General features: G+C 46.6%; 57 protein-coding genes (1 of these 57 running past the window's edge). 45 read left to right on the forward strand and 12 right to left on the reverse strand.

All coding sequences use genetic code 11. The features are described 5' to 3' along the window. Window positions 1-99: 99 nt before the first annotated feature. Together E1963_RS15350 and E1963_RS15355 are read right to left on the reverse strand one after the other, a co-directional pair. Window positions 100-693 (reverse strand): RNA polymerase sigma factor, encoded by a 594-nt coding sequence (locus tag E1963_RS15350; RefSeq protein ID WP_132279807.1) that lies wholly within the window; start codon window positions 691-693, stop codon window positions 100-102. Window positions 694-712: 19 nt separating this feature from the next. Continuing rightward, window positions 713-1,393 (reverse strand): GGDEF domain-containing protein, encoded by a 681-nt coding sequence (locus tag E1963_RS15355; RefSeq protein ID WP_243117758.1) that lies wholly within the window; start codon window positions 1,391-1,393, stop codon window positions 713-715. Between the two features lie 246 nt (window positions 1,394-1,639). Here E1963_RS15355 and E1963_RS15360 point away from each other — a divergent pair, with 246 nt between their 5' ends. The 10 genes from E1963_RS15360 to E1963_RS15405 all read left to right on the forward strand — a co-directional run bounded on the left by E1963_RS15360 (window position 1,640) and on the right by E1963_RS15405 (window position 19,884). After that, window positions 1,640-8,716, forward strand: coding sequence for an InlB B-repeat-containing protein (locus E1963_RS15360; protein WP_132279814.1), 7,077 nt, complete (start codon window positions 1,640-1,642; stop codon window positions 8,714-8,716). A gap of 21 nt (window positions 8,717-8,737) precedes the next feature. After that, window positions 8,738-8,929: a hypothetical protein gene (locus tag E1963_RS15365; protein ID WP_132279816.1), complete on the forward strand. Its 192-nt coding sequence runs from the start codon at window positions 8,738-8,740 to the stop codon at window positions 8,927-8,929. 133 nt (window positions 8,930-9,062) lie between these two features. Continuing rightward, window positions 9,063-9,629, forward strand: coding sequence for a signal peptidase I (lepB, locus tag E1963_RS15370; RefSeq protein ID WP_132279819.1), 567 nt, complete (start codon window positions 9,063-9,065; stop codon window positions 9,627-9,629). An 18-nt stretch (window positions 9,630-9,647) separates the two neighbouring features. Further along, window positions 9,648-11,009 carry a D-alanyl-D-alanine carboxypeptidase family protein gene (locus tag E1963_RS15375; protein WP_132279822.1) on the forward strand — a complete coding sequence of 454 codons (1,362 nt, stop codon included), beginning with the start codon at window positions 9,648-9,650 and terminating at the stop codon, window positions 11,007-11,009. A 474-nt stretch (window positions 11,010-11,483) separates the two neighbouring features. Continuing rightward, complete coding sequence (ileS, locus tag E1963_RS15380) at window positions 11,484-14,633, forward strand: isoleucine--tRNA ligase (RefSeq protein ID WP_132279825.1); 3,150 nt, start codon at window positions 11,484-11,486, stop codon at window positions 14,631-14,633. A gap of 10 nt (window positions 14,634-14,643) precedes the next feature. Continuing rightward, window positions 14,644-17,106: a glycogen/starch/alpha-glucan phosphorylase gene (locus tag E1963_RS15385; protein WP_132279958.1), complete on the forward strand. Its 2,463-nt coding sequence runs from the start codon at window positions 14,644-14,646 to the stop codon at window positions 17,104-17,106. Between the two features lie 2 nt (window positions 17,107-17,108). Continuing rightward, entirely contained in the window at window positions 17,109-17,705 is a 597-nt protein-coding gene (locus E1963_RS15390; RefSeq protein WP_132279828.1) for a hypothetical protein, read from the forward strand. A gap of 41 nt (window positions 17,706-17,746) precedes the next feature. Continuing rightward, entirely contained in the window at window positions 17,747-18,637 is an 891-nt protein-coding gene (locus tag E1963_RS15395; RefSeq protein WP_132279831.1) for a SpoIID/LytB domain-containing protein, read from the forward strand. Window positions 18,638-18,683: 46 nt separating this feature from the next. Then, window positions 18,684-19,442, forward strand: a complete 759-nt coding sequence (locus tag E1963_RS15400; protein ID WP_132279834.1) for a M23 family metallopeptidase — start codon at window positions 18,684-18,686, stop codon at window positions 19,440-19,442. Between the two features lie 151 nt (window positions 19,443-19,593). Then, the gene (locus tag E1963_RS15405) at window positions 19,594-19,884 is read left to right on the forward strand and encodes a GIY-YIG nuclease family protein (RefSeq protein WP_132279837.1); all 291 of its coding nucleotides are present in this window, start codon (window positions 19,594-19,596) and stop codon (window positions 19,882-19,884) included. Between the two features lie 36 nt (window positions 19,885-19,920). On the opposite strand, the gene trhA is transcribed toward E1963_RS15405, so the two are convergent. Further along, a complete protein-coding gene (gene trhA / locus E1963_RS15410) occupies window positions 19,921-20,583 on the reverse strand; it encodes a PAQR family membrane homeostasis protein TrhA (RefSeq protein WP_132279840.1) in 663 nt (220 codons plus the stop codon). Between the two features lie 306 nt (window positions 20,584-20,889). Between trhA and E1963_RS15415 the strand changes: the two genes are divergently transcribed. Beyond that, complete coding sequence (locus tag E1963_RS15415) at window positions 20,890-21,492, forward strand: ECF transporter S component (protein WP_132279843.1); 603 nt, start codon at window positions 20,890-20,892, stop codon at window positions 21,490-21,492. Window positions 21,493-21,554: 62 nt separating this feature from the next. Here the strand turns inward: E1963_RS15415 and rbr are convergent, their stop codons facing one another. The 3 genes from rbr to E1963_RS15430 form a co-directional block, all read right to left on the reverse strand. Beyond that, window positions 21,555-22,091: a rubrerythrin gene (gene rbr, locus E1963_RS15420; protein WP_049728429.1), complete on the reverse strand. Its 537-nt coding sequence runs from the start codon at window positions 22,089-22,091 to the stop codon at window positions 21,555-21,557. A 100-nt stretch (window positions 22,092-22,191) separates the two neighbouring features. Further along, window positions 22,192-22,734 (reverse strand): NADH peroxidase, encoded by a 543-nt coding sequence (locus tag E1963_RS15425; protein WP_066581120.1) that lies wholly within the window; start codon window positions 22,732-22,734, stop codon window positions 22,192-22,194. 108 nt (window positions 22,735-22,842) lie between these two features. Next, window positions 22,843-23,241 (reverse strand): Fur family transcriptional regulator, encoded by a 399-nt coding sequence (locus tag E1963_RS15430; protein WP_132279846.1) that lies wholly within the window; start codon window positions 23,239-23,241, stop codon window positions 22,843-22,845. A gap of 274 nt (window positions 23,242-23,515) precedes the next feature. Between E1963_RS15430 and E1963_RS15435 the strand changes: the two genes are divergently transcribed. Both E1963_RS15435 and E1963_RS15440 read left to right on the forward strand, forming a co-directional pair. Beyond that, window positions 23,516-24,418, forward strand: a complete 903-nt coding sequence (locus E1963_RS15435) for a C40 family peptidase (RefSeq protein ID WP_132279849.1) — start codon at window positions 23,516-23,518, stop codon at window positions 24,416-24,418. Between the two features lie 460 nt (window positions 24,419-24,878). After that, on the forward strand, window positions 24,879-25,082 hold the full coding sequence (locus tag E1963_RS15440) for a DUF1858 domain-containing protein (protein ID WP_006443542.1): 204 nt from the start codon (window positions 24,879-24,881) through the stop codon (window positions 25,080-25,082). A 148-nt stretch (window positions 25,083-25,230) separates the two neighbouring features. Here E1963_RS15440 and E1963_RS15445 read toward each other — a convergent pair whose 3' ends face one another. Continuing rightward, a complete protein-coding gene (locus E1963_RS15445; protein WP_167482222.1) occupies window positions 25,231-25,959 on the reverse strand; it encodes an adaptor protein MecA in 729 nt (242 codons plus the stop codon). 470 nt (window positions 25,960-26,429) lie between these two features. Here E1963_RS15445 and E1963_RS15450 point away from each other — a divergent pair, with 470 nt between their 5' ends. The 6 genes from E1963_RS15450 (at window position 26,430) to E1963_RS15475 (ending at window position 31,771) form a co-directional block, all read left to right on the forward strand. Continuing rightward, a complete protein-coding gene (locus tag E1963_RS15450; protein WP_132279855.1) occupies window positions 26,430-26,693 on the forward strand; it encodes a hypothetical protein in 264 nt (87 codons plus the stop codon). Window positions 26,694-26,747: 54 nt separating this feature from the next. Beyond that, on the forward strand, window positions 26,748-28,742 hold the full coding sequence (locus tag E1963_RS15455) for a glycosyl hydrolase family 18 protein (protein WP_243117759.1): 1,995 nt from the start codon (window positions 26,748-26,750) through the stop codon (window positions 28,740-28,742). A 106-nt stretch (window positions 28,743-28,848) separates the two neighbouring features. Next, window positions 28,849-29,529, forward strand: coding sequence for an N-acetylmuramoyl-L-alanine amidase family protein (locus E1963_RS15460; RefSeq protein WP_132279858.1), 681 nt, complete (start codon window positions 28,849-28,851; stop codon window positions 29,527-29,529). A 20-nt stretch (window positions 29,530-29,549) separates the two neighbouring features. Then, window positions 29,550-30,602 (forward strand): L-threonylcarbamoyladenylate synthase, encoded by a 1,053-nt coding sequence (locus E1963_RS15465; RefSeq protein WP_132279861.1) that lies wholly within the window; start codon window positions 29,550-29,552, stop codon window positions 30,600-30,602. A 20-nt stretch (window positions 30,603-30,622) separates the two neighbouring features. Next, window positions 30,623-31,252 carry a uracil phosphoribosyltransferase gene (gene upp / locus E1963_RS15470; protein ID WP_132279864.1) on the forward strand — a complete coding sequence of 210 codons (630 nt, stop codon included), beginning with the start codon at window positions 30,623-30,625 and terminating at the stop codon, window positions 31,250-31,252. Between the two features lie 30 nt (window positions 31,253-31,282). Next, complete coding sequence (locus E1963_RS15475) at window positions 31,283-31,771, forward strand: deoxycytidylate deaminase (RefSeq protein WP_066581101.1); 489 nt, start codon at window positions 31,283-31,285, stop codon at window positions 31,769-31,771. Window positions 31,772-31,912: 141 nt separating this feature from the next. Here the strand turns inward: E1963_RS15475 and E1963_RS15480 are convergent, their stop codons facing one another. After that, window positions 31,913-32,149 carry a YaaL family protein gene (locus E1963_RS15480; RefSeq protein ID WP_066581099.1) on the reverse strand — a complete coding sequence of 79 codons (237 nt, stop codon included), beginning with the start codon at window positions 32,147-32,149 and terminating at the stop codon, window positions 31,913-31,915. Window positions 32,150-32,270: 121 nt separating this feature from the next. On the opposite strand from E1963_RS15480, the gene E1963_RS15485 reads away from it, so the two are divergent. The 12 genes from E1963_RS15485 to E1963_RS15540 all read left to right on the forward strand — a co-directional run bounded on the left by E1963_RS15485 (window position 32,271) and on the right by E1963_RS15540 (window position 41,482). After that, window positions 32,271-32,480 carry a pro-sigmaK processing inhibitor BofA family protein gene (locus E1963_RS15485; RefSeq protein ID WP_066581097.1) on the forward strand — a complete coding sequence of 70 codons (210 nt, stop codon included), beginning with the start codon at window positions 32,271-32,273 and terminating at the stop codon, window positions 32,478-32,480. Between the two features lie 230 nt (window positions 32,481-32,710). Then, a complete protein-coding gene (locus E1963_RS15490) occupies window positions 32,711-33,631 on the forward strand; it encodes a P-loop NTPase family protein (RefSeq protein WP_132279867.1) in 921 nt (306 codons plus the stop codon). Further along, window positions 33,628-34,830: a TadA family conjugal transfer-associated ATPase gene (locus E1963_RS15495; RefSeq protein WP_132279870.1), complete on the forward strand. Its 1,203-nt coding sequence runs from the start codon at window positions 33,628-33,630 to the stop codon at window positions 34,828-34,830. Before E1963_RS15490 ends, E1963_RS15495 begins: the two co-directional genes overlap by 4 nt. Beyond that, window positions 34,787-35,542: a type II secretion system F family protein gene (locus E1963_RS15500; protein WP_132279873.1), complete on the forward strand. Its 756-nt coding sequence runs from the start codon at window positions 34,787-34,789 to the stop codon at window positions 35,540-35,542. Before E1963_RS15495 ends, E1963_RS15500 begins: the two co-directional genes overlap by 44 nt. Continuing rightward, window positions 35,542-36,750 carry a hypothetical protein gene (locus tag E1963_RS15505; protein WP_243117760.1) on the forward strand — a complete coding sequence of 403 codons (1,209 nt, stop codon included), beginning with the start codon at window positions 35,542-35,544 and terminating at the stop codon, window positions 36,748-36,750. Before E1963_RS15500 ends, E1963_RS15505 begins: the two co-directional genes overlap by 1 nt. 14 nt (window positions 36,751-36,764) lie before the next feature. Further along, window positions 36,765-36,941, forward strand: a complete 177-nt coding sequence (locus tag E1963_RS15510; protein WP_084002688.1) for a Flp1 family type IVb pilin — start codon at window positions 36,765-36,767, stop codon at window positions 36,939-36,941. A 141-nt stretch (window positions 36,942-37,082) separates the two neighbouring features. Then, window positions 37,083-38,330 carry a DUF5702 domain-containing protein gene (locus E1963_RS15515; RefSeq protein WP_243117761.1) on the forward strand — a complete coding sequence of 416 codons (1,248 nt, stop codon included), beginning with the start codon at window positions 37,083-37,085 and terminating at the stop codon, window positions 38,328-38,330. Between the two features lie 154 nt (window positions 38,331-38,484). After that, on the forward strand, window positions 38,485-39,219 hold the full coding sequence (locus E1963_RS15520; protein ID WP_243117762.1) for a TadE/TadG family type IV pilus assembly protein: 735 nt from the start codon (window positions 38,485-38,487) through the stop codon (window positions 39,217-39,219). Next, entirely contained in the window at window positions 39,207-39,638 is a 432-nt protein-coding gene (locus tag E1963_RS15525) for a prepilin peptidase (protein WP_243117763.1), read from the forward strand. The genes E1963_RS15520 and E1963_RS15525 overlap by 13 nt, the downstream gene beginning before the upstream one ends. Window position 39,639: 1 nt before the next feature. Beyond that, entirely contained in the window at window positions 39,640-40,041 is a 402-nt protein-coding gene (locus E1963_RS15530) for a TadE family protein (protein WP_132279885.1), read from the forward strand. Window positions 40,042-40,045: 4 nt separating this feature from the next. After that, window positions 40,046-40,780: a DUF6382 domain-containing protein gene (locus E1963_RS15535; protein ID WP_132279888.1), complete on the forward strand. Its 735-nt coding sequence runs from the start codon at window positions 40,046-40,048 to the stop codon at window positions 40,778-40,780. A gap of 75 nt (window positions 40,781-40,855) precedes the next feature. Beyond that, on the forward strand, window positions 40,856-41,482 hold the full coding sequence (locus E1963_RS15540; protein ID WP_132279891.1) for a rhomboid family intramembrane serine protease: 627 nt from the start codon (window positions 40,856-40,858) through the stop codon (window positions 41,480-41,482). Here the strand turns inward: E1963_RS15540 and E1963_RS15545 are convergent. After that, entirely contained in the window at window positions 41,399-42,148 is a 750-nt protein-coding gene (locus E1963_RS15545) for a sensor histidine kinase (protein ID WP_132279894.1), read from the reverse strand. The genes E1963_RS15540 and E1963_RS15545 overlap by 84 nt on opposite strands. A gap of 85 nt (window positions 42,149-42,233) precedes the next feature. On the opposite strand from E1963_RS15545, the gene E1963_RS15550 reads away from it, so the two are divergent. Together E1963_RS15550 and E1963_RS15555 are read left to right on the forward strand one after the other, a co-directional pair. Next, complete coding sequence (locus E1963_RS15550; protein ID WP_132279897.1) at window positions 42,234-42,641, forward strand: HIT family protein; 408 nt, start codon at window positions 42,234-42,236, stop codon at window positions 42,639-42,641. Window positions 42,642-42,661: 20 nt separating this feature from the next. After that, complete coding sequence (locus E1963_RS15555) at window positions 42,662-43,204, forward strand: RNA polymerase sigma factor (protein WP_132279900.1); 543 nt, start codon at window positions 42,662-42,664, stop codon at window positions 43,202-43,204. A 55-nt stretch (window positions 43,205-43,259) separates the two neighbouring features. Here the strand turns inward: E1963_RS15555 and E1963_RS15560 are convergent, their stop codons facing one another. After that, a complete protein-coding gene (locus E1963_RS15560; protein ID WP_132279903.1) occupies window positions 43,260-44,327 on the reverse strand; it encodes an undecaprenyldiphospho-muramoylpentapeptide beta-N-acetylglucosaminyltransferase in 1,068 nt (355 codons plus the stop codon). 167 nt (window positions 44,328-44,494) lie between these two features. On the opposite strand from E1963_RS15560, the gene E1963_RS15565 reads away from it, so the two are divergent. Then, window positions 44,495-45,322, forward strand: a complete 828-nt coding sequence (locus tag E1963_RS15565) for a DUF4367 domain-containing protein (protein ID WP_132279906.1) — start codon at window positions 44,495-44,497, stop codon at window positions 45,320-45,322. A gap of 71 nt (window positions 45,323-45,393) precedes the next feature. After that, a complete protein-coding gene (locus E1963_RS15570) occupies window positions 45,394-45,876 on the forward strand; it encodes a DUF6147 family protein (RefSeq protein WP_132279909.1) in 483 nt (160 codons plus the stop codon). Between the two features lie 269 nt (window positions 45,877-46,145). Here E1963_RS15570 and E1963_RS15575 read toward each other — a convergent pair whose 3' ends face one another. After that, window positions 46,146-46,391, reverse strand: a complete 246-nt coding sequence (locus E1963_RS15575; protein ID WP_132279911.1) for a TIGR03905 family TSCPD domain-containing protein — start codon at window positions 46,389-46,391, stop codon at window positions 46,146-46,148. Window positions 46,392-46,648: 257 nt separating this feature from the next. On the opposite strand from E1963_RS15575, the gene E1963_RS15580 reads away from it, so the two are divergent. From E1963_RS15580 to E1963_RS15630, 10 genes are all read left to right on the forward strand, one after another. Continuing rightward, on the forward strand, window positions 46,649-47,341 hold the full coding sequence (locus tag E1963_RS15580; protein WP_132279914.1) for a 5'-methylthioadenosine/adenosylhomocysteine nucleosidase: 693 nt from the start codon (window positions 46,649-46,651) through the stop codon (window positions 47,339-47,341). 129 nt (window positions 47,342-47,470) lie between these two features. Beyond that, window positions 47,471-48,352 carry a hypothetical protein gene (locus E1963_RS15585; protein ID WP_132279916.1) on the forward strand — a complete coding sequence of 294 codons (882 nt, stop codon included), beginning with the start codon at window positions 47,471-47,473 and terminating at the stop codon, window positions 48,350-48,352. A 65-nt stretch (window positions 48,353-48,417) separates the two neighbouring features. Further along, window positions 48,418-49,767, forward strand: a complete 1,350-nt coding sequence (locus E1963_RS15590; RefSeq protein ID WP_132279919.1) for a glucose-6-phosphate isomerase — start codon at window positions 48,418-48,420, stop codon at window positions 49,765-49,767. Window positions 49,768-49,828: 61 nt separating this feature from the next. After that, on the forward strand, window positions 49,829-51,286 hold the full coding sequence (locus E1963_RS15595) for an aminotransferase class I/II-fold pyridoxal phosphate-dependent enzyme (protein ID WP_132279922.1): 1,458 nt from the start codon (window positions 49,829-49,831) through the stop codon (window positions 51,284-51,286). A 52-nt stretch (window positions 51,287-51,338) separates the two neighbouring features. Further along, on the forward strand, window positions 51,339-52,328 hold the full coding sequence (holB, locus tag E1963_RS15600; RefSeq protein ID WP_132279925.1) for a DNA polymerase III subunit delta': 990 nt from the start codon (window positions 51,339-51,341) through the stop codon (window positions 52,326-52,328). A 4-nt stretch (window positions 52,329-52,332) separates the two neighbouring features. Then, entirely contained in the window at window positions 52,333-53,244 is a 912-nt protein-coding gene (locus tag E1963_RS15605) for a PSP1 domain-containing protein (RefSeq protein WP_132279928.1), read from the forward strand. Beyond that, window positions 53,234-53,971 carry a tRNA1(Val) (adenine(37)-N6)-methyltransferase gene (locus tag E1963_RS15610; RefSeq protein WP_132279967.1) on the forward strand — a complete coding sequence of 246 codons (738 nt, stop codon included), beginning with the start codon at window positions 53,234-53,236 and terminating at the stop codon, window positions 53,969-53,971. Before E1963_RS15605 ends, E1963_RS15610 begins: the two co-directional genes overlap by 11 nt. 38 nt (window positions 53,972-54,009) lie before the next feature. Beyond that, window positions 54,010-54,846, forward strand: coding sequence for a 16S rRNA (cytidine(1402)-2'-O)-methyltransferase (rsmI, locus tag E1963_RS15615; protein WP_132279931.1), 837 nt, complete (start codon window positions 54,010-54,012; stop codon window positions 54,844-54,846). A gap of 164 nt (window positions 54,847-55,010) precedes the next feature. Then, a complete protein-coding gene (locus tag E1963_RS15620; RefSeq protein ID WP_132279934.1) occupies window positions 55,011-56,123 on the forward strand; it encodes an ABC transporter ATP-binding protein in 1,113 nt (370 codons plus the stop codon). 297 nt (window positions 56,124-56,420) lie between these two features. Beyond that, window positions 56,421-56,969: a coiled-coil domain-containing protein gene (locus E1963_RS15630; RefSeq protein WP_167482223.1), complete on the forward strand. Its 549-nt coding sequence runs from the start codon at window positions 56,421-56,423 to the stop codon at window positions 56,967-56,969. 70 nt (window positions 56,970-57,039) lie between these two features. Here the strand turns inward: E1963_RS15630 and E1963_RS15635 are convergent, their stop codons facing one another. Next, window positions 57,040-57,671: the final stretch of an MATE family efflux transporter gene (locus E1963_RS15635; RefSeq protein ID WP_132279943.1), read on the reverse strand. Its footprint extends 712 nt past the window's final position; 632 of the gene's 1,344 nt are visible here — the last part of the coding sequence; the start codon falls outside the window, past its right edge — the gene reads right to left on this strand; the stop codon is at window positions 57,040-57,042.

Consider the following 57,671-nt stretch of genomic DNA (forward strand, 5'->3'; position numbering starts at 1 on the left):
AAGCGTAACTCCTTATATCCCAGTTCTGGCTTGCATGATAGCAGGCCTTATTGTCGTGCTCTTTTTACCAGAAAATTTCTTTTTACTTTTTTTAATTATCTACTTGACTTTTAATAGTTGGTCTTTCTGTTCTCCCAGTAATTTTTCAAGACTTGCCCGTCCATGGGCAAGATACCGCTTAACAGTGCTGCGGCTGATATCCATAGCACTGGCGATTTCCTCAAGCTTCATCTCATTATAATACTTCAAGATTATAACCTGGGATTCTTGGGGAGGGAGAGAAAGGATTTTTTCCATCAGTTCTTCATTGGCATTTTTCCGTGCGAACTCCTGCTCAGGATTCAGACCGTCGCCGGGCTGTGTATCCATTATAGAACGGCCGTCGGTTGTGCTGCCAAGCTCCTGAACCTGCTGGCGCCGCTTCTTGCAGGCGTTCAGGCATATACGGAAATTTATCTGGTTCAGCCAAGATATGAAAAGCCGTGGATTTTTTATCTTTGTGATATTTTTTAATACGAGTATGTATACTTCCTGCAGGATATCCTGTGCAAGGTAGGCATCTTTAACATACTGATATGTGAATTTATACTGCTTCTGGTAAGTAGCCGCATAGATTTCTGCAAAAGCATCGCTGTTTCCTTTTTGGGCCTTTTTAACCAGTCCGGAAATATATTCATAATCTAATTCTGCCATAAGCTTAATTTCCTTTTCTTTATTCGTATACCCGCTGGTTGGCGAGAGCAATAAGCCTGGTAATCTGCAGGAATTCTTCTTCGCTGTTCAAAGCAAATCCGGCTTTATATTCGATAGGCAGTGCTTTTGGAGAGGCGTTGTGCCTCTCTACCTTCCTTTCGACACTTTCCAGGAAATTATTAAGTTTAGCCTGGTCACAGTCTTCAAAGATAGCAAGAAACTTATTACCGCCGTTCCTTCCAACAAAGCCATGATTGGCTGCTGCGGAAGAAAGAAGCGTGGAAAACTCGGATAACAGCTTATTTCCGGCAGCATGGTTATACTCGGAATTGATTTCCGGCAGATTCGTCAAATCCAGAACGGCACAGCCGACGCTGTCAGGAAGATCCTGGTCAATATACTTTTCAATTAATACGTCACAGCTGAACCGGTTGGGTATTCCTGATAAAGGATCGGAATAAGCTACCTGGTACAGATTGTGATAGTTTAGCTTCATTTCAGAAATGACATTAAAATCCATTAAAAGAAATATAAAACTTGCTATTAAAATTATCCAGACCACTGCAAACAGGATGGTCGCAGCCATATTGGAAAAAATATACTGCTTGATATCCGAATTCAGCAGCAGACAGATACTGACCAGAGTCAGGATAACAAGTACAGTCAGCTGGATCATTTTTAAAAGGCTTAATTTTTTCATTTGCATAGCGCAAGACTCCTTTTTCCCTTTATGTTACAAGAACATATAATTATAGACTATTATATCATAATCGTATGAATTGGGACAGTGAATTATTTTAAAAAAAAACTGTGAAATGTGAGCCCTTTTTGACCTGGTAATGCTCTTAATTAATATAGGAGCAATATCGTCTAATTTATTAGTGCGTATATAGAAGATTACCGGAATGAGATATTGAGGACTTAGAAGCGGGAAGGAGAAGCTGATATGAAAAAGTTTAAAAGATGGCTGGCATTGATACTTGCTGTCGTATTGGTTGGTTCCAATGCGTTGTATTCGATGAGCAGTGCACTGAAAGCAAACGAAATTGACGCCGCGCAGGAGGCATCGGCCCAGGCGGTGAGCTCTCCGGCGCCTCAGGAGCCGGAGAGCAATAATGAAGGGGTGGATGTCAGCGTAGTCGACCAGGGCGGCACGACGACGGCACAGGAGCCTGTGCATCAGCCGGTCCAACAGGAGCCGGCACAGCAGCCCGGTCAGAGTACCGAACCATCGGCATCTGTGACATCACCTGAAGAAAACAGCGTAGAGCAGCCTCAGGAGGAGACTCCGGAGGAGGCAAAATATGACGTTGTAATACGCAAGCCGGAAGCAGACGGCGGTGTAGTCAAAGTATGGACGACAGGAGATAAGAAGACAGTCTCATACGATGGCAATAATATATATAAGGAAGAAGTAGCAGAAGATACTACATACAATTTCGAGATAACAGCGAACGATGGCTACGAAGTCGAGAAAGTGACCGATAAGAACAGAACGGTTATCAATCCTGTGAATGTAAACGGAAATGTTTACACGTATACTCTTGCAAGCATAGCAGAAGATAAAGAAGTTTCTATATTATATAAGAAAGCAGAAGAATCAAGCAAACCCTCAGATATAGATAATGCAAAGACAGTCGGTAAAGAAGGAGCGGCTGAAGAGGCTGCGGCAGCCAGACCCGCAAAGACAGTAAGCGAGACTGTGGACGGAACCGTTATTACTGTAGAAGCTCCTGAGGGCGTACTTGAAGAGGGATGGATTCTGTCCGCACAACCAGTTTCCAAGAAATCTGTAGAAGCTGCTATAGAAAATGCTTTAGAGGAAGAGAAAGAGATTTCCGGTATGAAAGCATTTGACATCACAATACTTGATAGGGACGGGAAAGAGATCCAGCCGGATGGAAGTGTTAGTGTTACATTCAGTAACGTTGGCGTGAAAGGCGAAGTCCTTGAAGTGTATCATGTAAATGATGCTAAGAAGAAGGCAGAACTTGTCGGCCTGGCCGTAGGAAATTATGCGGTAGGATGTGAGACGGAGCATTTTTCCATCTATACGATAGTAGGGACAGATTGGATCTATGCCGGTGAGCCATCACAGGCATACGAGATGTATGTGGGTGATGAGATTACACTCAAGAGTACAGGAAACGAACAGTGGTATTATGATGTGGATAATAATGAATGGGAAGTGTCAGACGCCGTCAGTGATAAGATAAAGCTATCAAAAGAAAAGGAGTATTCCGTTCTGCTGAAAGCTCTGAAATCAAGTGACTCGGCTATCAAGATAACGCATAAATACGATTATAAGTATGATGCAAGCCAGGATTGGAGAACTTTTGAGGAAAGCTTTTACATTAAGATAAATGACCGGCAGACGGTTTCCACTGTCACGGTTACAGGAGAGTCCCAAGTGTTGACACCAATGGATGACCCGCTTCAGCTTACGGCTACGACAGACCCTACCGGAAAGGAAGTGACATGGGCATCCAGCAACCCGAAGGTTGCCAAAGTCTCCCAGGATGGAAAAGTTACGGCACTAAATATAGGAAGTGCTGATATTACCGCAAGTGCGGGCAATGTAGCATCAGACCCTTATAAGGTCAGTGTTACACAGCCATATACTCTGACCTTCAATGAAAACGGCGGAACAGGCTCCGTACCGGAAGCCATAAAGACAACGGCAGGCTCTCATATAACGCTTCCAGATTATAAAGGGAAGAATGGGACGAAAGTATTTGTCGGATGGAGCACAGATAGTCAAGCCACGGGTGAAGGGCCTGATCACTATACTTCTCCTGTATATGATGTAGGAAGCAGCTACATGATGCCTGCAAAAAATGTAACGTTATATGCAGTATGGGCAGCCCAGAATCTGGAAGCAGACTTTTTCATACGTAAGGACGGGACAATTCCTACAGAGCCCCAAGAGCATGCAGCGGCGGAATATACCGGGGCAATAAATATTAAAAATGCAGTAAAGATAGGGGCATTTTATACGAACAGTACGCCACCGGGAGTTGTCGAGAGACTGAACAAGGTTCCGACAGATAGCCAGATTAAGAAAGTCTATCCGAAATATGACCCTAATACGCAATATGTCCTTTGGTATGCCATCAAGCATCAGGACAACTGGCATGTGGACGGCGTACTTCTGGATAAGGATAAAGTGAATCTTTCATATAATGCCAATGCACCGGCGGGATGGACCGATATGCCGGATGGTGAGCAGTATGTAAAAGATTCATTCGCTACAGTTAGTACAAAAGAGCCGGTTCGTGAGGGATATAGATTTGATTCCTGGAACACAAATGCAGATGGAAGTGGAACGACTTATACAGGCGGCAGTCAATTTAAGATAAGTGTGGATACTACGCTTTATGCACAGTGGCTGCCAAAAGGGGATACCAGATATATAATCGAATATTATCTACAAAACGATGACGGGTCTTACCCTGATAAGGCGACCACAGCGGATGACAGGCAAGGTACGACAGGTGCCACGGTTAATTCCGGGAACAGAGGTTTTGAGGGATATGCTTACGATAAGGACAATAAGTCCAATATCACCGAAGGAGAAGTGAAGGCAGACGGAAGCCTTGTCCTGAAGAGATATTACAAGAAGCAGTTTACCATTACCTACGACCCCGGAGACCATGGAGACTTTGAGGCTCAGGTATATGACAAACAATACTTCGGCGATGCGACGCCTGAATTTGACGGAGAACCGAAGGCGGAAGGCGGTTATACGTTCAAAGGCTGGAGCCCGGAAGTAAAAGATAAGATATCGGGTAACATTACGTATACAGCAGAATGGATTGCAAATAAGGCTAAAGTATCCGTGTGGTTCTATAAAGTGCAGGATAACAGCCCTGCATATGTAATCACAAACACCGGAGAACTGTCTACAGATGGGTCACAAAATAAATATTCCAAAGATATAGACTCTGATAATAAAGAAGGCTACAGTACAGAACAGATAAGAGCCTATGCAGAAGAGGCCTATGGCATAACAGAGGAAGTAGACCGGTTCCAGACATTTGAGATTCAGGTGCTACACACGAGCAACGGCAAATGGGAGGCGATAGACAGCCTTGATACGTATGCGATTCAGGAAGGCGATGACATCCGATACCATGTTATGCCTGAAGCAGCCAATAAGCTGACCTATGTGGCAGGGGACCACAGCAGCGGGGAACCATATGTTGACGGTCATTATTATATGGGAGAATCTGCGGATGTAAAGACATTTAATGCAACAGGACTAGTAGCTGATACTGGTTATAGATTCGACCACTGGGAGAACGAGGCAGGCGATATTGTAAGCGGCACTTATAAGATGGGAGCCAAAGATGCCACGCTTACAGCGGTATGCGTCAAAGATGAGCAGAGCACCCATAAGCTCAAGTATACGGTAGAATATTATAAAGACGGAGTTCTCGTATCTGATGATACGAGAGAAATTGAAAGAGGCGTCTGGATTAATGACGATGTGATACCGGTATTGGAAGGCGATATCGATACGTCAGATACAAGATACCCAGGATATCATTTTACAGGAACAGATCCGAAAGAGATAGGGGAAGCTGTAAAAGCGGGTACAACGATAAGAGTGTACTACAAGGCCAATACGGATACTGCCTATACGGTAGAACGGTATTACGAAAAGAACGGAAGCTACAGTGAATTTTCGGATGAATCAATCAGCGACGACACCACGAAAGGAACAACAGGACAGCTCGTCGACACGCTGGCCTTCAGGAACCCGGGCAAAGAAGGATACGTGTATGACGCGGATGCGCCGGGAAATATTAAGGCAGGAGTGGTACTAGGCGATGGCAGCCTTGTACTAAAGGTGTATTTCAAACAGCAGTTCAGCGTGACATATAAGTCGGGAGAACATGGAACATTTGATGCTATGACATTCAGCGGTCTGGATTATAATGTGGATACTCCTTCATTCACTCCGCAAGGAGAAGCAGGCTATGAATTTACAGGATGGTCTCCGGCATATTCCGATAAGGTCACGTCTTCCGTAGAGTATGTAGCACAATGGAGAGCCAGAAATGATACGAGATATATTGTAGAGTATTACTATCAGAATGAAGGGGCATATCCGGAGACTACAAAGATGCACAGGGAAGGATACGGCACCACCGGAGATATAGCTGAACTTATTGATAGTGATATGCAGACGTCAAGGGACGGCTACGTATATGACTCAACAAATCCAAACAACGTTACAGAAGGTACGATAAGTGGAGATGGTTCTCTTGTATTGAAAGTCTACTTTAAACAGCAGTTTTACGTAATGTATAAACCAGGAACACAGGGAACATTCCAGGAAAAGACTTTTGAAGACTTAGATTATGGTGTCGACACCCCGGCCTTTGATGGGGAAACGACTGGTAATCCTGGATATACGTTTGACGGATGGGGCGAAGCTGCAGATAAAGTGACCCAGAGCGTGCAGTATGTGGCACAGTGGAAAGCGAATACCAATACGGCCTATAGGGTAGAACATTATCAGGAACAGCTGGACGGCGCGTATACCTTGTTTGAATCAGAAGATACTCAGGCCGGAACGACCGACGAAATTGCTACAGCTATTGCAAAGACTTATACAGGATTCTACTACAATCCGGAAGTAACGGGTACAATTGCATCAGGCACGATAGCCGGAGACGGTTCGCTTGTTCTGAAGCTGTTCTATACAAGAGTAGAACGTACGGTGACGTACTTCGTGGACGGTGAACAGTATGGAGAGATAGAGAACTACAAGTACGGCGAGTCCATCAATCCAATGAGGGAAGAGCCTGTGATGGAAGGCTACAGTTTCAGCGGCTGGGACAGAACGCTTCCAGAAGTTATGGGAACTGAGGCTTTGGAGGTCAAAGGAACTTTTGAAATTCAAAACTACAACGTGACCTACGTGCTGGACGGCGTGCAGTATGGAGATGTAGAAACCCACGAATACAACAGCGACGTGACAGTAAGGCCAGCGCCGGAGGTACCGGCAGGGTACCACTTCAGCGGCTGGAGCATCCCGGAGACGTTCGAGATGCCGGCACGTGACGTGGAGATTACCGGAAGGACGATAGCGAACGACGACACGAAGTACCGGGTAGAGCACTACAAGGAGAACGTGGACGGGACATTCACCCTGGCAGAAGGCAGGGACGAGACGGGAACGACCGGTGTGACGGTAACGGAAGGGGCGAAGGAATATGAAGGCTTCAGCTACGATCCGGCAGCCGGGGAGGCACCGCTGAAGTCCGGGACGATAGCCGGAGACGGAAGCCTGACGCTGAGGCTGTACTACACGAGGAACAGCTACGACGTGACGTACAAGGTGGACGGAGCGGCATATGAAGGCGCAGAGAGCTACAGGTACGGCGAGCAGGTAAGCATCAAGGCAGAGCCAGTGAAGGACGGCTACACGTTCAGCGGCTGGAGCATCCCGGAGACGTTCGAGATGCCGGCACGTGACGTGGAGATTACCGGAACGTTCACAGCCAATGGCGACACGAAGTACACGGTAGAGCACTATCTGGAAGGCCTGGACGGGAAATATACGGCAGGGCAGACAGAGGATCTGACCGGAGAGACGGATACGCTGGCGACGGCAAATCCGAAGACGTTCACAGGGTTCACATATGACAAGGAGTCCGAGAAGAACGTGACGGAAGGGACGGTCACGGGAGACGGCAAGCTCGTGCTGAAGCTGTACTATACGAGGGATGAGCATACGGTGACTTATCTCGTGGACGGTGAACAGTATGGAGAGATAGAGTCCTACAAGTACGGCCAGGACATCGACCCGCTGAGGGATAGGCCGGAGAAGGAAGGCTATACGTTCAAGGGCTGGAACGGCACGCTGCCGGAGCAGATGGGGAGCGAAGATATCGTAATCAGCGGAACGTTCGCAATTAACAGCTATAATGTAACGTACCTGATAGACGGTGAACCATATGGGGCGTCTGAAAGCCATGAATATAACAGTAATGTAACGCTGAGAGATCAGCCTGTAAAAGAAGGCTACACATTCAGCGGCTGGCAGCATCCGGATAACTTTATGATGCCGGCAAAGGATGTGGTAATCAACGGAAGCTTCAGAATCAACAGCTATAGATATACCGTTAACTACTTCTATGACAACAACCTGGCAGATGATGAAACTGTCAATGATAGTGCACAATTCGATTCGACAGTAAAAGCTGATGCTCCTGATACGAAGGAGAGAGATGGTAAGAATTATATGCTGGCGGATAGAAGCATGGCTTATGAGACAATTATCAGCACAAATGAAGATATGAATGTAATTAATGTATACTATGTGCTTGATAACAACGGGCCGGGCGGAACGCCTGACGGAATACCGGATACGGAAGAATATGGAATCGTCTATAATGCAAATGCACAGAACGCCACAGGCGACACGGTAGACGATGCTATCTATCCGGTGGATTACCAGGTTATACTCAAGGAAAATGGTTTTAGCAACAATGGGTATGTTTTTGACGGCTGGAGCAATGATGCAGATAGCCAGAACGTGTATGAACCAGGTGGCTGGATAAGAATGGCTGAGGGCGGACTTGTGATGAATGCCCGGTGGAGTGCAGCACCTGTAACACCAGGCGGAACAACTCCGGATGGAACAAATCCGGGAGGTACGACGCCTGGCGGGGACGGAACGACCACACCAGCCAATGCGGGACCGATTACACCGGCCACAGTAATCCAGACTATTACCGAACCAATTGCCGCATTTGCGCAAAATGTTGGAGATGCCATAGGTGCCAACGTGCAGCAGCTTGTCCAGTCCGATGACGAAGGAGTGCCGTTGGCCAACCGGGCGTCCAAGGACCACAATTGCTGTATTCTCCACTTCTTGCTGCTGCTGCTGGCGCTGCTGGTTGAGATTGGCTATACAAGAAGCATGAAGAAGCGCCAGGAGAGAATCTTTGAATTACGGGAAGAGTTTGCAATGGCAGATAAAGAGATTGATAAAGACGAAGCAGCTTAGTAGGATAAGGAGGAAGGAAATATGCTGAAATATATGTTTTCACACAGTGTATTGGGTCTATGTGCGTGGGATTTGCCGGCACTCATCGTACTCATCGTGATGATCGTAGTATTTGCGGTACACAGACATAAGCAGAAGAAAAGAGAAAAAGAATTTGAAGACCAGCTAGCTGATAAGCTGACACAGGAAACTGTAGATACGATGCAGTCATGATATCTTAAAATAAGCCTCCCGGGTTATGGACCCGGGGGGCTTTTCCTGTTATAAAAATCCTTTGTTCTTGTTAATTTTCATTATATCATTTATAATGTTGACTAGATAAAATTATCAAAGAAGGTTATGCTATATGGATGCAGATGAAATAAAGCAAATGAAGCAGAAGGTGCTGGAGGACGTGGATCCGCCTACCAAGAAGAAAAATAAGCATATGCGCAGGATGAGCTGGCTCCGCACCATACTTGAATTTGCAGCTATCATCGTAGTCATATGTGGTCTGTTCCAGATTGTAATGGGTATATCCTATGTAGAAGGGCAGTCCATGTATCCGACACTGCATGATAAAGATATGGTCATATATAAACGCGGGCAGAAGACATATGTACCCGGAGATATCATAGCAATCGAAAGGCCTAATGATGAGGAGTTTGTGAAACGTGTCGTGGCAGTGGCAGGCGACACGGTCAATATCGAAGGCGGCAAGCTGTATGTGAACGGAAAAGAGCAGGAAGAACCGTGGGCTCTGGGTGAGACGAAGGCTGTGAAAAGCGGTATCGTATTTCCAATTACTGTCACAGATGGGGAAGCATTTGTACTAGGGGATAACAGAGAAAATTCTGAAGATTCCCGGATGTTTGGTCCTGTCAAGATTTCGGATACGAAAGGCAGGCTTGTCTGGTATATCGGAAAATTGTAAAACTGGGAGGACAGACATATGAAGCGCAGCAGGTGGAACCTGATTATCTTACTGTCGCTTGCGATAGCATTTACCAGCGTATTTGGCACCGCATATGCAGCGGAGCCGGAGGAAGAAAATACAGTCGAAGAAGAGACGCCGGAGCAGAAAGCAGAGCAGGAAGCCTATGAGATGCCCGTACAGACTAATGAAGTGAAGAAGTGGCCCAAAGGGCCGTCCACATACGGAGAAGCGGGCATAGTCATGGATGTGGGCACAGGTGCCATATTATACGCCAAGAATATTGACGAGCATGAATACCCCGCAAGCATAACAAAGGTGCTGACGGCTCTCGTGGCTCTGGAGAACGGGCAGCTCACGGATGAAGTGACATTTACCCATGACAGCGTAGCATTTCTTCAGCCGGGGGACTCATCCATCGGGATGAAAGAAGGAGATGTCGTAAGCCTGGACGAAGCGCTTCACGCCACGCTTCTGGCATCTGCCAACGAGGCGGCTTACGCGGTTGGAGAGAGCGTGGGCAGAAATGCCGGGCACGATTACAGCTGGTTCCTGGAGCAGATGAATGCCAGATGTAAAGAGCTTGGCGGTGAGAATTCCAACTTTGCCAATACCAACGGCCTGCACGATGAGAACCATTATACATGTGCACGGGACATGGCACTTATCGGAAGAGAGCTGTTCAAGCACCCGGAGTTCTTTGACATCGTCCAGACACTCAACTATACCATACCAGCCACAGACACATGTGAAGAACACATTTTCCAGCAGAAGCACAAGATGCTCATGCCGGACAATTCCAACTATTATGAATATGCGGCCGGCGGCAAGACAGGATATACTTCTGACGCGTTGTCCACCCTGATCACTATGGCTGAGAAGGATGGCATCCAGCTCGTCTGTGTTGTGCTCAGGACACATGGGTCCAATATCTATTCTGACACGAAGAATTTGCTTGATTATGGATTTAACAGTTTCAAAAAAGTAGAAGTGGCAGGAGCTGAGAAGTCTAAAGATGTGGAAGAGATCATAGAGGGTGATGAAGGTGGATATGTCATGCTACCTGATGGAATAGAATTCAAAGATCTGGACATGAAGCTTAAGGCAGATGAAAGTGCCCGGGGTGAGGCTGTCCTTACCTATTCATATAAAGGATATGCGCTGGGATCTGCAAGGGCTAAGCTCAGCAAGTCTTATATAAAGGAACATTCAGCGAAGATAAAAGCAGCCGGCACCAAAGATAACAGGGAAAAGAGCAGCAAGAAAAAATCGGTATTTGCGGCTGCTGTCATCGCGGCAGGCATACTGATTCTTGTATTTTATATCAGCAGGATTATCAAGAAGCAAAGAAGGCGCAGACGGAGAAGGCGCCGAAGATAGTTATAGGATGACAAAGAGCAGAACCGGAGCAATAGCCGGCATTTAACGGTAGAATAAAAGAAAACCCTTGACTATCAAGGGTTTTCTTACTATAATAAAGCAGAATATAAAAAATGTTGACGAAGACAGTAAGATATATCCAAACGCTATAGAGAGCCGGGGACGGTGGAAGCCCGGCGCAAGTAAGTTATATCTGAATATCACTTCCGAGTTGCGGATGTCGAAAGGTGGCAAAGCCCAGTAGATGCCGACGGATTTCCCCCGTTACAGGGAAGGCATATGGCAGTATGTTTAGGTGGTTTACAAACGAAGCTTTAGCTTTCGTCCTATTCAGGGCGGAAGTTTTTTTTGACCCAAATTTAAATTATGAAAAGGGACACCCTGAATTTAATTTGGGACGGGGTATTTCTAGAAATACCCCGTCCCCAACATGGAATTGCCGTGTCCCTGACGGTTGTGTAAGGAGGAAGAGGAATGTATAAGAAGGTTTCAACGGATTTGAATTTTGTTGAAAGGGAGAAAGCGACTGAGAAGTTCTGGAAGGAGAACGATGTTTTTGAAAAGAGCATGAAGGAGAAGGACGGTAATGATATCTACATGTTCTATGACGGGCCTCCGACTGCGAATGGCAAGCCTCACATCGGCCATGTGCTTAGCCGCGTCATCAAGGATATGATTCCGAGATACCGTACGATGAAGGGGTATGAAGTCCCGAGAAAGGCTGGATGGGACACTCATGGCTTGCCGGTTGAGCTGGAGGTGGAGAAGCTTCTCGGCCTGGACGGAAAGGAGCAGATTGAGGAATATGGTCTGGAACCGTTTATTGATAAATGTAAAGAAAGCGTATGGAAATATAAAAGGATGTGGGAGGACTTCTCCAGTACGGTCGGTTTCTGGGCTGATATGAATCACCCATATGTGACCTACCACAATGACTTTATCGAATCAGAGTGGTGGGCTTTGAAGAAGATCTGGGATAAGGGCCTCTTGTACAAGGGATTCAAGATTGTACCTTACTGCCCGCGCTGCGGCACGCCGCTGTCTGCACAAGAGGTGGCACAGGGATATAAAGATGTAAAGGAACGTTCTGCGATTGTTCGTTTTAAAGTGAAGGACGAGGATGCGTATATCCTTGCATGGACGACTACGCCATGGACCTTGCCATCCAATATCGGTCTCTGTGTGAACCCGGCTGAGGATTATGTGAAGGTCAAGGCTGCTGACGGCTATGTATACTATCTGGCGGAGGCGCTGCTGGATAAAGTGCTTGGCAAGCTTGCGGAAGAAGGCGGGACTGCATATGAGGTTCTGGAAAAGTATAAAGGGCAGGATCTGGAGTATAAGGAATATGAACCGCTCTTTTCCTGTGCGGCAGAATGCGCACAGAAACAGAATAAGAAAGCGTTCTTTGTCACCTGCGACTCATACGTAACACTCACGGACGGTACGGGCGTTGTCCATATAGCGCCGGCTTTTGGGGAGGATGATGCCAAAGTCGGACGTAAGTACGACATGCCGTTTGTTCAGCTCGTGGACGAGAAAGGCAACATGAGCGAGACGACTCCGTATCCCGGCGTATTCGTGAAGAAAGCAGATCCGCTCGTGCTGAAGGATCTGGAAGAACAGGGCCTTTTATTTGAAGCACCTAAGTTTGAACACAGCTATCCACACTGCTGGAGATGTGACTCGCCGCTCATCTACTACGCACGTGAATCATGGTTCATCAATATGACGGCAGTAAAGGATGACTTGATTGCCAATAACAATACTATCAACTGGATTCCGGAGAGCATCGGCAAAGGCCGCTTCGGCGACTGGCTGGAAAATGTCCAGGACTGGGGCATCAGCCGTAACCGATATTGGGGAACTCCTTTGAACATCTGGGAGTGTGGCTGTGGACATCAGCATTCTATCGGCAGCATAGAGGAGCTGAAGTCTATGTCCGACAACTGTCCGGACGATATCGAGCTCCATCGCCCATATATTGATGAAGTGACAGTCAAGTGTCCGAAGTGCGGCAAGGAGATGCGCCGCGTGCCTGAGGTTGTCGACTGCTGGTTTGACTCAGGTGCGATGCCGTTTGCGCAGCATCATTATCCATTTGAAAATAAAGAACTATTTGAAAAGCAGTTCCCGGCGGATTTCATTTCAGAGGCTGTGGATCAGACGAGAGGATGGTTCTATTCTCTGCTGGCAATATCTACGTTGATATTTAATAAAGCTCCATATAAGAATGTTATCGTGCTTGGACATGTGCAGGATGAAAATGGACAGAAGATGAGCAAGTCAAAAGGAAATGCGGTAGATCCGTTTGACGCTCTTGATAAGTACGGCGCGGATGCAATCCGCTGGTACTTCTATGTGAACAGTGCCCCGTGGCTTTCGAACCGTTTCCACGGCAAAGCAGTGACGGAAGGACAGCGCAAGTTCATGGGTACATTGTGGAATACGTATGCGTTCTTTGTGCTGTATGCAAATATTGACGAATTTGACGCGACAAAATATGTGCTCGATTATGACAGGCTGTCAGTCATGGACAAATGGCTGCTTTCCAAGATGAATACTCTTGTTAAAGAAGTAGACAATGACCTGGAGAACTATCGTATACCGGAGGCTGCAAGAGCGCTGCAGGATTTTGTAGATGATATGAGCAACTGGTATGTCAGAAGAAGCCGGGAACGCTTCTGGGCAAAAGGCATGGAGCAGGATAAGATCAATGCCTATATGACACTGTATACAGCACTTGTGACAGTCTGCAAGGCAGCTGCCCCGATGATACCGTTCATGACAGAAGATATATATCAGAACCTTGTGAGATGCATTGATAAGGAGGCGCCGGAAAGCATACACTTGTGTGATTTCCCTGCAGCAGACGAAAGCTGCATCGACACAGAGCTCGAGTCCAATATGGAGAAAGTGCTGAAGCTTGTCGTCATGGGCCGTGCATGCCGCAATACTGCCAATATCAAGAACCGCCAGCCTATCGGTCAGATGTATATAAAGGCTGATTTCGAGCTTCCTATGTTCTATCAGGATATCGTTACGGATGAACTAAATGTAAAAACTATGACATTTACACAAGAGGTTCGTGCTTTTACTTCCTATAGTTTTAAACCTCAGCTAAAGACAGTGGGGCCAAAATATGGTAAAATGTTAGGAAGCATCAAATCAGCACTCGATTCTCTGGACGGCAATGCGGCTATGGATGAACTGAATGCGGCAGGTGCACTGAAGCTGGATATAAATGGCCAGGAGGTTACGTTATTCCGTGAGGACCTGCTGATTGAAACCGCACAGACGGAAGGCTATGTGTCTGAAAATGACAATGGTATTACTGTAGTGCTGGATACGAATCTGTCCGAGGAACTTCTGGAAGAAGGATTTGTCCGTGAGATTATAAGCAAGATACAGACGATGCGTAAAGAAGCTGATTTTGAAGTGATGGATAAGATAGAAGTAACTTATGAAGGTACAGAGAAAGCAGAAAAGGTATTTGCCGACAATGCGGATGTCATTGCGGAGGAGACACTTGCGCTGAATATGACGAAGGCGGCTCCGGAGGGTTTTGTAAAAGACTGGAAGATTAACGGAGAAGAGGTAAAATTAGGTGTTCAGAAGAAGTAAAGGGGAAAATATGTATAATCCGATTTTTGAAAAAGAAAAGTTTAAGAGAGAGGTTACGAATAATGTAAAGACTTTATTCCGTAAGTCCGTTGAGGAGGCAACCCCTCAGCAGTTGTTCCAGGCAGTATCTTACGCGATTAAGGAAGTCATCATAGATGACTGGATTGCGACACAGAAAGCATACAATGAGCAGGATCCGAAGATAGTGTATTACATGTCTATGGAATTTCTCATGGGCAGGGCGCTGGGAAATAATCTGATTAACATGACTGCTTATAAGGAAGTGGCAGAAGCACTGGACGAGATGGGTATTGACCTCAATACTATAGAAGATGAAGAACCAGACGCAGCTCTTGGCAACGGAGGTCTGGGACGTCTTGCGGCATGCTTCCTGGATTCCCTGGCAACGCTTGGATATGCAGCATACGGGTGCGGAATCCGTTACCGTTATGGGATGTTCAAACAGAAGATCGAGGACGGCTATCAGATCGAGACGCCGGATAACTGGCTCAAAAACGGGAACCCTTTTGAGCTGAGACGACCGGAATACGCTAGGGAAGTGCGGTTTGGCGGGAATATCCGTGTGGAATATGACGAGGTAGGAAAGACGCATTTCGTACAGGAGCATTATGAATCTGTGCGCGCGGTTCCTTATGATATGCCGATTGTCGGCTATAACAACCATATGGTCAATACGCTCCGTATCTGGGATGCAGAGCCGATAGTTGACTTTCAGCTGGATGAATTTGACCGCGGGGACTACCACAAAGCGGTAGAACAGGAAAATCTTGCAAAAAACATCGTTGAAGTACTTTATCCAAATGACAACCATTACGCAGGTAAAGAACTGAGACTGAAGCAGCAGTATTTCTTCATATCTGCAAGCATACAGCAGGCGGTAGCGAAGTATAAGACGACGCATGATGATATCCATAAGCTTCCGGAGAAAGTGACATTCCAGATGAACGATACCCATCCGACCGTCGCTGTCGCGGAATTAATGCGTATCCTTCTAGACGAGGAGGGGCTTGGCTGGAACGAAGCATGGGAGATTACGACACATACCTGCGCATATACGAACCACACGATTATGGCAGAAGCTTTGGAGAAATGGCCGATTGACTTGTTCTCAAGGCTGCTTCCCCGTGTCTACCAGATCATACAGGAAATCGACCGGCGCTTTGTGGAACAGATCCGTCATCAGTACCCAGGAGACGAAGGCAAGGTAAAGAGAATGGCTATTCTTATGGATGGGCAGGTAAAGATGGCCCACCTTGCGATTGTCGCGGGATATTCCGTGAACGGTGTCGCAGCACTCCATACGGAGATACTCAAAAAGCAGGAGCTGCGTGACTTCTACGAGATGATGCCGTCGAAGTTCAACAATAAGACGAACGGTATCACACAAAGACGTTTCCTCATGCACGGCAATCCGCTGCTTGCGGACTGGGTGACCGACAAGCTCGGCACGAAGGACTGGATAACCGACTTATCACTTATGGATGGTCTTAAGGAATGGGCTGATGACGGGGAAGCTCTTCAGGAATTCATGAGCATCAAGTATAAAAATAAGGAGCGGCTGGCACAATATATACTGGAGCATAATGGGATAGAAATCGATCCCCGTTCGATTTTTGATGTACAGGTGAAGCGCCTTCATGAATATAAGCGCCAGCTTTTGAATATCCTGCATGTGATGTATCTGTACAACCAGATTAAGGAGCATCCGGAAAAGAGCTTCTATCCAAGGACATTTATATTTGGGGCCAAGGCATCTGCGGGCTATATTCGTGCAAAGCAGATAATCAAGCTGATCAACTCCGTGGCGGATGTTGTCAATAATGACCGCAGCATCAACGGTAAACTCAAGGTAGTGTTCATAGAAGATTACCGCGTGTCCAATGCTGAACTGCTATTTGCAGGGGCGGATGTGAGCGAGCAGATATCAACCGCGTCCAAGGAGGCTTCGGGTACGGGCAACATGAAGTTCATGCTGAACGGTGCGCCTACACTTGGCACGATGGATGGTGCGAATGTTGAGATAGTGCAGGAGGTAGGAATCGAGAATGCATTTATCTTCGGACTGAGCTCAGATGAAGTTATCAGCTATGAACAGAACGGGGGCTATAACCCAGTCGATATATATAACAGTGACCACGAAATCCGCCGTGTAGTGGACCAGCTGGTTGATGGTACATACGGATATGGCAACCGTGAGATGTACCGCGATCTGTATAATTCGCTTTTGAATACGAAGAGCAGCAGCAGGGCAGATATGTATTTTATCCTGAAGGACTTCAGGGCTTATGCAGAGGCGCAGGAAAAGGTTGAGGCTGCATACAGAGACCGTGACAGATGGGCCAGGATGGCACTTCTTAATACGGCGAGCTGTGGAAAGTTTTCATCCGACCGTACGATTGAAGAGTATGTAAAGGATATCTGGCACCTCGATAAACTGACCGTGGAGGTATAACTATGCATGAAAGAAGTGGCCTGGCAATAGTAATATTAATCTATCTGCTGGTTCTGGGCGCTATAGGAATTGCCGCGTTGGCATCCTATATATTGCAGGGAATCGGCATGTATACACTTGGTAAGAAGAGGGGGATGAGATACCCTTGGCTTGCATTTATTCCATATGCGAGAGTCTACTATCAGGGAGAACTATGCGGACCGTTGGTATTCAAGAAGCGGAGGATGGATAATCCAGGCATATGGCTTCTTGTGATACCGATAGCATCGGGAGTCATAACCGGAATATTTACCGTGATGGTCTGGGCCGGGATGCTGGCAAATATCGTTCGCCTGTCCGACTATGCATATATTTCTTACTATACCATTTTTGATATGTTTTCAGGCTTCGGGAGTGGAATTATGCTGCTGGCGTTCCTGGGGCTCATCCTTTTTACCCTGGCTGCGGCGGCCGTGCAGAAGACGCTTACCGTGCTTGTGAACCGCCAGATATATGAAAGGTACACGGACGGGAACTATGCAGTAACACATGCGGTGCTCGGTATATTTGTTCCTCTTTATACGGCAGTTTACTTCTTTATTATAAGAAACAGGGAATAAATCTTCATACCCTTCCATACAGTGTATGGGAGGGTATTTTTATGCGGCAAAGACTGAAACAATGGGGATGTTATCTAATCATCATAATATTATTACCGTATGTGGTGACCGTATTTTTAAATGGGCCAAGCATTACGGCAACCTCCCATGTGGACAGCACATATGTCAAAGTAAAGACAGCGTCCGGAGAGGAAGTTAAGATGCCGATTGAAGAATACTGTATCGGTATTCTGGCGCGGGAGATTCCTGTGTCATATAAAGCAGAAGCGTTGAAGGCCCAGGCCGTGCTTGTACGTACGGATGTATACAAAAAAATAAAAGAGGCAGGCAGCGATACGGTACTGTCTGATGAGTTCTGGACGACAAAGCAGATGGAAGATGCATGGGGAGTCAGCAAATATTCCAAGTATTATGACAGGCTGAAAAGGGCTTGGAACGAAACCGAGGGGCAGGTACTGATGTATGGAGAGAATCTGGCTGTGACTCCATTCTTCCGTATCAGCAACGGGAGTACACGTGACGGAAAAGAGGCGCTGGGAAGTGAAGATTATCCTTATCTGAAAATCGTAGACTGTCCGCTTGACATCGAAGCGGAAGAGCAGATACAGACGGTGACGATAGAAGATATGGATGCTGAAGTGACCGCCTTTGACACCGCCGGATATGTTACGAGTGTCCGCGTAGGGCAGGAGAACATAAGCGGAGAAGAATTCCGTACTACATACGGACTTGCATCCGGCTGCTTTACACTGCAGAAATATAACGGGAAGCTCAGGATAACGACGAGAGGAGTAGGGCACGGACTTGGCATGAGCCAGTATACTGCCAATGAGATGGCAAAAAAGGGGAAAGACTATAAGGAAATACTGCAAAAATTTTTTGAAGGAACAGAATTAAAAGAAGTAGCAGAAATATTAATAGACACGGAATAAGTATATCACTATCTGGCAAAAATATAGTCAGAGGTGGTGATAAAAAATGAATAAGAGGCAAAGACCAGCAAAGAAAAGAAAAGGTGCTACCGCCGCAGTAGTAGTATGCTTTGTGGCAGCGATTGCAATAGTTGGAACATATACATTCAGGGATTATAGGAAAACCCAGGAGGAACAACAGCTCGCACAGGCGGAAGAGACCGATGACACAAAAGAGGAAAAGATGGAAGAACCAACCGAGACAGCGAACAATGATCTTGTCATCAATACGACAGAGAACGATGACAAGCAAGATGTAAATGACAACTCGGACGATACGGCAGACGGAGCGGCCGCAAATGAAAACCAGAATACCCAGGCGACGGCTGGATCAGGAACATCTGTACATTTTACAGAAGACAGCCAGCTGCTGTGGCCGGTAGACGGCAACATCCTGATGAACTACAGCATGGATAAGACAGTTTATTTCTCGACACTTGACCAGTATAAGTACAACCCGGCTCTGGTTATATCAGGCGCAGAAGGCGACCAGGTCATCTCAGCAGCACCGGGAATCATCAAATCCATCGACGTGAGCGCGGAGACAGGAACAACAGTAAACGTAGATATCGGTAACGGATACGAACTTTTTTACGGACAGCTGAAGGAAGTACCGGTTAAAGTAGGAGATTACGTGGAGGCTAAAAGCGTGCTCGGCTATATCAGCCAGCCGACAAAATACTACAGCGTAGAAGGCAGCAACGTATACTTTGAAATGAGAAAAGACGGACAGCCAGTAAACCCAATGGAATACCTCGCAGAATAAAAGTATGATGATGGGGACGGAGGAAAATTAAAAAACCTCCGTCCCTAATTCGATTTAAGGTGTCCCTTTTTAAAATATCGGTGTCCCCGGTGTTGCCAAGCAAAAAGTCAAAGCTTATAATATAAGGCATAAGGAGAGAGGATTCGGCTTTATGAATTATACATACATACTAAAGTGCAAGGATGGTACATTGTATACTGGGTGGACGAATGACTTGGAAAAGCGCCTCAATGCCCATAACTGTGGAAAAGGAAGCAAATATACCCGGATGCGGCGGCCGGTGGAGCTGGTATATTATGAAGAATACGGAACAAAAAATGAGGCTATGAGCAGAGAATATGCGATAAAACATATGAAGCGGAAAGAAAAGGAAGTGCTGCTGAAGAAAGCTGAAGGGTATAAAGGGACAGGGGGAACTGAAATGGGGACGGAGGAAATCTAGATTTCCTCCGTCCCCATTTCAGTTCCCCCTGTCCCTTTATAAAATAAATACATACATAAGTATAAAGTGGCATACGCTTCCACCCATAACGAACAGGTGGAATATTTCATGGCTTCCAAAATATTTGTGCTTTGTATTAAATATAGGAAGCTTTAGTGCATAGATGACTCCCCCTATAGTATAGATGATGCCACCTGCCAAAAGCCAGCCGAATGCGGACGGAGACAGTGAATTCAGTATCTGGGTGAATGCAAGTACGCAAGTCCATCCCATTCCGATGTATAATACAGATGATATCCACTTTGGGCAATATACCCAGAATGCTTTGATTAGGATGCCAACGATAGCTATCCCCCATACGACAGACAGGAGTATAGCTCCGAGCTTCCCTTTCAATACTAACAGACATATCGGGGTATAGCTGCCGGCTATCAATACGCTAATCATCATGTGGTCTATCTTTTTCAAAATAGTATTAACTCTTTCGGACTTATTAAATGTATGGTAAATGGTGCTTGCTGCATATAGTAATATCAGGCTTATCGCATATACTGTAATCGATATGATATATATTCTGCTCGGCTCATTTGCCGCCTTTATCAACAAAGGTACAGCTGCAAAGATTGCCATCAGCATACCTATAAAATGTGTTATTGCGCTCCCTGGATCTTTAATGCGCGATTTGATTGCTTCTGCCATACTACTGCCTCCTGAAACTAAAATATTAATAGACCGATATGTAGTTTTAAAAACTACATATCCTATATGAGTATATTATACCCATTATAATAAAAATGCAACCCTGAATTAGAAAATAAAAGGGACAGGGAAAAACGAGATGGGGACGGAGGAAAATTCATTTTCCTCCGTCCCCATCTCGTTTTTCCCTGTCCCCTTCTCTTTTCTCCGTCTACTGGACTGCTCTATTTTGATAATACTGGTTATTTTGACATATCCAATTTGATGATATTATTTGTATAGACTATTAAGAAAGGAATGTTTCATATGAACAGGAATAACAGGACCATTATAAAATTGGCGCAGACGGCTATTTTGGCAGCATTATGCTATGTTGCCTTCACATACCTGCAGATTAAGATACCTATGCCCGGTGGAGACGCAACATCAATACACATTGGTAATGCATTTTGCGTACTTGGAGCGCTGCTTCTGGGAGGATGGTATGGGGGCATTGCGGGAGCTATTGGTATGAGCATCGCTGATATCATGGATCCGATTTACATTACAGTAGCACCTAAGACTTTTGTACTGAAGCTGTGTATAGGCCTGATAACAGGATTGGTGGCGCACAGGATAGGAAGAATCGATGTAAGCAGCGACAAGAAACATGTATTTAAATGGAGTATCATAGCTTCTGTGGCCGGACTAGGCTTTAATGTGGCTGCTGATCCGGTTGTTGGTTACTTTTACAAGATGTACGTTCTGGGGCAGCCGCAGAAGATGGCAGAGGTGCTTGCAAAGTGGAGTACGGCCACTACATTTGTCAATGCGGTCATATCAACTGTACTTGTGGCATGTCTGTACAATGCCGTCAGGCCGATAATGCTCCGAAGCGGGATGCTAGTTAAAAGAGAAAAGAATGTGTGACAAATTAAACGGAAAATAAATTGGGGACGGAGGTTTTTTCATTTTCCTCCGTCCCCATATTATTAATAGTTCTCTACTTTACGTTCAAAATGTGCTCTTGGATGTGCACAGACGGGACATTCTTCCGGAGCTTCTTCTCCGTAGTAGATGTAACCACAGTTGTTGCATTTCCAGCCAAGCGGAGCATCTCCCTTGAAAGTCTTGCCGGCCTTGAAGCTTTCAAGCAGCTTGCCGTAGCGTTTCTCATGGGCAGCTTCTACTTCGGCTACGCCTTCGAATCTCTTCGCAAGATCCTCGAATCCTTCTTCTCTTGCTTCTTCAGCCATGCGTTTGTACATGTCTGTCCACTCGAAATTCTCACCTGCAACAGCGTCTTCTAGGTTTGCTTCCACATCACCGATTCCGTGGAATTCTTTAAACCATAATTTGGCGTGCTCTTTTTCCTGGTCGGCTGTCTCCAAGAAAATGTTGGACATCTGGACAAAACCGGCTTTTCTAGCAGCGGAAGCATAGTATGTATATTTGTTGCGCGCCTGTGATTCACCGGCAAAAGCTTCCATAAGGTTCTTTTCAGTTTTTGTTCCTGCATACTTTGACATATCAAAATCCTCCTTTGAAATTGAGGACGGTGAAATCTCAGATTTTCACCGTCCTGCTTAGTATTCCACAACATTATGCTGTCGTTGCCTCTATTATATCCTATCCAAAGTATCTCTTCAATAAGCCTTCGAATGCCTTTCCGTGACGGGCTTCATCTCTTGCCATTTCATGAACCGTATCATGAATTGCGTCCAGGTTAGCAGCTTTAGCACGTTTTGCAAGGTCAAACTTACCTGCAGTTGCGCCGTTCTCAGCATCCACTCTCATTTCGAGGTTCTTCTTTGTGCTGTCTGTGACAACTTCGCCTAACAGTTCTGCAAACTTAGATGCATGCTCAGCCTCTTCATAAGCAGCCTTTTCCCAGTATAGACCGATCTCCGGATAACCTTCTCTGTGAGCAACTCTTGCCATTGCAAGATACATGCCTACTTCTGAACATTCACCCTCGAAGTTAGCTCTTAAGTCAGCAAGGATGTCTTCGCTTACTCCTTTTGCCACTCCTACTACGTGCTCAGCAGCCCATTCTCTGTCACCTGTCTGCTCTTTGAACTTCTCAGCCGGTGCATGACAGACTGGACATTCAGCCGGTGCAGCCTCTCCCTCGTGAACATAACCACATACTGTACAAACAAATTTTTTCATGATAAATCTCTCCTTTTCTTATATGTTATTTTTATTTCTTAATATTAGTAATAGTTACTAATATTAATTTAGCATATATATTATCTTTTGTCAATCCTAATTTCAAATTTATTTTTCTTTTTCCAGGCAGTCCTTACAGGTACCATAGAAAAGGGTGGTGTGAGATGTAACCTTCCCATCAAAGATGGAATCTGCCGCATTATTTATAGAAGCAATTTCTTCAGACGACATCTCAAGATCTTCTACTTTACCGCATGAACAACATACTACATGGTAATGAGGCTCCGTCCGCCCGTCAAAACGGTCGCCGCCGTCAGGAGTCGTAATTTTAACCGCGTCGCCTATATCAGCTAGTAGATTGAGATTACGGTAAACGGTACCAAGGCTTATATTAGGAAATTCTTCTTTGACGTGCATATATACGGTATCGGCTGTAGGGTGTTCAACAGTGCCGGCCAGATACTCTTTGATAGAGGCCCTTTGCCTGCTGTATTTCAAATTCGCCATCTACGCATCCTCCTTTCAATAATAATAACAATTACTATAACCAGCATAAAGCAGAGAAGTCCATTTGTCAACTCTAAAATCGAGTATGTAACAATTTGTAACAATTATAATAATATATTCGCTTATAAATGGTAAAAAAAGGAAGAAATATGACGATAAAAACACGCTGAAATAGCCTTGACATTAATGGACAGCATTGATATAATATCACCGTAACATATGTAACAATTCTGTAACAATTACAAAAGATAAGAAAACATAAAGGAGGGAGTTTATGGATTCTATTCTTAGAAAGGGATTGTTCCTAGTTACCGTTACAGGAGCTTTGGCATCTTTTCCTGTCACAGCATCGGCTGCAGATACGGATGCTTCAGGAATAATGCCGAGTGTCGGAATTGAGGAGGTACTGAATGATTGCTATACTTCACAAAATGATATAGAAGTAGAAGACTATCTCGTACCTACACGTAAGGGTGAGTATTTAGATATGGCGTTTGCCAATGTTCAATCATTTCTTTATATTAGGAGTGAACCAACAAAAGAAAGCGAGTGGGTAGGCAAGTTATATCCTGATTATGCCGCCAAGGTCATAGGTCCGGTGGGCGAGTGGACGAAGATTCAGTCCGGTTCTGTTACTGGCTATGTATACTCTGAGTATATTATAATAGGAAATAACGCAGAGCAGAAGGCCCAGGAAATGGTGCAGAGCTCGGAGGCCGAGGTCCCGGAGGAGGCATTTACTTACGCAGAATCAAAAGAGGAAGAGGAGGCAAGGCTGGCCCAGGAAGCAGAAGAAGCGGCAGCTAAGGCGGCAGAAGAGGCTCAGGCGAAAGCCGGAACGGGACAAGCTGTCGTAGATTATGCCTGCCAGTTCATTGGAAATCCGTACGTATGGGGTGGCACAAGCCTCACAAACGGCGCGGACTGTTCCGGCTTTGTACAGTCTGTATATGCCCACTTCGGAGTCAGCCTGCCAAGGACGACATGGGATATGGAAAATGTCGGAACGCCTGTCAGCTATGACCAGGCCATTCCGGGAGATATCATACTCTATGACGGCCATGTGGGAATCTACATGGGAGACGGGCAGATCGTAAATGCCATCAACAGTTCCAGAGGAATCGGCATCCTGCCGGCCACTTACACGACCATTCTTACTGTAAGACGACTAATTTAGATAGATACGAAAGCAGAACTAAAGCCCCGCGGCATACAGGGGCTTTTTCTTTTGAGGACAAGATTGAACTATAAATTCTGACATGGAAATTACTGGAAATGGCACTTTTTGTCGACTGGATGTACAATATACACAAAAATGTAAAAAATAGGGAAATAATGTAAAAAGGACTTATCCAAGTTATCCACATCAAAACAAGTGAAAAAGGTGGAAAAAGTGCAGTTTTTCAAAATTTATCCACATTATCCACATAAAAAGATAGTATTTTGGTGGATTACTCAGGGCAAATAAAAGAACAGACGTTTTGTGAAGTTATGATAAAAATTATATTTTGTCGAAAAAAAGTGAAAAAGATGTTGACATTTGAGAAGTCAAATTTTAGGAATTAATTGACGGAAAATGTTTACACAATGATAAATTACGTATATAATGGAAACACTTAGAGAGAAAAGGAGGCGTCATGATGGCAAAGGTCAGTAAAGATATGACTATTGGTGAAATTCTCAGCATCAACCCGGATGTTGCACCAATACTCATGGAAATCGGAATGCATTGTCTTGGCTGCCCGTCCGCACAGGGAGAGTCTCTGGCTGAGGCGGCTATGGTTCATGGCATAGATGCAGACTTATTAGAAGAGAAGATTAATGCGTTTTTGAATGCTTAATGAGATAGCGCATATGAAAAGTGCTCTGGGACAGGCCCAGTGCACTTTTTTCTATATATAACAGCACAGCTGTGGCATTGCATGGCCCCTTTGGAAAAGACACCGCCCGGCAGCTGGTTTTCCAGCTGCCGGGCGGTAGTCTTCGTTATTAAATTACAGCAAGCTTCTGTACTGCATCGGCAGATATCAGAATCTCACAATGTTCTTCCAGAAACGCCAGCGTTGCACCAGAAGCCTTTTCCAAAGAGCCATATTCCGACAGCATATTACATATGCGGTTAAAATCATTCGTCTTATGGTCTGATTGTGTCAGAGCCAGAATGTATACGTCTTCGCCATGGTCTTTGTACAGGGTGTTGGAACCGTTGTACATGCCGCTAAGCAGGCGTGCAGCCTGAATGACACTGTCCATTGTTGCAAATGAGAATAAGCGGAGGCTTGTTTTCTGGACTTCTTTTGTATCTTCGCCGGAGCTCTCCTCCTGTGTGCCAATCTTCTCTTTTACCTTGCCAAGCAGGTCTAAGAGGGTCTCGGCGCCATCCAGTTTGTCAGGGGCCTCATTTTTCTTTGAATCCCAGTCAACACCCGGAGATGGTGAAAATTTTGAAAATCGGGTATCGAGTTCCTCAGGATCCTCGACTTTAGTAATTATCAGCACGATGGAATCGGAAGAAGCAGGTATAGCCTCGATCATTAAAGGTATATCCTCTGCCTCAAATCCAAATTCAAAGGCTGCCTGTTGCATCATATCATGGAAAAGTGACTTAGCTTTCTCGGTTCCATAGGCAAGCTCACTCAATTGAAGCTGGCGGGCTGCCAGATCGGCACGCGTTAAAGTACAGCGTATCTGATTGTCATTGAGTTTTTCAATCTTCATATTCATCACTTCCTTCTAATTTAGTATAGCATAGAAAACGCGGGATGTTCAATAAAATAAGTATAAAATAAAAAAGTGCTTGCGTTTGCAAAATCAATCATATATAATGACGATACTAGAAGATAGTTTTCCCTGATAGCTACGTTCTTAGAACAAAGGAGGGAGACTTTTTTAAGTATTTACAAATAATTCTCAAAGTAAGCTCTATTTAAGAATCTATCAACAGCAAATCAGATAATTTACCTTGCCGGCTCAGGCAGACATTTCACAGACAGCCAGAATAGAACTATATCAGATAATCACGAGGAACAATTCAATTTTTACAAAATGCAGAACTATCTTCTATTTTTACACAGCGGGTCCGCATATATGGCCTATGTATCACGAAGCATTTCCTCTGGCCGCGTATTAACAGTATATGCGCATACAGCCGTAGCTATCATCGCAATGTTATCGGAGGATACGAAGAGATGAAAAATGAGATTTATAAATATCTATATCATGAGCTTGCAGATTATGAGAAGGAAGGTGTCAGCCTGTCTATGGAAGGCGATCCAGCCAGCCCGATGCAGATCGTAGAAGCTCATATGATGAGGGAAGATATCGCGTATATGAGAGATTATGTTCTGGACGAAGAAGGGGACATTAAGGAAGTGTGCTTTCATCATGTTGAGCTGCAGGAGGAAACTGCGGCTGTAGATACCCCTCAAAATAATAAGAAAATGTCGAAATAGTTAATGACGAGTGTCGCAATTATTGCTATAATAGGGTCTAGTAGGAGGTGCAGCATGGATGAAAGACAAAGAAGAAGCCGCACAGCTTCGGACCGGCCTGGGAGAACAGAACATCCGGACAGACAGCGGACCCAGAGGAGCGAGACAGCGAGAGGGCAGGACATAAGAGTACAAGGCTCCAGGCCTCAGGGGGCGAGAAGCCAGCCGGGACGGAGCCAGGCTTCGAGGAATCCTGACAGAAGGCCGCAGACGGGAAGAACGGCCGGCAGAAGGCCGGCAGCCAGAAGACCGCAGACAAAGAGACGGAGAAGGAGAAACCTGGGCATACGGATATGCCTTACCGTTATTTTAATAATAGCAGCGATAGCAGCAGTATTTTTGTGGAAGAGATACAGCCCTTCCAAAGAAAAAGCTAATTTGGATAAATATTATGGAATAGAACAAGAAGGACAGCTGGCTATTGTAGTCAATAACGAAGTGGTGGAGCCAAAAGGCATGATAGCAGAAGGCAAAGCCTATATCCAGTATGAGATCGTCCGTGACTATATCAACAGCAGATTTTACTGGGACCCTAACGAGAATATACTCCTTTACACGTTGCCGAAGGATATGGTATCGGTGGAAGTAGGAAGCAAGGATTATACAGTCTCCAAAGACAAGAACAGCGAAGACTACGTCATATTAAAAACAGAAGGAAGCACGGCTTATATAGCCCTGGACTTTGTCCAGCAGTACACAAATATCGACTATGAAGTGTATGACAATCCGGAACGTGTCGTTATTGTGGGCGACTGGGGGGAACATACGGTAGCTGAAGTCAAGAAAGATACGCAGGTAAGATATCAGGGCGGAGTCAAGAGCCCGGTCCTTACGGAGATAAAAAAGGGTGAGGAAGCTACTGTCATAGAAAACGAGGATAATTGGAAAAAAGTCCGTACGAAGAACGGATTTATCGGTTACATTAAAAATAGCGCGCTCAAAGATGCCCAGAAGAAGAACGTAACGAGAAAGTTTGAAGAACAGGAATTCACGAACATATCCAAAGACTACACGATCAACATGGCATGGCACAACGTGACCAACAGTGACGCCAACAGCAGCGTGCTGCAGAAGATTGCAGAGAGCAAGGGTCTGACGACGATTGCGCCGACATGGTTCCATGTGAAGGATACGGACGGGAATATGGATTCCATAGCTTCGACAGATTACGTCAACTACGCACATCAGGCGAACATAGAAGTATGGGCGACGATACGCGATTTTGACGGCGGCATCAACTCTTATGACGAAAGCTATGCGCTGCTGAGCTATACGTCCAAGCGTGAGACGCTTATCAACCAGCTGGTGGCAGAGGCGCTTCAGTCCAATATCGATGGAATCAATGTGGATTTTGAGAAGATATCGGATGAATGCGGAGAACACTATATACAGTTTATCCGTGAGCTTTCTGTACGCTGCAGGCAGAACGGACTTGTCCTTTCAGTGGACAACTATGTACCGAAGGGCTTCAATATGCAGTATGACCGCAAGGAACAGGGAATCGTGGCAGATTATGTCGTAATCATGGGTTACGATGAGCATTATGCCGGTTCACCGGAAGCAGGCTCGGTGGCATCTTATGACTTTGTGAAAGAAGGAATAACAGAGACGCTGAAAGAAGTACCCGCAGACAAGGTAATCAGCGGCATCCCATTCTTTACAAGGCTCTGGGAACAGACCCCGAAGACAGAGGAAGAGCTTGCCGGCCAGAAAGGCACAGAAGAAGGCGAGTATGCCATGAAGGTAGAAAGCAAGGCCTATGGAATGACAGAAGCCAAAGAAGTCGTGACACAGGCCGGCGCTGAGATTACGTGGGATGATACCGCCAAGCAGAATTATGCCAGATGGGAAAGCGGAGGCGTGACTTACGAAATCTGGCTGGAAGATGAGAAATCGCTGGAGATGAAGCTGGAACTGATGAAGCAGAACAAGCTGGCAGGCACCGCCGCATGGGCTTTAGGGCTGGAAGACCCGAACGTATGGCAGCTGATACTGAAGTATGTCAATTAAAAATGAAGTGTAACAGGAGATTTGCAGACGATTTTCCTGACACATAAAATAAAATACCTCGGTCAGTCATATATTTAACCAATATAGACTGACTGGAGGTATTTTATTGCGCAAAAAAGTAGAGTTTCTTCTTCTTGTGCTGCTGCTCGCAGGGCTTATAACGGTCAGCAGAAATATTGGAGAATATGTATCGGGTGACAAGGTGGAGAAAGGGAAACAGGTGGTAGTGGTCGATTCCGGCCACGGCGGGAATGATCCCGGCAAGATAGGGGTAAACGATGCAAATGAAAAAGACATCAACCTGGCGATAGCGAAAAAGGTGGAAAAAAGGCTGAAGAAGAACGGAATCGAGGTCGTCATGACCCGTAAGGATGACACGACACTGGCGAAAGAGGGGAACTCTAACAAGAAAGTCCAGGATATGAAGGCGAGGGTACAGCTGATTAACGAAACTAAGCCGGCCATGGTAGTAAGCATCCACCAGAACAGCTATCAGGATGCGGATATCCGGGGTGCCCAGGTGTTCTACTACAGCCATTCCGCGGAGGGCAAAAATACGGCAGAGCTGATGCAGAAGGCGCTGCTTGCAGTGGATAAAGACAACACAAGGCAGGCGAAAGCCAATGATACATATTATCTGCTGAAGAGGACAGAAGTTCCTACAATCATCGTAGAATGTGGGTTCCTGAGCAATCCCGAGGAGGCTGCCAAGCTCGTTACCGAAGAATATCAGGATAAGCTGGCCGACGCGATTGTACAGGGAATCCAAACTTGTCTGTCACAGTAGAGTGTAGTATAATTATCTTCATGGAGACAAAAATAATAAAAATAGATAAAAAACAGATGAATAAAAGTATGATTCAGGAAGCCGGGGATATTCTAAAAAAAGGCGGGCTTGTAGCATTTCCTACGGAGACGGTCTATGGACTTGGGGCGGATGCGCTCAATGAAGAGGCGGCGGCGAAAATATATGCGGCGAAAGGGCGGCCGTCGGATAATCCCCTCATCGTCCATATAACCCATATGGAAGCGCTTGATAAGATTGCCCGCGACGTTCCACCGGCTGCGGTTAAGATTGCTGATAGGCACTGGCCCGGCCCGCTGACGATGATATTCCAGAAGAAAGATATAGTGCCTTATGGGACCACAGGCGGGCTGGAAACGGTGGCAGTGCGGATGCCGAGCCATGAGATAGCAAGAGAAGTGATTAATGCAGGCGGCGGCTTTATCGCTGCGCCGAGCGCGAATACCTCCGGGCGGCCGAGCCCGACCACCGCGCAGCACGTGGAAGAAGACATGGATGGCAGGATAGAGATGATAGTGGATGGCGGTCCTGTTGAGATAGGAGTGGAGTCTACCATTCTCGATATGACCGTAGAGCCCCCGATGATACTGCGTCCGGGTGCGGTCACAGAAGAAATGCTCAGAGAACTGATAGGCGAGGTGGCTGTAGACCATACGCTCATAACATCTGACAGCAATAAAGCGCCGAAGGCGCCGGGAATGAAATACCGGCACTATGCCCCCGCTGCGGAGCTGGCCGTCATAGAAGGTCCGGTTGAGAAATTGGCGGAAGAGATCAACAGGCTTGCGGCCGCGAGGCAGGCAGAAGGATATAAGGTCGGCATCATCGGCACGGAAGAGACAGTATCCGGCTATACGTCGGGCGATGTAAAAAGCATAGGCACAAGAGAAGACGAATCCACCATTGCCAGCCGTCTGTACGCGGTCCTGCGGGAATTCGACGATGACGGAGTGGACTATATCTACAGCGAATCATTTGCCACGGGGGGGATTGGAAGCGCTATCATGAACAGGCTTCTGAAAGCCGCCGGGCATCATGTGATAAATATTCAATGACGAATGAGGAGGAAAGCAACATGTCAAATGTACAGGTGATGGACCACCCGCTGATTCAGCACAAGATAAGCTATATACGCAGAGAGGACGTAGGGTCCCGTGACTTCCGGGCTGTTGTCGGAGAGATTGCGGCGCTGATGTGCTATGAGGCCACAAGGGACTTGAAACTGAAAAATGTGAAAATCACGACACCGATTTGTGAGATGACGGGAAAAGAGCTGAGCGGAAAGAAGATGGCGGTCGTTCCGATTCTGCGGGCAGGCATCGGCATGGTGGATGGCATACTGAATATGATACCGGCCGCTAAAGTAGGCCATATCGGCCTCTATCGTGACCCGCAGACGTTTGAACCGGTGGAGTATTACTGCAAGCTTCCGGCTGACTGCGATGAGCGGGAAGTGTTTGTGGTGGATCCGATGCTTGCGACAGGAGGCTCCAGCGTAGCTGCGATACGTATGCTGAAGGATAAGGGCGTGAAGAATATCCGTTTCATGTGCATTATCGCGGCTCCGGAAGGTGTGGAGCGTATGAAAAGGGAACATCCGGACGTAGACTTATATATCGGTGCGCTGGACGACCACCTGAACGAACAGAAATACATCGTACCTGGTCTTGGAGATGCAGGCGACCGTATATTCGGGACAAAATAATGTTCATGCGATTCGAGGAGGATAAGCCGTATGGGAGACAAAAGAAAAGACTACATCAGCTGGGACGAATATTTCATGGGAGTGGCCATGCTCTCCGGCATGCGCTCCAAGGATCCGAATACTCAGGTCGGATGCTGTATCGTGAGCCAGGATAATAAGATCTTGTCCATGGGATACAATGGGCTGCCCATCGGCTGCTCTGACGATGAGTTTCCATGGGACAGGGAAGGAGAAGACCCGCTTGAGACAAAATACGTCTACACGGTCCACAGCGAGCTGAACGCCATACTCAACTACCGGGGCGGTAGCCTGGAAGGCGCAAAGTTATATGTATCGCTGTTCCCGTGCAACGAATGTGCAAAGGCCATCATACAAAGCGGAATCAAAGAAGTCATATATGACTGCAACAAATACGAAGACACCGCCGCCGTAAAAGCGTCCATGCGCATGTTCGACGCAGCCGGAGTCCGGTATCACCAATACCACAGGACAGACCGGGAAGTGACAGTAAGATTATAAAACAATATAAGATGGGCCCGAAAAGACAGCCCTGTACCAGTAATATTCAAAAAGGTACAGGACTGTCTTCATTTAGGTACACCATAAAGCTTAGTTTGGGACGTAACCCTTTTGAAAAAGGTTACGTCCCAAACTAACAAATTAAATCATTTTTGCCTGCCGCAGGAGGAAGCGGTAACGTTTCCACGCTGCGTTGCCTTTGTAGATATAGCAGTCGATCAGATCAGGATCGGAAGCGTTCTGGAAGTTCTCGTACGCATCTTCAATCTCCTGCCTTGCCTGGGCGATTTCTTCCACAAGAGTATTGCTGTCGGGATCAAAGGATAGTCTTTTATAGATATCTTCCTCTGCACCCTTCCCTCGTTGAAAAAGTTTCATAGGTTACCTCCAACATAAGGTTTTATGTCCTCTTTTTACCTAGTATAGACATTATTTGAGAATAAAATACCAACCAGTCGGATATATATGAAAACAAGAGAAGAAAAAAGGGGCTTTTGGCATGCAGGAAGAAAGGCCGCATATTGTCGTTAATTTCATCATACGGGCAATTCTTGGGATTGCAATTATATTTTTTGTAAATGAGTTTCTTTCAGGCAAAGGGATTTCTCTTCATGTGGGAATGAATCCGGTGACGTTTTTGACATCCGGAGTCCTTGGCATTCCTGGGGTTGCGCTCCTTTACGGCATTACTTTTTACCAAAATTTGTAAGTATTGCACAAAGTTTGAGTTTTTTTAGAAAAGAGATGGACAAGAGAGCAAAGTACGGTTATAATCGTCCTACAAGTCAAATCTGATGGCTTGTATCTGATTGTTTTAGTTCTGGTTGATAGGTTCAAATTATTTATACCTGCTGGACTGCTTACGTTCAACGGGTCATGTAATTCAAAGCCGTTTCGGCAAAGAATTTCTTAAAGGAAAATGAAAACAGGGAGGTATTGGTGGACAGCAAGCGTTTGGTAATCTGTGATCCTGAGGAAGGATATGCGTCCGCACTCGCATCGTATTTTATGAGAAGAAAGGAACTTGCTTTTCAAGTATATATATGCAGAAGCCTTCAAAATGTCAAGACGATGCAGGAGGAAGAGCATATCGATTATCTTATCATCTCTGCAGATTGCGATTCAGAAGAAAGGGGCCGTATAGCGGCAGACAGTAAGTTTATCCTGACGGTAAGCGGACAGGAACGATTGGAAAAAGACGAGATACCGGTAATGAAATATCAGCCCGGGGAAGCGATTCTGACAGAGATTATCCGCTGTTGCGGCTCGGATGGGCAAAACGGAGAACTTTATTTCCGGACTGCGAAAAAGGTCAAGTGTACATTGATAGGTGTGTTCTCGCCGGTGCACAGGATAGGTAAGACAAGCTATGCAATCGAACTCGGACAAAAGCTTGCCTTGAAAATGGACGTATTATATGTGAACATGGAGCTATATGGCGGAAAAGGAGGGCTCTTTGAGGAGGACCCAAGCTATACGCTTGCAGATGTCCTGTACTATTCCAGGCAGGAGAGCAAGAATCTGCCTCTCGTACTGTCGACGATGACCGGACGAATGAAGAATCTGGATTACCTGAATCCGATGCCGGTGTCTGACGATGTGAAAGAAGTTGCACCGCAGGAATGGACAGGCCTTATCCGGCAGATTGTGGAGAACAGCATCTATGAGACAGTTATTCTTGATGTAGACGAAGGGCTGCGGGGAGTATATGATATACTGCGGCTCTGCACAGAAGTACATATGCCGGCAGCTGAGGACGAAGTGAGCTGTGCGAAGGTACGGCAGTTTGAAGCAGAGCTTCAGCTGCTCGGCTATGAAGATGTATTACAGAAACTGAACAGAAAGGAACAGAAGGGATGATACAGGCAGAGCAGTTACATGCCAGAGTTATGGAAGAACTGGATATGACGAAGGAGATAGAAGACGAGGAACTTACCGATCTTATCCACAGAGTACTTCAGGAAGCCTGCATGCAGGAATATATCACACTGAGAGAGCGGACCGCGCTAGGCAAAGAACTATTCAATGCGTTCCGCAAGCTGGATCTGCTCCAGGAGCTGCTGGAAGATGAAAGCATTACCGAAATTATGATAAATGGAACGAAAAACATATTTATCGAACAGGACGGGAGGCTGTCTCGGACGGATAAACGCTTTACGTCCAAAGATAAGCTGGAGGACGTAGTACAGCAGATCGTATCAGGCGCCAACAGGGTAGTCAACGAAGCTTCGCCCATCGTGGACGCAAGGCTGCCGGACGGGGCACGGGTCAATGTAGTGCTCGCGCCGGTGGCTCTTGACGGTCCGATAGTCACAATCCGTAAGTTTCCAAAGGATACCATCACGATGGAACAGCTTATCACATGGAATTCTGTCAGCCGCGAGGCCGCAGACTTTCTTACACTTCTCACCGCCGCAAAGTACAACATCTTCATCAGCGGCGGAACCGGTTCAGGTAAGACAACTTTCTTAAACGCACTGTCGCAGTACATTCCCGGAGATGAAAGAATTATAACAATCGAAGATAATGCAGAGCTGAAAATAATGGATATACCTAACCTGGTGCGTCTGGAAGCGCGTAATGCAAATGTGGAAGGCACCGGGGAGATTACAATCCGCAATCTGATAAAAGCAGCGCTCCGCATGCGGCCGGACAGGATTATTGTCGGGGAGGTCCGCTCAGATGAGGCCATAGACATGCTGCAGGCGCTCAACACCGGACACGACGGCAGCCTCAGTACAGGACATGCCAACAGTCCAAAAGATATGCTGAGCCGTCTGGAAACTATGGTGCTTATGGGAATGGACCTCCCGCTTCCGGCCATACAGAGGCAGATTGCTTCGGGACTGGATATTATCGTCCATCTTGGGAGGCTGAGGGACAAAAGTAGAAAAGTGCTTGAAATTGTGGAAGTGCTGGATTATCAGGAAGGTGAGATTATGCTTAGCCCGTTGTTCGTATTTGAAGAGACGGGAGTGGCTGGGGGAAAGATAAAGGGTGAATGGAGGAGGATTCATGAAATTACGTGCAAAGAAAAGCTGCTGGCAGCAGGATATTAGGCCCGCAGAGTATGTGCGGGGAACTTTGAAGAGCACGCTGCTGACAGTGCTGACGGCATGGCTTTACTACCGCTCTGCACTCGCCGTCCCGCTGCTGGCACCGGTGTGGCTATGGCATTACAGCATATGGAAAAGGGAATGCCTGCGGAAAAAGACCGGCACTTTCCAGCTCCAGTTCAAGGATGCCATCCAAGCTTTATCTTCGGCGCTCAGCACAGGTTATTCTATAGAAAATGCATGGAAGGAGACAGAGAAGGAATTGAAGCTTTTATACAGTGGTGATGACAGAATCCGCAAAGAGCTTCATATCATCGTATCCCAGATAAGGATAAATGTTCCTATGGAGCAGATTATGGGAGACTTTACGGAGCGGGTAAAGCAAGAAGACGTGCGGAACTTTGCGGCAGTCTTTACTGCGGCAAGGAAGAGCGGAGGTGATATGGTTGCCATCATTCAGAATACAGCCGGGCAGATAGGAGACAAGATAGAGGTTAAGAGGGAAATAGATACCATTCTGGCAGCCAAGGAGTACGAGTTCAAGGTGATGTCCGCTGTCCCGTATATCATTATCGGATATATGTCGTTAAGCTTTCCTGAATTCATGGGAGCTTTATATGGAAATGTAATAGGAACAGGAGTGATGACGATATGCCTCGCAGCATATATAGGAGCCTGTTGTCTTGGACAAAGGATAATAGGGATAGAAGTCTGATGGTTTTCGCTGTCATCCTGCTGCTTGCTTCAGGAATGGTTCTTCTCATATTAGACGGAAAGGCGTATGCCACTGAGACAGACGGGACGATAACAAGGAACGAGCATGGCAAGGGAAGCAGGACGGAGGAGCTGGAAGCCGGTATCCAGGGAGGCAGCGACAGGATACCTATACAAATTGAAGTACAAGAACAGCAGTATAGCGCAAAGGAGATAAAAAAGGTATTCGACCGGGCCATCAGCCAGATGGAACGGCGGATCCTCGGCACCAATAAAAGCCTGGACCACATCGAAGAAGATATGGAGCTGATTCAGGAGATACCAGAAGAACCGATTGCGGTGGAATGGGAACTTGACAGATATGATGTCATGAATATATACGGCGAGTTACAGCACGATGCTCTGGACAAGAAAGGGAGCATCATAAACATAAAGGCTGTTCTTACATATAAGGAAAATCCCCAAAACCAGGCCCTGTACCAGTGTACAGCGGTACTCTATCCGAAAGAGCTGAAAGGCGCTGACAAACTTGCGGAAAAAGTACGAAATGCTGCAGAGCAGACAGAGGAGGAAACAAGGACGGAAAAGGAGCTGAATCTGCCGGATACTGTGGACGATAAAGCGGTATCGTATTACCGCAAAATGAATATAAGAGGAGCGGTACTTGCCGTCATGGCGGCACTTGTAGCGATTCTGCTCTACGCGCAGGAAAAGCAGAACGAGTTCAAAAGGGAAAAGGAAAAAAGGCTTCAGATGCTGCTGGACTACCCCGAGCTGGCTAATAAGTTTACATTGCTTCTCGGAGCAGGCCTGACAGTGAGGAATACATGGAAAAAAATGGTACGCGATTATGAGGAGCAGATAGAAGAGTGGGGCATCCGGTACGCCTATGAAGAGATGAAAGTTACGTTGAACGAGATGCAGAGCGGAGTTACGGAGGCGGAGAGCTATGAAAGGTTCGGCAGGCGCTGCAAAGTACAGGAATATGTAAAGTTCGGAGCACTCTTGTCACAGAATCTCAGGAAAGGGACGAAAGGACTCGTACAGCTGCTCAGGATAGATGCGCTCCAGGCATTTGAAGAACGGAAGACAAGAGCCAGAAGGCTTGGTGAAGAGGCGGGGACAAAACTGCTGCTGCCAATGTTCCTCATGCTTTCAGTAGTGCTTGTAATAGTAGTCGTGCCGGCATTTTTATCTATGCAGATATAGAAAGGAGAATGGGGATGTGGAGAATACAGTATATTATGCATGTCTTAAAGGATAAAAAGGGAATCGGCGTAGTAGAAGTCATATTGATTCTGGTCGTCTTGATAGGCCTCGTTATAATCTTCAAATCTCAGCTGACAAGTCTTGTCCAGACAATTTTTGAAAAAATCACAAGTGAAAGTTCCGGCATCTGAATGCAGCCGACAGGAAATCATATGAAAAAAGGGGAAGTGACAGTATACTTAAGCCTAGTCTTTATTCTTCTGGTCTCTTTTTCAGGGGCTTTGCTAGAGAGCGCTTCGATACAGAATGGTAAAAACTACAGAAGGGCTGACATGAACAGAGCCGTGGAGTGCCTGTTTGCAGAGTACCAGAAGGAGCTGCTTGAAGAATATGACATCTTTGCGCTGGAAGGAAGCTACGAGACAGGTACCTATTCGGAACAGAACATAAAGGAGCGGCTGGCGTATTATGGCGCCGGGCAGATGGATCATGCAATCAAGAGAATCCAATTTCTCACGGATAACGGCTGCCAGGCATTTTACGGACAGATGGCAGCCTACATGCGCCACAGATACGGACTCGCGGCAATGGAAGATAAGACTGGGATGGCTGCGGTATGGAGGCAGCAGGAAGAGAAGGCCAGAGAGTACGAACAGGAAGACGAGGAGGCACAGGATACGCTGGATGGCCTGCTGGCGGAGAATGAGACCGAGCTGCCCCGGGAAGACAATCCGCTGGAACATACAAGGCAATTGAAACAGACTCCGCTGTTAGACCTTGTATGTCCCAAAGACATGCAAGTGTCGGAAAAGGCGGTCCCCAAAGACGACCTGCTGTCAAACAGAACACGTAATAAAGGATTTGGGGATTTTTCAGATACTGAACAGAAAGACGGCGCACTATCCAAACTTCTTGTCGGGGAGTATATGTTGGAGCATTTTGACTGTGCGTCAGATAAGGATGAAAAGACAGGTCCGCTTGATTATGAACTGGAATACATTTTAAACGGACAGCCCGGTGATAGAGAAAATCTGGAAATGACGGCCCGGAAGCTGCTCTTGCTCAGATTTGTACCCAATTATACATATATACAAACGGACAGCCAGAAGAAGGCAGAGGCGGAGGCGGCAGCACTGGCGCTGTGCACACTGATCGCGCTGCCGGCCGTGACAGAGGCAGCCGCGCAGGGGATCTTGCTTGCCTGGGCCTTTGGGGAGACGCTTGTCGATATACGTGCACTGTTGAAGGGCAGCAAAGTGCCAATAGTAAAATCAAAGGAAAGCTGGCAGCTTCAACTCTCGGCTCTGCTGACATTGGGGACGGATACCGACTACACAGAAGGCCAAGATGCAGAGGACGGACTGGATTACCGGGAATATATAAGGATGCTTCTGTTTCTTGGTGACAGAGAACGTATGGGGATGCGGGCGCTTGACATGATGGAGCAAAGCCTGCGCCAGGAGAAAGGCCTTACTTTTTTCCGGGCGGACCAGTGTATCAGCAAGGTAGAAATCGAGACAGAATGCCCGTTGAGAAGGGGGATTACCTACCAGTTTTCTACTTATTACTGCTACCGATAGGGGTGAATGCAGATACCCTCCCGATTCTCATTCATACACAGAGAAAACAACCACAAAATATAAAGAAAGGAGAAGGATTCGTACCATGAATAATAGACTCCCCTCACAAAAAATCTATGATAATCATGCCGGGAGGGTATCTGCCTTCACCTCTATGGAAGCAAGTATTACGGTAGAAGCGGCCATGGCCGTCCCGATTTTCTTTCTTGCCGTCGTCTGCCTCTTCTACCTCATGGAAATGTCCGCCGTACAGACGGCAGTCAGATCCGGGGTGCAGTATGCAGGAAAGGAGCTTGCAAAGGAGGCATACATCCTGCCCGCAGCAGTTCCGTCGAAGCTGGAGTCGGATATTGTTAATGCAGTGGGTGCTGACCGGCTGAACAGGAGCATCGTCGAAGGCGGAAGCAGCGGTATCCGCTGCCACAAGTCATGGATGTCACCTTCCACGGGAATCTGCAGCCTGACAGCAGAATACAGGATAAGGATTCCCATTCCCTTATTCAAGCTGCCTTCTCCATCCTATGAAATAAACATGAAGATAAAAGGGTGGACCGGTTACGAGAAGGCAGGATTCGGCAGTGATAGAGAGAAAACAGTCTATGTGACAGAGACTGGAATAGTATATCATGAGGATTACCATTGTACCCATCTGGAATTGTCAATCCGACCGGTACAGTCAGCGGACATTCCGGAGCTTAGAAATGAAGGAGGGGGCAGGTACTATCCATGTGAGCACTGTGGCAGCTCTGGTTCCGGAGCCGTATTTATAACAGACTCCGGCAACAGATACCACGGCTCGCTTGGATGCAGCGGGCTGAAGAGGACGATATATGCCGTTCCGGTGTCGGAGGCGGCAGGAAAGGGGGCATGCCAGCGATGTGGAAAGTGAGCCAGGTTATCTGTATCGGGGCCATGGCGGGGATGTCAGTGACTGATATGATGTACCGAAAGGTTCCGGAGGCGTTCCTTATAGTGGGAGGTGCGGCGGCCATATTGTATCAATGCATATTCAGAACGGTTGAGGTATGGCTTCTGTTTGGAGGGGCAGGTATCGGATGCTTCTTCCTGCTTATGAGCAAAGTAACCAGAGAGGGAATAGGGTATGGAGACAGCTGGGGGATACTGGTGCTCGGATTATATATGGGCATGTGGAATCTGCTTGGGGTACTTCTGGGCGCGTTAACACTCCTGCTGTTGGCGGCCATGGCATATTTAGTGACAGGGCGTTTCAAAAAAAATGTCTCCCTCCCGTTCTATCCGTTCCTCACTGGTGGGTATGTTCTCGTACTATTGACAGGAGTTGGTTAATATGCTGAAAGAGAGAAAACTAAACGGAAGCATGACGGTAGAGATGTCCTTTATCATGCCCGTTATACTGCTGCTGGTTATGCAGTGCATTACCGCAGCTTTTTATTTTCATGACAAGAATATTATTTCAGGAGCGGCTTATGAGACTGCCGTGGTAGGAAGCACGAAAGCGCGCAAGGAGGGCGGTGCAGAAGAGGGAGAGCTTAAGGAACTCTTCCAGGAGAGGATTGGTGGGAAATGTATTTTGTTTCCCGGAGCAGATGCATGTATCAGCATATCGGAGATTGAAGTTGTAGTCACTGCCAGTGCATCCGTGAAAAGGATGGGACTGTCCGTTATCAAGAAAGCCCGGATTACAGAACCGGAAAAATATATAAGAGATATGAGGAGAATAGGAAAATAGGCATATGGAACGGAAAATATCAATTGAATCAGAGGGCATATACAGGGAAGACTATCAGATAAGGATGCTGAAGGCAAATGCAGTCCCGGGATTCTTAAAGATACAGGGACAGGGTGTTGACGGCATGACAAGATACGACTACGAAGTAAGCGGTAAAGTATCTATGAAAGCAATGTACGAGCGCGGCAAATTAAACAGCAGGGATTTGGAACTGTTTCTGCACCAGCTTCTTGCAATTATAAAAGAGACGGAGAAATACCTGCTGAATATACACTGCATCTTATTGGAACCGGAGTATATATTTTATGAGGATGAGACATTCTATTTCTGCTATTATCCCGCAGAAGAGCATGACATATGGGATGCGCTGAAGCAGCTTGCTGATTATTTCGTAAAGCATGCCGATTACAAAGAGACCGCCTGTGTACAGATGGCATTTGCTCTTCACAAAGGTGTCCTGGAAGAGAATTACAGCCTTGAAAAGCTGGCGGAAACTTGTATGGAAGCGGCGAAAGCGTCTACGTTTGAAGAATGGAAGCAGGAAAAGGAGCAGCCGGAGGAGGTGGCTCCCATATATGACAGAAAGGAACATGACTGGATTGCAGAGCAGGAGATGGCAGGCACTATCATGGAAGAGACTGAAAACCTCTGGACTCCGGTCAAACGTTTTCTGAACAGACACAGGAAACCAAAATGGGGAGATTTTGACGGATTGTACATAGAGGAAGAAGAATTATAAAAATACACTAGTTACTATTTGGAAAAGGTATGTTATACTAGGGATGAATTAAAAAAGGGAAAATATTACAGTATTATGAAAAAGACCAGATTAGATGCACCCTGTACGGCTGTGATTGCAGCAGCAAACGTAATCGTATTCTTCATCCTTACAATGGGAGGGATGACGGAGGACGCAGAGTATATGCTTGGACATGGCGCGATGTATGTGCCATATATAATGGAAGGCGGAGAGTGGTATCGGCTGTTTACGAGTATGTTTCTGCACTTTGGATTTGAACATCTCGTGAACAACATGGTAATATTAATACTGCTTGGCTGGAATCTGGAAGTTGAGATAGGAAAGATAAAATACTTGGTCATATATTTTGCCAGTGGGATATGCGGTAACCTGTTGTCTATGTTCGGTGATCTGCAGACGGGAGAATATGTAGTATCAGCCGGTGCGTCGGGAGCAATCTTTGGGGTGATAGGGGCGCTTCTCTATGTTGCGGTCCGCAACCGCGGCCGGATAGGCAATGTATCCGGCCGGGGCATACTGTTCATGGTGGTTGTCAGCCTTTACTATGGATTCACCAGTGGCGGCGTGGACAACCTGGCGCATATCGGAGGCCTCGTGTCAGGGTTCGTGTTGGGCGTCCTTCTCTATTGGAAGAGAAAGGGTAAACGTAGTCGTTTTGCCGGGAACGGATATGACAGTTAAGGTGCCTCCGTGTGCAGAAGCAATACGGCGGCCGATGGCAAGTCCAAGCCCCGTCCCTCCTTGCTTGTGTGTAACGAACGGCTGAAAGATATCTTCGATATCTTCCTGTGGAATGCCGCATCCATCGTCTGTGACACTGATATGGAGCAGCTTATCTTCCGCAAAAGCATGGAAATAGATGGAACCATCTGAAGCTACCGCGTCTTTCGCGTTACGAAGAAGATTGAGAATCACTTCTCTCAGCTTTACTGCGTCACCGCTGATAACCGGCAGTTCGGGTTCCAGCCTTGATGTGAACTCGATATCGCATTCAACCAGAGAGGCGGCGAAAGAGACCACGATTGGCTTTAGAAATGACGTACAGTCAACTTCGGATAGCCGCAGCCTTTCGCCATTGTTATAGGAGGAAAGCTCCTCCAGCAGAAGGGTCATATATTCTATATCAGCACGCATACTGTCCCAGTATTTGTATGTAGTGACCTCCGGATGCTGTGACTCTATGAGCTGCAATGTGCTGTACACAAGAGTCAGGGGATTCCGAATCTCATGGCTGATACTGCTGATGGTCATCTTCTGTGAGTCGAGAAGCTTCTGTATAAGTTCTTTTTTCTCAGGACTTTCGCCCATGATTTGTTGTAATTTGTCGAAGTCTGTCGCTGTAAACATAGTAATTACCGCCCTTTCTGAACTAACAGTTTAGCATTGGCGGTGTAAATAATCAATCATTATTTAAAAAAGGAAGGGTATAATTATGAGAGAAGAAAATTGTATATTCTGCAAGCTCGCAAATGGAGATATCCCAACAGCCACACTGTATGAAGACGAAGACTTCCGGGTAATCCTGGATGCAAGCCCCGCCTCTAAGGGACATGCACTCATTATTCCCAAAGAGCATTACGCAGACCTATATGAACTGGATGATGAGGCAGCGGCCAAAGTGCTCGTCCTAGCCAAGAACATGATAACAAAGCTTACAGATATACTGGACTGTGACGGATATAATATCTTGCAGAACAATGGAGAGGCGGCAGGCCAGACAGTATTCCACTTTCACATGCATCTCATTCCGAGGCATAAAGATGACCAGATAGGACTCGGATGGAAGATGGGAGAGCTCCGAGATGAGGATGTACAGGACATACTGTCTAAGATAAACTAGTAGAAAAGAAGGATGAACACGTGGAAATCGAGTCTATAGGCAGGGTAGCTTTTGATGCAATCTATGAAGATAATATAAAGATTGTATACAAGACAGCATTACGATACACCGGGAACCATCATGCGGCGGAGGAAATAGCACAGAATGTTTTTGTGAAATTATATACGGTAATGGAACATATCAATCTGAACGCGGTAAGGTCCTGGCTGGTTGTGTCGACAAGAAATATGTCTCTCAATTTCAAAAGGGATGGTAAGCGTGAGATTCTATCTGACGAAATGTATGAAGACTGGACGATGGAAAGCACAGAAGATGAATTTGAGAAAAGGCTTCAGGAAAAAGAATATAGAGAATTTGCTAATCATATCTTTGAAGAACTTTACAATTTGAATGAACGTTGGTACGAAGCCGTGACTTTGACTTACTGTCTTGAAAAATCACAGAGAGAAGTTGCAGAGATAATGGGAGTATCTGTGGAAGTGCTGCATAGTATGTTATACCGGGCAAAGAAATGGATTAGGAAAAACTATGAAGACCAGTTTGAACTATTGAGCAAAGCATAAAAACAGGTGCCGCAGTGACACCTGTTTTCTGCATTCTGTTACATAAAGGAACTAATTATCTGTTTACAACGGATTCAATCAAATCTATGATTGTATCGATGGAGTTTTGTTGAGAGGATTTCTTCATCGCTTCTATGTAAGAATCCCTGTGCTCATATAAACGGTTGATAGAGGTTAACAGGATGTCTTTGTCCAGTTCTTCCTCTTCCAGTACGACACTGAATCCCTGGCGTTCAAACGAACGGGCATTCAGAATCTGGTCGCCACGGCTTGCGTTGGCGGAAAGAGGTATAAGCAGGTTAGGCTTGTGAAGTGCCAGCAGTTCACATATGGCGTTAGCGCCGGCACGCGATATGACGATATCCGTGAGCGCAAACAAGTCCTTCAATTCCTCTTTAATGTACTCGAACTGCGCATAACCTTCTAATCCCCTCAGAGATTCATCAATTTTGCCCCGTCCGCACAGATGGACAACCTGATAAGATTTTAATAACTCAGGGAGTACGGATCGCACGGCGTCATTGACCGCAACAGAACCAAGACTCCCACCTATAATAAGTATCACAGGTTTATCTGATTGGAATCCGAGGAACTCGCGGGCCTTGAATTTATCACCGGACAATAGTTCCTGGCGGATAGGTGAGCCAGTCAGAACGGCTTTCCCTGCGGGAAGATGTTCTAACGTCTCGGGAAAATTACAACATACTTTCGTTGCAGAAGGAATGGACAGTTTGTTGGCAAGACCGGGTGTCATGTCTGATTCGTGAATAATTGTAGGCACATGGCGTCGCTTTCCAGCCATCACTACCGGTACGGAAACGAACCCTCCCTTAGAAAAGATGACGTCTGGCTTCAATATTTTGACGAGCTTCTTGGCTTCTCCCAACCCCTTAATTACACGGAATGGATCTGTAAAATTCTGGACGCTGAAATAACGGCGCAGCTTTCCGGAAGAGATTCCATGGTAAGGAATGCCGAACTGTTCAATCAGTTCTTTTTCAATGCCGTTATAAGAACCAATATAATGTACATCATATTGTAATTCTTTGAGACGCGGAAGAAGGGCGATATTCGGAGTAACGTGGCCCGCCGTACCGCCGCCGGTTAAGATGATACGTTTCATAGTGACCTCCCAATCTTGATATATACGTATACTATATCATATTGAACTTACTGTTCAATAAGTATAAATAATGCCCGCAGCAGGCATTTCGTTACCTTTATAATATACGTTTACAGGGGGATTGGTCAAGAGCAAGAGAAAAGGCAGGTATAAAAAGAGGTAAGTATATGAAAGAAAAACTAGACAACACGGAACAGCTGATACAAAAAGAGTTCCATAAAGAGGCAGACAGCATTGAAAAAGACGTAGAGGCGAACTGTGCGGATGAAGTTGTTACGGCCAAAATCACAGAAGAGATACGTTCTAATGTAAACAAAGATATAAATGATTATGAGAAGGAAAGGTTATATTCCCTTCTACCCGAAGAGGACAGAAGGGCGCTCGAGATTGGGCGAAAGATACAGGTAAAGAAAACGCGGAAGAAGAGGAAAGTGTATCTGAGCCTCGCGGCGGCACTTGTCCTGGCTATGGCCATCGGCATGACAAGCATGGGTGGACCGGAGAGGATTATTAAATTAATGAGTAGCGTTGTGGGAGATAGAGAAATATCACAGGTGGATTCAAGTGAAGATAATTATCTCTCAATCGAGGAGAAAGAGGAAAATGCCTATCAAGAGATAAAAGATACATTTGGTACTGACGCTGTCAAAATAATGCCATGTATTAAAAAAATGGTATTTCAAGATATTGAATTGGATAAAAAAATGCAAACTGCAGAATTGTATTATAAAATTGATAATGAAACACTTACTTATTATATTAATGCCACATATACAAATACATCTATAGGAATAGACATAGAGGACAAAATTAACAATACTTGGATAAAGACGGTAAATGGATGTGACATAGAAATAAAAGAATATGATACAAAAGAGTACGGAAACAAAAGATATTCAGCGAGATTTTCTTATAAAGGTCTAGAATACTTTATAAATGGTACTTTAAAAAAGGATGAGCTGGAAGAAATTTTAAATAATTTATATTTTTTTTAAAAAATGGCGTCAGTTTTTGTCGAGCTATGTGTCTTTATATATGAGGGCAAAGGTAAGTATGGAGGTTGAGGATGAAAAACAAGATAATATCAGTGGGTTTTACATTGATATTATTCCTGAGTCTATTAGTTGCTAATGCAACTGACACAAAAGCATCATCATTCATCCCAATAGTTGAAGGTTCTTATCTTACATACGACGATGAATCCATTGGTTATGCAACTAAGATGACGAGAGGTATCGACCTTCTGAATGGATATTCAAAAGTTGTACGATTAGGACCCGGAAACATTTATGCAGGCGGAACTACCGTAGCAGCACATACTGTGGAAAAGGTTAAAATAGCTGTCCTAGTGGAAAGAATCAAAGGAGAAGGCTACTCCTGGGAGTATTATGCAAATTGGGCAAAAGAAAACGAAGATTCAAACCGCGTATCAGCTAACAGAGAACTGAAGGTAGAGGGTGGATATTATTATCGAGTAAGGTGTACACACTCAGCCAATGATGATGTTAGTAGCTCATTCACTAATGGAATTTTCATCGAAGAACCATAGTATTATCAACTTGAATCCAAAATCTCTAAAGCATCATTTAATGCACCGTCCGAAGGGACTGCAGTAAGCACCGCTTGCGGTGCAGGAGAAACTATTAACAATAATTTCGACCTTACATTGAGAAACCGTAGGCTCACGTAACGAGCTAAAGTCGTCGCGAGCGGTGCTTACTGCGGTTCCTTCGGATACCAAAAGAACTAAAGGACTAATCATGAGAGGATACAAGGCTCCCCGGCTTTGTATCCTTTCCCCGTTGCAGCAGGGTTCAGTTATAACCGATCTGTCGCAATCCTCAAAGCTTTGGCGAGCTGATCCGGGCAGGATGTCCCTTTGCCTCCGCAGTCGATGCCTTCCATACGTTCGATTGCCTCGTCTACCTTCATGCCTCTTACAAGTCTGGCGATTCCCTGGGTGTTTCCACTGCATCCCCCTACAAACTGCACGTTTTGAATTATGTCATCTTCCACGTCCAGCCTGATTAGCCGTGAACAGACACCATGTGGCCTATATTCCATAATACTTTCCTCCTGGCTATTGTCTAGTATACATTATGTTTACAACATAAGCCCTATTAAATAAGATACACTTATTCAACGGCCTATGTCAAACAAGACATAAATTTACATAAGGAATTATAACAAAGATATATTAAAATTACCATATGTAATTACCTTACCTTGCAAAAACGCATGCCATCCACTATAATGAAACCCAGCAGATGCCGGAAGGCACATGAAAATTATAATAGAATATATGGGGCAGGAGGATAGATATGATTGGAATTATTGGAGCCATGGAAGAGGAAGTGGCGGCGCTGAAAAAGGATATGGAAATTGAGGAGATTATCACGAGGGCATCCATGGAATTCTGCCGGGGTATCCTGTGTGGAAAAGACGCGGTCGTAGTGAGGAGCGGGATCGGAAAGGTGAATGCGGCAATCTGCACGCAGATATTGATTGACTGCTTCCACGTTGATCTGCTGATCAATACCGGAGTCGCAGGCTCATTAGATGTCCAGATTGATATCGGAGATATAGTCATCTCTACAGATGCCCTGCATCACGATGTGGACGCTACCGCAGTCGGGGATCCGGCAGGCCAGGTGCCAAGGATGGATACGCTCGCGTTTCCTGCCGATGAGAATCTCGTGAAGAAAGCAGTGGAGGCGAACCGGCAGGTGAATCCAGATATCCGGACATTTACGGGCAGGATAGCAAGCGGGGACCAGTTCATATCCTCAGGCCGTGTGAAAGACAAGATACGTGATAACTTCCAGCCGCTCTGTGTGGAGATGGAAGGGGCGGGGATTGCACAGGCCGCATACCTGAACAAAGTTTCGTATGTCATCATTCGAGCCATTTCTGACAAAGCCGACAACAGTGCCACCATGGACTACCCCGCGTTTGAGAAGCTGGCAATCGTACACAGCATAAGGCTTGTAAAGCAGTTGGTGGAAATTATCTAAATGGCGCCTCGGGAAGATCTGAACGGATTAGACAGAATTTCCCCTGCCGGGAGGCGGAATATGTAGAATGGTTTTTACGCTCTCTTTCATGACTTCGGTTATAATCGAATCAAGAAGGAGGGCTTTTTTATGTTAGAATTTATATTGGACAAGCATATTTTATTTGTGCTTATGGGAGTTATGACAGTATTGGGGATTATCAGCAAACTGATTGTGAATGTTACGCTGAAGCGTATGGTGCGTGCGGCCGGAAATATGAATAAAAGTACACATCCGCTCATGCGCCTTGTTCGTGCCAAGTTTGAACACGCATGCATGATCAGCGATACGGTGGAGAATGTCAATGTGTTTGTGGACAAGTATCTGTATGAATACCGTACCGCAGGAATGAAGCTCCACAGCTGGAGGCGCATGGAGAAAGCCGCGGCAGGTATGTGCCTGCTTATCGGCGCGGCCGGTGCGGCGCTTCAGTATGTGGTGAACGGGATGCAGGATATGGTGCTGAAGACAGGTGCGGCCGGTGCAGGGCTTGCAATCCTGGTCTTTCTCTTCCACCTGACGACAGATGAGAATTACAGGCTGGACGCCGTAAGAAACTATATGGTAGATTATCTGGAAAATGTTTGCCTACACCGCTATGAAAAGACATATCAGAAGGAATTGAAAGTCATGGCGCCTGAGTCACCTGCGGTAGAGTTTGGGGCAGTTTCTGACATGGCCATAGAAGCCGAAGAAAAAAAGGAGGACAAGCATGGTACGCCGGAGCGTCCGATGCCTGCGCGGGAAGTGCCGTCTCCGTCAACGAAGCCGGAGATTACACCACCTGTGATGCCGGAACCGTATGAGGTCCCGGATGTGAAGGATCCGATCAAAGCGATGGCTGAGAAGGTGCTGAAAGAAGAGGTCAAGGAACCGGTACAGATAAAAGAAGAGAAGAAGCCGGAGAAGAAGCAGGAACCGCTGGCCAAAGATGTGCTTATCCGCCAGATCCTGGAAGAGTTTATGGCTTGATTAAAACTTCCCGATCTGCTAAAATGAATAAGATATATACTTTAAGATAGAAGGGAAGGGTCACTATGGAAAATAAAGTAACATTTGACTATTCAAAAGCAAAGACATTTATCTGCAACCATGAACTGGAGTCCATGAAGAACATTGCAGAGCAGGCGAAAGCAGAGCTTCTTTCAAGAGAAGGGGCGGGGAATGATTTCCTTGGGTGGATTGACCTTCCTGTTGACTATGATAAAGAAGAATTTGCGCGGATCAAAAAAGCCGCGAAGAAAATCCAGTCTGATTCCGAAGTATTGCTTGTAATCGGTATCGGGGGCTCTTATCTCGGGGCAAGGGCCGCGATAGAATTTCTTCGTCACAACTTTTATAACATGGTTTCTAAGGAAATTAGGAAGACGCCTGAAATATATTATGTAGGAAACAGTATCAGCAGTACATATCTGAAGCATCTGGCTGACGTAATTGGAGAAAGGGATTTCTCAGTGAATATCATCTCCAAATCGGGGACGACAACAGAGCCGGCCATTGCATTCCGTATTTTTAAGGAGATGCTGGAGAAGAGATATGGAAAGGCTGAGGCAGGGAAGAGAATCTATGCGACGACGGACAAGGCGAGAGGGGCGCTCAAGAACCTTGCCGATGAGGAAGGCTATGATACCTTTGTCGTGCCGGACGATGTAGGCGGGCGCTTTTCCGTGCTCACCGCAGTTGGGCTTCTCCCCATCGCGGTAAGCGGAGCAGATATCGATAGGCTGATGGAGGGGGCTGCATCAGGCCGGAAGATGGCTCTGGAGGCCCCCTTTGAAGAAAATGACGCCATGCTTTATGCGGCAGTCCGCAACATACTCCACCGCAAGGGAAAGATGGTAGAGATCCTCGCAAATTATGAGCCAAGCCTCCACTATGTATCTGAATGGTGGAAGCAGCTATATGGCGAGAGCGAGGGCAAAGACCAGAAGGGAATCTTCCCGGCGTCCGTGGATCTTACTACCGACCTGCACTCCATGGGACAGTTCATCCAGGATGGAAGCCGCATCATGTATGAGACGGTGCTGAATGTGGAGGAGTCGGCAGAAGAGATTTTCCTTCAGGAAGAACCGGTTGATCTGGACGGGTTGAACTATCTTGCAGGCAAGGATGTTGATTTTGTTAACAAAAGTGCCATGAATGGTACGATTCTTGCCCATACGGACGGCAATGTGCCGAACCTGATGGTCAACATACCGAAACAGGATGAATTTTCACTTGGCCAGCTGTTCTACTTCTTTGAGTTTGCGTGCGGCGTAAGCGGATATATCCTTGGAGTGAATCCGTTTAACCAGCCGGGCGTGGAGAGCTACAAGAAGAATATGTTTGCGCTTCTCGGCAAACCTGGCTTTGAAAAAGAAAGAGAAGAGCTGCTGAAGAGATTATAGACTTGCTTATCGGACTGTAGCAGTCCTGTAAGCATACACTAAGAGAAAGCCACAGCGTTTTATGAACACAATTTATGATAAGTTAAGTGAATATAGTGATTCTGATTTCTACGGTTTCCATATGCCGGGCCATAAGCGGAATGCAGACATGCTGAAGTCCTCCATCCCGTACCAGATTGACATTACGGAGATCGAGGGCTTTGATGACCTGCATCATGCACAGGGAATGCTGAAGGAGGCCCAGATAAGGGCGGCACTGGTCTATCAGGCGGAGGAGACGCATTTCCTTGTCAATGGGAGCACGGTAGGAATCTTAAGCGCTGTTGCGGGCGTGACTAAAAAAGGAGACACGGTACTTGTGGCAAGAAACTGCCACAAGTCCGTGTATCATGCTATATATCTGAATGAGTTAGACCCTGTTTATTTATATCCGGGGTTCAGCACAGATGTATGTCTGAATACGGAGATATCTGCCGGGGACGTGAAGGGTGCTTTAGAAAGATATCCGCATATACGGGCGGTTATAATCGTCTCGCCGACTTATGACGGCGTCGTATCGGATGTCGGCTCCATCGCCGCGGCAGCCCATGAAAAAGGGGTTCCGCTGATCGTAGATGAAGCTCATGGGGCACACTTCGGATTCCATCCTTATTTTCCAGAGAATTCCAATACAAAGGGAGCGGACATCGTTGTTCACAGTCTGCACAAAACGTTACCGTCACTGACCCAGACGGCATTGCTGCATATGAACGGGGAGCTTGTGGACCGGGGAAAGGTGAGAGAGTACCTGCACATGCTGCAGACGAGCAGCCCATCTTATGTATTGATGGCAAGTATAGATTCCTGCATCGACCTTCTGGAGAGGCGGGGAGCGGGTATGTTCGGCCCCTATGTGGAGCTGCTGGAGCGTACGCGGAAGGAGCTGAGAGAGCTTAAGTTTCTGCAGCTGGCAGAGACAGTGCATTTTGACCGTTCCAAGTTAATCATATCGGTGAAGCATACAGATATGACCGGGCAGATGCTTTACAAAGCACTTCTGGAGGACTATCATTTACAGATGGAGATGGCCGCTGGAACTTATGTGCTGGCGATGACGTCGGTCGGAGATGTAGAGGAAGGGATGCGCCGTCTTGTCTGCGCGCTTCGCCATATGGATCAGGAAACTGGCCGGCGCATGGAGAGAGTATCCTATTGTGGCTGTTCGGGATGGCATGAGCTGCCTTCAGGGGGTACGCTGCCGCATCTTGAAGTTTTCTGCAGCAGTTCGGCTGCCGCTGCTTTGAAGGAACAGGCAGCTGCGTCCGGTCAAAGGAGTACGGAGATGGTTCCATGGGAGAAAAGCGTGGGATGCATTTCCATGGAATACGCATACCTGTATCCGCCGGGCAGTCCATTGATTGTTCCCGGAGAAAAGGTTTCGAAAGAAGCCGCAGATATGTTACAATGGTATAAGGGCATGGGCTTTACTGTAGAGGGCCCGGCCAGAGACCGGTATATAGAGGTCTGGATGCAGGAATAATAGAACAGTAACTGACGTACGATTTTCAGAAAAATACTAGGGGAAATACAAAATGGGAAGTTTTAAAGATGTGGTTGGACACAAAAATATCATCGACTATATAAGAAGTGCAGTGCAGGAAGATAAGGTGTCGCACGCATATATATTGAACGGGGAAAAGGGAGCGGGGAAGAAGATGCTCGCAAATCTGTTCGCAACGACGCTGCTCTGTGAGAAGGCCGGTCCGGACCCGTGCAATGAATGTCATTCCTGCAGGCAGGCTGAAAGTGGGAACCACCCGGATATCATCAGAGTGACTCACGAGAAGCCGAACACGATCAGCGTGGACGATATCCGTGAACAGGTCAACAATACGATTCTGATAAAGCCATACCAGGGACCTTATAAGATATACATCATACCTCAGGCGGATATGATGTCCGTGCAGGCGCAGAACGCGCTCCTTAAGACGATCGAGGAGCCGCCGGAGTATGCGGTTATCATGCTGCTCACGGAAAATGCGGATACGCTGCTTCCGACGATCGCCTCCCGCTGCGTGATGCTGAAGCTTCGTAATATCAAGGACACGCTTATCAAAAAGTACCTGATGGAGACGATGGAAGTGCCGGATTACAAGGCGGACATGTGCACCGCTTTTGCCCAGGGGAATATGGGACGGGCAATACTGCTCGCAAACTCCGAGTATTTTAACGAGATTCGTGAGGAAGCGGTCCAGCTGCTGAAATATATCCAGGAGATGGAGCCTAGCGAAATCGTAGAAGCGGTGAAGCGGATTACGACTTATAAACTTGAAATCAACGACTACCTGGACATTATCATGGTATGGTACAGGGATGTCTTGTTATATAAAGCGACAAAAGATATGGACAAGGTTGTGTTCAAGGATCAGATCAAGTATATTAAAGAACAGGCGAGAAAGAGCTCTTACGAAGGAATCGAGCTGATTCTGGAAAGCCTCGAAAAAGCCAAGACAAGACTGAAGGCGAATGTCAACTTTGAGCTGGCCATGGAGCTTCTGTTCCTTACCATAAAGGAGAATTAGGGATATGACAAAAGTGATAGGAGTAAGATTCCGGCCTGCGGGAAAGATATATTTTTTCGCGCCGGGAAAGTTCAATATTAAGACAGGCAACAAGGTCATCGTGGAGACCGCCAGAGGCGTGGAATTTGGTTCTGTCGTCACCGGTCCGAAGGAAGTCGCAGATGACCGGATTACTCAGCCGCTCAAGTCTGTTATCCGTATAGCCACGAAGGATGATATGGATAAAGAAGCAAGAAACAGAGAGAAGGAAAAGGAAGCCTTTGAAATCTGCCTGGAGAAGATTCGCAAGCATGGGCTGGAGATGAAGCTGATAGACGCGGAGTATACATTTGACAATAATAAGGTATTGTTCTACTTTACGGCAGACGGCAGAATTGACTTCCGTGAGCTCGTTAAGGATCTGGCGAGCGTGTTCCGCACAAGGATCGAGCTCAGGCAGATCGGTGTCCGGGACGAGACGAAGATCCGCGGAGGAATCGGCATATGCGGCAGGCCCCTCTGCTGCAATACGTATCTGACAGAATTTGCCCCCGTGTCCATCAAGATGGCCAAAGAGCAGAACCTGTCCTTGAATCCCACGAAGATATCGGGCGTGTGCGGAAGGCTGATGTGCTGCCTTACCAATGAAGAAGAGACATATGAGGAGCTGAATAACAGGCTGCCGTCTGTCGGCGACCATGTGACCACGCCGGAGGGACTGCACGGGGATGTCCAGTCGGTGAACGTGCTGCGCCAGCAGGTGAAGGTAATCGTAACTTTGGAAAATGACGAGAAAGAGATCCGGGAGTATAAAGCAGCCGAATTACGGTTTAAGCCAAAGCGCAGGAAAAAGGATGTAAGGCTTACGAAAGAAGAACTTGCACAACTGAAGGCGCTGGAAGAGAAGAATGGGGTGTCAAAGCTGGATGATAACTAATCTGAAGCCGGGAGAACGGCTGGACGACCTGCAGATCAAGGGATATGAGATAATCCAGAGCCCCGGCCGGTTCTGCTTTGGGATGGATGCGGTGCTGCTGTCTTCCTTTGCCCATGTCAGGGCGGGGGAAGAGGCGCTGGATCTGGGGACCGGAACGGGCATCCTGCCTGTTCTGCTCGAGGCCAAGAATGAAGGCTCACGTTACGTGGGGCTGGAGATACAGGAGGAGAGTGCGGACATGGCACGCCGGAGCGTCCGCCACAACGGGCTTGAAGGGAAGGTTGACATTGTGACAGGTGATATCAAAGAGGCGGCCGCTTTACTCGGACCGGCCTCTTTTCATGTCATTACGACGAATCCCCCGTATATGATTGGGAACCACGGGCTTAAGAATGACAATGAGGCATTGTACGTGGCCCGACATGAGGCGCTGGTCTGTCTCGATGATATCCTGCGGGAAAGTGCAAAGATACTCCGTCCGAAGGGAAGGTTCTATATGGTGCACCGTCCGTTCCGCCTGCCGGAGATATTTGCGAAGATGTGCGGCTACAGGATAGAGCCGAAACGTATGCGGCTCGTATATCCGTACATCGATAAGGAGCCCAATATGGTTCTGATTGAGGGGCTCAAAGGCGGGAACCCGAGGATGCAGGCAGAGCCGCCGCTTATCGTATATGAAAAGAACGGTGATTACACAAAAGAGCTGCGCAGCCTGTACGGAGTATAGGCACGTCCGCTTGGTACGGTGCAGAAAAGGAGGGGATTATGGGCGGTATATTGTACTTGTGCGCAACGCCAATCGGAAATCTGGAGGATATGACATTCCGGGCAGTACGAATATTAAAAGAAGCTGATCTGATTGCAGCGGAAGATACACGCAACAGTATCAAGCTTTTGAACCATTTCGAGATAAAGACGCCGATGACCAGCTATCATGAATATAACAAGATTGAAAAGGGACAGAAGCTTGTAGAGCTTCTTCTTGAGGGCAGGAACATCGCGCTCATAACGGATGCAGGAACGCCCGGGATTTCCGATCCGGGGGAGGAACTTGTGAAGATGTGTTATGAAGCAGGGGCGGCTGTGACATCCGTGCCCGGTGCCGCGGCGTGTATTACGGCGCTTACGCTGTCAGGCCTGTCCACGAGAAGGTTCGCCTTCGAGGCATTCCTTCCTTCGGACAAAAAGGAGCGGAGGGAGATACTGGAAGAACTGGCGGGAGAGACGAGGACCATTGTCCTCTATGAAGCGCCGCACCGTCTCGTCCGGACGCTGAAAGAACTTGCCGAAGCGATGGGAGACAGGAAGGCAACCGTATGCAGGGAACTGACAAAAATGCATGAGACGGCATTTGCCACCACGCTGGAAGATGCCTGCTTATATTATGAGACGACGGAACCGAAAGGGGAATGTGTAATCGTCGTGGAAGGCAAGAGCCGGAAGGCAGCCAGGGCAGAGGCCCGGGCCAGGTGGGAGGAGCTGAGCATGGAAGAGCATATGGAACAGTATCTTTCTGCGGGCATGACTAAAAAAGATGCTATGAAACAGGTTGCGAGGGACCGCGGAATCGGTAAGCGCGAGGTATACCAGGCGCTGCTGTAGCAGATGCCGGCAGACTCCGCTAGGCTCTTGTTCAACTTGTATAGAATTATTTAAAAAGATTGTTCAACTTGGGCATGGTTCAGGTTGAACTTTTTTTATATACTTTGTTACAGAACGAAAAAGGTATCGGATGATACGAGAGGTTGATTAGGAGGAAGTAAAAAATGGCAAGCTTATCATTAAAGCACATTAACAAAGTATATCCAAACGGATTTGAAGCGGTAAAGGATTTTAATCTTGAGATTGACGACAAGGAGTTCATCATATTTGTCGGACCGTCCGGATGCGGTAAGTCTACGACGCTTCGTATGATCGCAGGTCTGGAGGAGATATCTTCCGGCGAGCTCAGAATTGGGGATAAAGTGGTAAATGACGTAGAGCCGAAGGACAGAGATATCGCGATGGTATTCCAGAACTATGCGCTGTATCCTCATATGACGGTGTATGATAACATGGCATTTGGCCTGAAGCTTCGGAAGACTCCGAAGGACCAGATTGACAAGATGGTCCGCGAGGCAGCCAGAATCCTCGATTTGGAACAGCTGCTGGACCGGAAGCCAAAGGCACTGTCAGGAGGCCAGAGACAGCGCGTTGCCATGGGCCGTGCCATCGTACGTAATCCTAAGGTATTTCTTATGGATGAGCCTCTTTCCAACCTGGACGCCAAGCTCCGTGGCCAGATGCGTATTGAGATCTCAAAGCTGCACCAGAGGCTTGGAACCACAATCATCTATGTAACTCATGACCAGACAGAGGCTATGACGCTCGGAACAAGAATCGTAGTTATGAATGCAGGTATCGTACAGCAGGTAGATACGCCGCAGACGTTGTATGACTATCCATGCAACCTGTTCGTGGCAGGATTTATCGGGTCTCCTCAGATGAACTTTATCGATGCGGTATGCAAGGTGAACGGTGAGAAAGTAGTGCTTCAGGCAGGACCTTCTGCGATCGAGCTTCCACCGGCGAAAGCGAAGAAGCTCATTGACGGCGGATATGACGGTAAGACAGTCGTCCTCGGCATCCGCCCGGAGGACGTGCATGATGAGCAGATGTTCATCGAGTCTTCCCCGAACACCGTAATAGAAGCTACCATCCGTGTATATGAGATGTTGGGTGCGGAAGTGTACCTGTACTTTGATTACGAAGGTTCCAATATGACAGCAAGGGTTGACCCGAGGACGACAGCAAGAACAGGCGACACAGTGAAGTTCGCTCTGGATGCAGAGAAGATTCACGTGTTTGACAAAGAGACAGAACTTACAATTACAAACTAATTTCTAAGAACGCAGGATGCCGGCCCGATTGGGCTGGCATTCTTATGCTTATTGTGATACACTGAATGAAACCTATCTGAACGGCGCTCCGCAGTTCAGGGCTCATAATGAGCCGGTCAGGCCGCTCGGCCAGCAAATTCACTGATAATTTAGATAAACGGAATGTGTGGTGTTGCCTATGGACGAAAAATAATATACAAAAATGAAGCTGTTATTTTGTATGCCCAAGTACAAAATACAGCTTGTATATGCAAACGTAAACGGTTATAATGATAAAACACATAAGGAGTGAAGCGTATGACAGAACAGAAATTTATTGAGATTCTTGGGGCAATGCTGGATGAGAAACTAGAACAAAAGCTGGAAGAGAAACTAGAACAGAAACTGGACGAAAAACTAGAGCCGGTAATCAGGAGGCTGGACGCCATCGAACAGCGAATGGACGCCATAGAACAGCGTATAGACGTAATAGAACGGCGTATGGACGTCTTAGAACATAAGGTAGAAGCACTGGAACAGAACGCAGAGTCTGTAGAGCAGGATATAAAGCAGCTTAATATCCGTCTGGGAGGCATGAACGAGCAGATGAAGCAGATGGTTGAATGGATTGTTGCCCTGGAACAAAAAGTAAAGCTGTCAAACCAACAGTTCTACGAGTTTCAGCTTATGGTGGAGAATGATATCAAGCACCCGGTATCTATGCTATGTGAAAATGTGTATCCTGTGTCTGAAGGTTGGATAAAGAATGAGCGGAGGCTTACTTCCTTGGAAGAAAACGTAGGCGTTATCAAGGTTATCGTTGAGAAGCACGGCCGTGAAATCAAGAATATAAAGCGAATGCGGTAAACGGGCGGAAGGCTTTCGGCTTCTTCAATATCTTCCGGGTTAAATGCACAGCAGCAGGCGGTTGGTTTGACTAACCGCCTGTTTTGTGATGAGAACGCTGTTTTTTAAAGTGCCGGCAGACGAATAGGAGTGCAACGGCACATGTAGCCAACTCTGTTACCGGGAAGGAAAGCCACACACCTGTCATCCCGAACATGTGCGACATCAGCAGCGTAAGCGGTAGCAGGAGGACTATCCCGCGAAGCATTGCAAGTGAAAAGGAGAGCCTGGCCTGTTCTACGGAGCTGAATAATATGGCTGAAATTATATTGATGCCGGCAAATAAAAATGCGGTAAAATATAAAAGGATTCCCTCTCCCGCCATCTCCGCCAGCGCCCTGTTGCCGCTATGATTGAACAGGCTGATGACAGGAACCCTCAGGACAGACAGGAGGCTGTAGATAGCGACAGAGAATACAGAGGCCGAAGTGATGGCATATAAATAGACTCTACGTATGCTGTCCTGCCGGCCTGCCCCGTGTGCTTTGCTTAACAGCGGCTGGCTGCCCTGCGCAATACCGGTATATATAGAAGTGACGACGAGCGACAGGTTGGCAATGATGCCGTATGCCGCAACACCCATATTACCTTTCAGCGACAGGATGATGAAGTTGAACGTAATCATCACAATACCGGAAGCCGCTTCGGCGATGAAGGAGGACA

The sequence above is a fragment of the Extibacter muris genome (genome assembly GCF_004345005.1).
Taxonomy (GTDB): Bacteria; Bacillota; Clostridia; order Lachnospirales; family Lachnospiraceae; genus Extibacter; species Extibacter muris.

What these genes read in the sequence shown, in the direction of transcription:
- E1963_RS15465 (WP_132279861.1), top strand. Translation starts at nt 29,550, where the DNA reads ATGGAGACAAAAATAATAAAAATAGATAAAAAACAGATGAATAAAAGT.
- upp (WP_132279864.1), top strand. Translation starts at nt 30,623, where the DNA reads ATGTCAAATGTACAGGTGATGGACCACCCGCTGATTCAGCACAAGATA.
- E1963_RS15435 (WP_132279849.1), top strand. Translation starts at nt 23,516, where the DNA reads ATGGATTCTATTCTTAGAAAGGGATTGTTCCTAGTTACCGTTACAGGA.
- E1963_RS15530 (WP_132279885.1), top strand. Translation starts at nt 39,640, where the DNA reads ATGCTGAAAGAGAGAAAACTAAACGGAAGCATGACGGTAGAGATGTCC.
- E1963_RS15480 (WP_066581099.1), bottom strand. Translation starts at nt 32,149, where the DNA reads ATGAAACTTTTTCAACGAGGGAAGGGTGCAGAGGAAGATATCTATAAA.
- E1963_RS15590 (WP_132279919.1), top strand. Translation starts at nt 48,418, where the DNA reads ATGGAAAATAAAGTAACATTTGACTATTCAAAAGCAAAGACATTTATC.
- E1963_RS15505 (WP_243117760.1), top strand. Translation starts at nt 35,542, where the DNA reads ATGGTTTTCGCTGTCATCCTGCTGCTTGCTTCAGGAATGGTTCTTCTC.
- E1963_RS15580 (WP_132279914.1), top strand. Translation starts at nt 46,649, where the DNA reads ATGATTGGAATTATTGGAGCCATGGAAGAGGAAGTGGCGGCGCTGAAA.
- E1963_RS15620 (WP_132279934.1), top strand. Translation starts at nt 55,011, where the DNA reads ATGGCAAGCTTATCATTAAAGCACATTAACAAAGTATATCCAAACGGA.
- E1963_RS15610 (WP_132279967.1), top strand. Translation starts at nt 53,234, where the DNA reads ATGATAACTAATCTGAAGCCGGGAGAACGGCTGGACGACCTGCAGATC.
- E1963_RS15350 (WP_132279807.1), bottom strand. Translation starts at nt 693, where the DNA reads ATGGCAGAATTAGATTATGAATATATTTCCGGACTGGTTAAAAAGGCC.
- E1963_RS15455 (WP_243117759.1), top strand. Translation starts at nt 26,748, where the DNA reads ATGGATGAAAGACAAAGAAGAAGCCGCACAGCTTCGGACCGGCCTGGG.
- E1963_RS15565 (WP_132279906.1), top strand. Translation starts at nt 44,495, where the DNA reads ATGAAAGAAAAACTAGACAACACGGAACAGCTGATACAAAAAGAGTTC.
- E1963_RS15595 (WP_132279922.1), top strand. Translation starts at nt 49,829, where the DNA reads ATGAACACAATTTATGATAAGTTAAGTGAATATAGTGATTCTGATTTC.
- E1963_RS15520 (WP_243117762.1), top strand. Translation starts at nt 38,485, where the DNA reads ATGGAAGCAAGTATTACGGTAGAAGCGGCCATGGCCGTCCCGATTTTC.
- E1963_RS15515 (WP_243117761.1), top strand. Translation starts at nt 37,083, where the DNA reads ATGAACAGAGCCGTGGAGTGCCTGTTTGCAGAGTACCAGAAGGAGCTG.
- E1963_RS15390 (WP_132279828.1), top strand. Translation starts at nt 17,109, where the DNA reads ATGCATGAAAGAAGTGGCCTGGCAATAGTAATATTAATCTATCTGCTG.
- E1963_RS15385 (WP_132279958.1), top strand. Translation starts at nt 14,644, where the DNA reads ATGTATAATCCGATTTTTGAAAAAGAAAAGTTTAAGAGAGAGGTTACG.
- E1963_RS15415 (WP_132279843.1), top strand. Translation starts at nt 20,890, where the DNA reads ATGAACAGGAATAACAGGACCATTATAAAATTGGCGCAGACGGCTATT.
- E1963_RS15585 (WP_132279916.1), top strand. Translation starts at nt 47,471, where the DNA reads ATGTTAGAATTTATATTGGACAAGCATATTTTATTTGTGCTTATGGGA.
- E1963_RS15605 (WP_132279928.1), top strand. Translation starts at nt 52,333, where the DNA reads ATGACAAAAGTGATAGGAGTAAGATTCCGGCCTGCGGGAAAGATATAT.
- rsmI (WP_132279931.1), top strand. Translation starts at nt 54,010, where the DNA reads ATGGGCGGTATATTGTACTTGTGCGCAACGCCAATCGGAAATCTGGAG.
- E1963_RS15535 (WP_132279888.1), top strand. Translation starts at nt 40,046, where the DNA reads ATGGAACGGAAAATATCAATTGAATCAGAGGGCATATACAGGGAAGAC.
- E1963_RS15545 (WP_132279894.1), bottom strand. Translation starts at nt 42,148, where the DNA reads ATGTTTACAGCGACAGACTTCGACAAATTACAACAAATCATGGGCGAA.
- E1963_RS15630 (WP_167482223.1), top strand. Translation starts at nt 56,421, where the DNA reads ATGACAGAACAGAAATTTATTGAGATTCTTGGGGCAATGCTGGATGAG.
- trhA (WP_132279840.1), bottom strand. Translation starts at nt 20,583, where the DNA reads ATGGCAGAAGCAATCAAATCGCGCATTAAAGATCCAGGGAGCGCAATA.
- E1963_RS15440 (WP_006443542.1), top strand. Translation starts at nt 24,879, where the DNA reads ATGATGGCAAAGGTCAGTAAAGATATGACTATTGGTGAAATTCTCAGC.
- E1963_RS15445 (WP_167482222.1), bottom strand. Translation starts at nt 25,959, where the DNA reads ATGAAGATTGAAAAACTCAATGACAATCAGATACGCTGTACTTTAACG.
- E1963_RS15430 (WP_132279846.1), bottom strand. Translation starts at nt 23,241, where the DNA reads ATGGCGAATTTGAAATACAGCAGGCAAAGGGCCTCTATCAAAGAGTAT.
- E1963_RS15360 (WP_132279814.1), top strand. Translation starts at nt 1,640, where the DNA reads ATGAAAAAGTTTAAAAGATGGCTGGCATTGATACTTGCTGTCGTATTG.
- ileS (WP_132279825.1), top strand. Translation starts at nt 11,484, where the DNA reads ATGTATAAGAAGGTTTCAACGGATTTGAATTTTGTTGAAAGGGAGAAA.
- E1963_RS15475 (WP_066581101.1), top strand. Translation starts at nt 31,283, where the DNA reads ATGGGAGACAAAAGAAAAGACTACATCAGCTGGGACGAATATTTCATG.
- rbr (WP_049728429.1), bottom strand. Translation starts at nt 22,091, where the DNA reads ATGTCAAAGTATGCAGGAACAAAAACTGAAAAGAACCTTATGGAAGCT.
- E1963_RS15550 (WP_132279897.1), top strand. Translation starts at nt 42,234, where the DNA reads ATGAGAGAAGAAAATTGTATATTCTGCAAGCTCGCAAATGGAGATATC.
- E1963_RS15485 (WP_066581097.1), top strand. Translation starts at nt 32,271, where the DNA reads ATGCAGGAAGAAAGGCCGCATATTGTCGTTAATTTCATCATACGGGCA.
- E1963_RS15400 (WP_132279834.1), top strand. Translation starts at nt 18,684, where the DNA reads ATGAATAAGAGGCAAAGACCAGCAAAGAAAAGAAAAGGTGCTACCGCC.
- E1963_RS15365 (WP_132279816.1), top strand. Translation starts at nt 8,738, where the DNA reads ATGCTGAAATATATGTTTTCACACAGTGTATTGGGTCTATGTGCGTGG.
- E1963_RS15450 (WP_132279855.1), top strand. Translation starts at nt 26,430, where the DNA reads ATGAAAAATGAGATTTATAAATATCTATATCATGAGCTTGCAGATTAT.
- E1963_RS15525 (WP_243117763.1), top strand. Translation starts at nt 39,207, where the DNA reads ATGTGGAAAGTGAGCCAGGTTATCTGTATCGGGGCCATGGCGGGGATG.
- E1963_RS15355 (WP_243117758.1), bottom strand. Translation starts at nt 1,393, where the DNA reads ATGAAAAAATTAAGCCTTTTAAAAATGATCCAGCTGACTGTACTTGTT.
- E1963_RS15405 (WP_132279837.1), top strand. Translation starts at nt 19,594, where the DNA reads ATGAATTATACATACATACTAAAGTGCAAGGATGGTACATTGTATACT.
- E1963_RS15495 (WP_132279870.1), top strand. Translation starts at nt 33,628, where the DNA reads ATGATACAGGCAGAGCAGTTACATGCCAGAGTTATGGAAGAACTGGAT.
- E1963_RS15395 (WP_132279831.1), top strand. Translation starts at nt 17,747, where the DNA reads ATGCGGCAAAGACTGAAACAATGGGGATGTTATCTAATCATCATAATA.
- E1963_RS15560 (WP_132279903.1), bottom strand. Translation starts at nt 44,327, where the DNA reads ATGAAACGTATCATCTTAACCGGCGGCGGTACGGCGGGCCACGTTACT.
- lepB (WP_132279819.1), top strand. Translation starts at nt 9,063, where the DNA reads ATGGATGCAGATGAAATAAAGCAAATGAAGCAGAAGGTGCTGGAGGAC.
- E1963_RS15375 (WP_132279822.1), top strand. Translation starts at nt 9,648, where the DNA reads ATGAAGCGCAGCAGGTGGAACCTGATTATCTTACTGTCGCTTGCGATA.
- E1963_RS15510 (WP_084002688.1), top strand. Translation starts at nt 36,765, where the DNA reads ATGTGGAGAATACAGTATATTATGCATGTCTTAAAGGATAAAAAGGGA.
- E1963_RS15540 (WP_132279891.1), top strand. Translation starts at nt 40,856, where the DNA reads ATGAAAAAGACCAGATTAGATGCACCCTGTACGGCTGTGATTGCAGCA.
- holB (WP_132279925.1), top strand. Translation starts at nt 51,339, where the DNA reads ATGGGAAGTTTTAAAGATGTGGTTGGACACAAAAATATCATCGACTAT.
- E1963_RS15425 (WP_066581120.1), bottom strand. Translation starts at nt 22,734, where the DNA reads ATGAAAAAATTTGTTTGTACAGTATGTGGTTATGTTCACGAGGGAGAG.
- E1963_RS15570 (WP_132279909.1), top strand. Translation starts at nt 45,394, where the DNA reads ATGAAAAACAAGATAATATCAGTGGGTTTTACATTGATATTATTCCTG.
- E1963_RS15500 (WP_132279873.1), top strand. Translation starts at nt 34,787, where the DNA reads ATGAAATTACGTGCAAAGAAAAGCTGCTGGCAGCAGGATATTAGGCCC.
- E1963_RS15575 (WP_132279911.1), bottom strand. Translation starts at nt 46,391, where the DNA reads ATGGAATATAGGCCACATGGTGTCTGTTCACGGCTAATCAGGCTGGAC.